This is a genomic window from Nitrosospira sp. Nl5 (genome assembly GCF_900102495.1).
In the GTDB taxonomy this organism is placed as follows: Bacteria; Pseudomonadota; Gammaproteobacteria; order Burkholderiales; family Nitrosomonadaceae; genus Nitrosospira.
Map to the genome: position 1 here is coordinate 1 of NZ_FMVQ01000017.1, position 46,750 is coordinate 46,750.

Annotated in this window: 39 protein-coding genes and 4 tRNA genes; 35 read left to right on the forward strand and 8 right to left on the reverse strand. The window is 51.3% G+C overall.

The features are described from left to right. Positions 1–539 precede the first annotated feature (539 nt). The gene (locus BLP45_RS13080; protein WP_090372937.1) at positions 540–1,136 is read left to right on the forward strand and encodes a hypothetical protein; all 597 of its coding nucleotides are present in this window, start codon (positions 540–542) and stop codon (positions 1,134–1,136) included. 295 nt (positions 1,137–1,431) lie between these two features. On the opposite strand, the gene BLP45_RS13085 is transcribed toward BLP45_RS13080, so the two are convergent. The 7 genes from BLP45_RS13085 to BLP45_RS13115 all read right to left on the reverse strand — a co-directional run bounded on the left by BLP45_RS13085 (position 1,432) and on the right by BLP45_RS13115 (position 5,933). Further along, positions 1,432–1,506, reverse strand: a tRNA-His gene (locus BLP45_RS13085). 58 nt (positions 1,507–1,564) lie between these two features. Beyond that, a tRNA-Arg gene (locus BLP45_RS13090) sits at positions 1,565–1,641 on the reverse strand. Positions 1,642–1,680: 39 nt separating this feature from the next. Next, positions 1,681–1,757, reverse strand: a tRNA-Pro gene (locus BLP45_RS13095). A 147-nt stretch (positions 1,758–1,904) separates the two neighbouring features. Continuing rightward, positions 1,905–2,705, reverse strand: a complete 801-nt coding sequence (folE2, locus tag BLP45_RS13100) for a GTP cyclohydrolase FolE2 (RefSeq protein WP_090372938.1) — start codon at positions 2,703–2,705, stop codon at positions 1,905–1,907. A gap of 198 nt (positions 2,706–2,903) precedes the next feature. Next, positions 2,904–4,748 (reverse strand): 1-deoxy-D-xylulose-5-phosphate synthase, encoded by a 1,845-nt coding sequence (dxs, locus tag BLP45_RS13105; protein WP_090372939.1) that lies wholly within the window; start codon positions 4,746–4,748, stop codon positions 2,904–2,906. 47 nt (positions 4,749–4,795) lie between these two features. Beyond that, positions 4,796–5,689: a polyprenyl synthetase family protein gene (locus tag BLP45_RS13110; RefSeq protein WP_090372940.1), complete on the reverse strand. Its 894-nt coding sequence runs from the start codon at positions 5,687–5,689 to the stop codon at positions 4,796–4,798. Next, positions 5,679–5,933 (reverse strand): exodeoxyribonuclease VII small subunit, encoded by a 255-nt coding sequence (locus tag BLP45_RS13115; RefSeq protein ID WP_090372941.1) that lies wholly within the window; start codon positions 5,931–5,933, stop codon positions 5,679–5,681. The genes BLP45_RS13110 and BLP45_RS13115 overlap by 11 nt, the downstream gene beginning before the upstream one ends. 242 nt (positions 5,934–6,175) lie before the next feature. Here BLP45_RS13115 and BLP45_RS13120 point away from each other — a divergent pair, with 242 nt between their 5' ends. The 28 genes from BLP45_RS13120 (at position 6,176) to BLP45_RS14675 (ending at position 40,174) form a co-directional block, all read left to right on the forward strand. Beyond that, entirely contained in the window at positions 6,176–7,279 is a 1,104-nt protein-coding gene (locus BLP45_RS13120) for an aromatic ring-hydroxylating oxygenase subunit alpha (protein WP_090372942.1), read from the forward strand. 57 nt (positions 7,280–7,336) lie between these two features. After that, on the forward strand, positions 7,337–7,681 hold the full coding sequence (locus tag BLP45_RS13125) for a SpoIIAA family protein (protein ID WP_090372943.1): 345 nt from the start codon (positions 7,337–7,339) through the stop codon (positions 7,679–7,681). A gap of 639 nt (positions 7,682–8,320) precedes the next feature. Further along, positions 8,321–10,186: a fatty acyl-AMP ligase gene (locus BLP45_RS13130; protein WP_256327830.1), complete on the forward strand. Its 1,866-nt coding sequence runs from the start codon at positions 8,321–8,323 to the stop codon at positions 10,184–10,186. A gap of 22 nt (positions 10,187–10,208) precedes the next feature. Beyond that, on the forward strand, positions 10,209–11,108 hold the full coding sequence (locus tag BLP45_RS13135; RefSeq protein WP_256327831.1) for an NAD-dependent epimerase/dehydratase family protein: 900 nt from the start codon (positions 10,209–10,211) through the stop codon (positions 11,106–11,108). Positions 11,109–11,141: 33 nt separating this feature from the next. Then, complete coding sequence (locus BLP45_RS13140) at positions 11,142–11,393, forward strand: acyl carrier protein (protein WP_090372945.1); 252 nt, start codon at positions 11,142–11,144, stop codon at positions 11,391–11,393. Continuing rightward, entirely contained in the window at positions 11,393–12,589 is a 1,197-nt protein-coding gene (locus tag BLP45_RS13145) for a serine palmitoyltransferase (RefSeq protein WP_090372946.1), read from the forward strand. Before BLP45_RS13140 ends, BLP45_RS13145 begins: the two co-directional genes overlap by 1 nt. 79 nt (positions 12,590–12,668) lie before the next feature. Next, positions 12,669–14,417, forward strand: coding sequence for an ABC transporter ATP-binding protein (locus BLP45_RS13150; RefSeq protein ID WP_090372947.1), 1,749 nt, complete (start codon positions 12,669–12,671; stop codon positions 14,415–14,417). A 1,148-nt stretch (positions 14,418–15,565) separates the two neighbouring features. After that, positions 15,566–16,405, forward strand: coding sequence for an XrtB/PEP-CTERM-associated transcriptional regulator EpsA (epsA, locus tag BLP45_RS13155; RefSeq protein WP_256327832.1), 840 nt, complete (start codon positions 15,566–15,568; stop codon positions 16,403–16,405). Between the two features lie 67 nt (positions 16,406–16,472). Then, on the forward strand, positions 16,473–17,816 hold the full coding sequence (locus BLP45_RS13160) for an undecaprenyl-phosphate glucose phosphotransferase (protein WP_371128757.1): 1,344 nt from the start codon (positions 16,473–16,475) through the stop codon (positions 17,814–17,816). Positions 17,817–17,947: 131 nt separating this feature from the next. After that, complete coding sequence (gene epsL, locus BLP45_RS13165; protein WP_090372949.1) at positions 17,948–19,222, forward strand: XrtB/PEP-CTERM-associated polysaccharide biosynthesis outer membrane protein EpsL; 1,275 nt, start codon at positions 17,948–17,950, stop codon at positions 19,220–19,222. A 578-nt stretch (positions 19,223–19,800) separates the two neighbouring features. Further along, positions 19,801–20,769, forward strand: a complete 969-nt coding sequence (locus tag BLP45_RS13170) for an EpsD family peptidyl-prolyl cis-trans isomerase (RefSeq protein WP_176754754.1) — start codon at positions 19,801–19,803, stop codon at positions 20,767–20,769. Between the two features lie 44 nt (positions 20,770–20,813). Further along, on the forward strand, positions 20,814–21,611 hold the full coding sequence (gene epsE, locus BLP45_RS13175; RefSeq protein WP_090372951.1) for a polysaccharide export protein EpsE: 798 nt from the start codon (positions 20,814–20,816) through the stop codon (positions 21,609–21,611). A 15-nt stretch (positions 21,612–21,626) separates the two neighbouring features. Then, positions 21,627–23,066, forward strand: coding sequence for a chain length determinant protein EpsF (gene epsF / locus BLP45_RS13180; protein ID WP_090372952.1), 1,440 nt, complete (start codon positions 21,627–21,629; stop codon positions 23,064–23,066). A 3-nt stretch (positions 23,067–23,069) separates the two neighbouring features. Next, positions 23,070–23,999 (forward strand): chain length determinant protein tyrosine kinase EpsG, encoded by a 930-nt coding sequence (gene epsG, locus BLP45_RS13185; protein WP_090372953.1) that lies wholly within the window; start codon positions 23,070–23,072, stop codon positions 23,997–23,999. A gap of 409 nt (positions 24,000–24,408) precedes the next feature. After that, positions 24,409–25,311, forward strand: a complete 903-nt coding sequence (gene xrtB, locus BLP45_RS13190) for an exosortase B (protein ID WP_090372954.1) — start codon at positions 24,409–24,411, stop codon at positions 25,309–25,311. 76 nt (positions 25,312–25,387) lie between these two features. After that, positions 25,388–26,083 carry an exosortase-associated protein EpsI, B-type gene (gene epsI, locus BLP45_RS13195; RefSeq protein WP_090372955.1) on the forward strand — a complete coding sequence of 232 codons (696 nt, stop codon included), beginning with the start codon at positions 25,388–25,390 and terminating at the stop codon, positions 26,081–26,083. 12 nt (positions 26,084–26,095) lie between these two features. Then, positions 26,096–27,631: a lipopolysaccharide biosynthesis protein gene (locus BLP45_RS13200; RefSeq protein ID WP_176754755.1), complete on the forward strand. Its 1,536-nt coding sequence runs from the start codon at positions 26,096–26,098 to the stop codon at positions 27,629–27,631. Next, on the forward strand, positions 27,628–28,431 hold the full coding sequence (locus tag BLP45_RS13205) for a polysaccharide lyase family 20 protein (RefSeq protein ID WP_090372957.1): 804 nt from the start codon (positions 27,628–27,630) through the stop codon (positions 28,429–28,431). Before BLP45_RS13200 ends, BLP45_RS13205 begins: the two co-directional genes overlap by 4 nt. A gap of 85 nt (positions 28,432–28,516) precedes the next feature. Next, positions 28,517–29,995 carry a hypothetical protein gene (locus tag BLP45_RS13210; RefSeq protein ID WP_143002448.1) on the forward strand — a complete coding sequence of 493 codons (1,479 nt, stop codon included), beginning with the start codon at positions 28,517–28,519 and terminating at the stop codon, positions 29,993–29,995. Positions 29,996–30,290: 295 nt separating this feature from the next. Next, positions 30,291–31,349: a glycosyltransferase family 4 protein gene (locus BLP45_RS13215; RefSeq protein WP_176754757.1), complete on the forward strand. Its 1,059-nt coding sequence runs from the start codon at positions 30,291–30,293 to the stop codon at positions 31,347–31,349. Positions 31,350–31,819: 470 nt separating this feature from the next. Beyond that, entirely contained in the window at positions 31,820–32,563 is a 744-nt protein-coding gene (locus BLP45_RS13220) for a WecB/TagA/CpsF family glycosyltransferase (RefSeq protein ID WP_090372960.1), read from the forward strand. A gap of 77 nt (positions 32,564–32,640) precedes the next feature. After that, on the forward strand, positions 32,641–33,564 hold the full coding sequence (locus BLP45_RS13225; RefSeq protein ID WP_090372961.1) for a polysaccharide lyase family 20 protein: 924 nt from the start codon (positions 32,641–32,643) through the stop codon (positions 33,562–33,564). 4 nt (positions 33,565–33,568) lie between these two features. Continuing rightward, a complete protein-coding gene (gene wecB, locus BLP45_RS13230) occupies positions 33,569–34,666 on the forward strand; it encodes a non-hydrolyzing UDP-N-acetylglucosamine 2-epimerase (RefSeq protein WP_090372962.1) in 1,098 nt (365 codons plus the stop codon). 47 nt (positions 34,667–34,713) lie between these two features. Continuing rightward, positions 34,714–35,412, forward strand: a complete 699-nt coding sequence (locus tag BLP45_RS13235; protein ID WP_090372963.1) for a class I SAM-dependent methyltransferase — start codon at positions 34,714–34,716, stop codon at positions 35,410–35,412. 300 nt (positions 35,413–35,712) lie between these two features. Further along, positions 35,713–36,738 carry a UDP-glucose 4-epimerase GalE gene (gene galE, locus BLP45_RS13240; protein ID WP_090372964.1) on the forward strand — a complete coding sequence of 342 codons (1,026 nt, stop codon included), beginning with the start codon at positions 35,713–35,715 and terminating at the stop codon, positions 36,736–36,738. A gap of 125 nt (positions 36,739–36,863) precedes the next feature. Further along, positions 36,864–38,312: a mannose-1-phosphate guanylyltransferase/mannose-6-phosphate isomerase gene (locus BLP45_RS13245; protein ID WP_090372965.1), complete on the forward strand. Its 1,449-nt coding sequence runs from the start codon at positions 36,864–36,866 to the stop codon at positions 38,310–38,312. 226 nt (positions 38,313–38,538) lie between these two features. Further along, positions 38,539–39,093: an FxDxF family PEP-CTERM protein gene (locus BLP45_RS14670; protein ID WP_176754758.1), complete on the forward strand. Its 555-nt coding sequence runs from the start codon at positions 38,539–38,541 to the stop codon at positions 39,091–39,093. A gap of 499 nt (positions 39,094–39,592) precedes the next feature. Further along, positions 39,593–40,174 (forward strand): FxDxF family PEP-CTERM protein, encoded by a 582-nt coding sequence (locus tag BLP45_RS14675; protein WP_176754759.1) that lies wholly within the window; start codon positions 39,593–39,595, stop codon positions 40,172–40,174. 482 nt (positions 40,175–40,656) lie between these two features. On the opposite strand, the gene BLP45_RS13260 is transcribed toward BLP45_RS14675, so the two are convergent. Next, positions 40,657–40,733: transfer RNA gene (locus BLP45_RS13260), tRNA-Val, on the reverse strand. 133 nt (positions 40,734–40,866) lie between these two features. On the opposite strand from BLP45_RS13260, the gene BLP45_RS13265 reads away from it, so the two are divergent. The 6 genes from BLP45_RS13265 (at position 40,867) to BLP45_RS13290 (ending at position 46,371) form a co-directional block, all read left to right on the forward strand. After that, positions 40,867–41,598, forward strand: a complete 732-nt coding sequence (locus BLP45_RS13265) for a pseudouridine synthase (RefSeq protein ID WP_090372966.1) — start codon at positions 40,867–40,869, stop codon at positions 41,596–41,598. Positions 41,599–41,702: 104 nt separating this feature from the next. Next, complete coding sequence (gene rfbB, locus BLP45_RS13270; protein ID WP_090372967.1) at positions 41,703–42,764, forward strand: dTDP-glucose 4,6-dehydratase; 1,062 nt, start codon at positions 41,703–41,705, stop codon at positions 42,762–42,764. After that, a complete protein-coding gene (gene rfbD / locus BLP45_RS13275) occupies positions 42,764–43,666 on the forward strand; it encodes a dTDP-4-dehydrorhamnose reductase (RefSeq protein WP_090372968.1) in 903 nt (300 codons plus the stop codon). Before rfbB ends, rfbD begins: the two co-directional genes overlap by 1 nt. Further along, a complete protein-coding gene (rfbA, locus tag BLP45_RS13280; RefSeq protein WP_090372969.1) occupies positions 43,663–44,550 on the forward strand; it encodes a glucose-1-phosphate thymidylyltransferase RfbA in 888 nt (295 codons plus the stop codon). Before rfbD ends, rfbA begins: the two co-directional genes overlap by 4 nt. Next, entirely contained in the window at positions 44,547–45,098 is a 552-nt protein-coding gene (gene rfbC / locus BLP45_RS13285) for a dTDP-4-dehydrorhamnose 3,5-epimerase (protein ID WP_090372970.1), read from the forward strand. Before rfbA ends, rfbC begins: the two co-directional genes overlap by 4 nt. Positions 45,099–45,264: 166 nt before the next feature. Next, positions 45,265–46,371: a fatty acid desaturase family protein gene (locus tag BLP45_RS13290; RefSeq protein ID WP_090372971.1), complete on the forward strand. Its 1,107-nt coding sequence runs from the start codon at positions 45,265–45,267 to the stop codon at positions 46,369–46,371. The last annotated feature ends 379 nt before the right edge of the window (positions 46,372–46,750 follow it).

Consider the following 46,750-nt stretch of genomic DNA (forward strand, 5'->3'; position numbering starts at 1 on the left):
GCAACGAAGTCGTGCGGCTAATCTTGAGTGTTTAGAGATGCCCTAAAGAGCGAAGGCTGGGCAACTATACAGCTTAAATTTATACCTGTCCATGCCGAGTCAAATCTAGAATCAGGTTCCTCCCGGATGGGATTTTTCTAACAGACTTCCCGGGTTTCAGAAAAGTGAAACGAATATGCGTACGGGATTTGCAGAAGATGATTGGTCTCCGCAAAAAGTGAAGGAGCGGTATTGAAGAATTTGCGGGCAAGAGGCGAGATGGACCGCCCCGGTTTCGCTGATAATCATGCAATGCCTACACAATTTCACGCTATCAATTTCGGATTTAAGCTTAAATCCACTGGGTCGAAAGGGGTATAGAATCGCGCCCCCGCATAGCTAGAAGTGTCAGGGTTTTTGTGAAGCTCATCTGTTTACGGATTTGCTTGGGTCACTCTGCTTCCTATTCCCGGTTAGTTTGTTATACAATTTGCGATTGTACTGTTAGCGTCGAAATGCTGGGCCTACGTTTAATTTGCGGATTAGAGATCGGAGATATTATGAATAGAATGTTTGAGTGGGCTGCTGGGTTGGCATGCGCTATGTTGGTTGCGCTGGTAGCGGTGCCGGTCCATGCACAGCTAATGCTCGCTCATGAAGGCCACCATTCAGGAGACTGCGCCATTAAGACCGGGGCTTTTCCTGTCGCCTTCAGTGCCTATGAAAAGCCAAAGGGCGACCTTCCGCCCACTCATGCATATTGTGACCATGTTCCGGAGACCGGCGAACTGTACTTTACGGTGGATTTGACGGATCCGGAATCTCGCGAGGTTCCCATCGCCATACGCCTGGTGATGGAAGGGCATGGGGAAGGAGGGCATGAAATTATGTCCGTGCCAGCCAAAGAATATCCATCTGGGAGTATTTCATTTACGGTGAATTTAGACGAACTCGGTCAATACGCCTTACTGTTGGAGACGGAGAAAGCCGGCAAGATGACCACAGCCGTGCGCATTCCAATACACGTGGGAGGAGGAGGGGGCCACGGTGGGCATGGTTCCGGCTTTGGTATGACAGAGATCGCGCTGTTGCTGGGTGTTGCCGGTATTGCGGTCTTCTTTTGGCTGCGCCGCCGTCCCAGTGCAAAAGCATCCTGAAGATATGGGTTGAAGCTTGGATGGTGCTGACGGGGAAAAGTGCCATTCTGAACGGGGAACCTCTGGCTTGAGGTAGAGCCCGATATCGATTTGCATTTGTTCCAGACGCATCCGGAATAGGCCTTCATGACAATTGCTTGTTTTCCGGACTTGATGGATCCGCCGGAATCCGAGAGAGAGAACCGAACTGTGATCCTGCCAGCCGGTTGTTTACCGTTTAGTCCCTCAAGGTAGCTTCGGCGTCGATTTCAGAGCCAACAATTACGGTTGTCTCTCCATCATGGATATTATGGGATGGGGTGGCTGATGGGGATCGAACCCACGACAACCGGAATCACAATCCGGGACTCTACCACTGAGCTACAGCCACCATCTGAAAAAATACCGCATCGCTTGAAGTTCAGGTGCCATTCGCTAATGGTAGCTTATGGCGTGCCCGACAGGAATCGAACCTGTAACCCCCAGCTTAGAAGGCTGGTGCTCTATCCGGTTGAGCTACGGGCACCACTCAAATCGGATTTTGCCCCAAATTAATTATACAAATTGGTCGGGGTGGAGAGATTTGAACTCCCGACATCCTGGTCCCAAACCAGGCGCGCTACCAGGCTACGCTACACCCCGGAAAGGTCAACACTATACCTTTCCGCCAGTAAAAGGTCAATTTACGACCTCTCCAGCATGACTTATCATTCGTCAGGTAGAGAAGCTGATGATACGCATTTGTTGCATTCAAGGACTGGGTCGCAGGTAGCCCCGAATTCTATATTTTCAATTCTTTATCCTGGTCTGTTCTATCAGCGCGTAGGCTGAATGATTGTGGATAGATTCAAAATTTTCTGATTCCACAATATAACTCTCTATACGCGTATCCCGGTTCAACATCTCAGCTATATCGCGTACCACGTCCTCGACGAATTTGGGATTATCGTAGGCCTTTTCGGTAACGTATTTTTCGTCCGAACGTTTCAACAATCCATAGAGCTCACAGGATGCCTGGTCCTCCGCCATTCTTATCAGTTCCTCTATCCAGACACAGCTATTAGTGCGAATTGAGATTGACATGTGGGAACGCTGATTATGTGCGCCGTAAGCAGAAATTTGCTTGGAGCACGGACAGAGACTGGTCACCGGCACAATTATCTTCATGGTGAACGAGTAGCTTCCATTCTTGATTTCACCAATGAAAGTCACCTCATAATCCAGCAGGCTTTTTACGCGGGAGACCGGCGCCGTTTTGTTGATGAAATAAGGAAAAGTCATTTCTATGCCACCGGATTCCGTTTCGAGCTTCTTTACCATAGCCCGTAGAATACCTTCGAACGATTCCACGGAAATTTCGCTTTCATGGCTGTTAAGTATCTCCACAAATCGTGACATGTGTACCCCCTTGAAATGATGGGGTAAATTGACATACATGTTGAACATGGCAACCGTATGCTGTATGCCGCTATCGTTGTCCGTTATCTTCACCGGATGGCGGATGGCCCTGATACCCGCTCTATTGATTGCGATACGCCTTGTATCGCGGGTGTTTTGCACATCCGCAAGGGAAAATTTGATATCGTTCATGATTCTAAATCCGGCAGCCCTGTTGCGAATTCACCCAGGAAAGGCGAAATTCAAGTAGGAAAAAAGTCATTTTGGCGCTGAATTGAAAACGAGCTCCAACGAGATGTTAATCGCCGATTTTAAGAGGGCATCTATTTCTCTGGAAAGCGGGAGCGCCGGGCATATGAAAATCGTAGCCGGGAAATGACGTGGAGCTAACTACCCGGAGTGTCTCGCCCGGACCGACCTGATGATTCCCGCCTTATCCAATCCACAATCAGCCAGCATTTGTGAAGGGTCACCCTGATCTATAAAGATATCCGGCAATCCCAGTTGCAGGACCGAAACGACGATGCCCCTGCTTTCCAGCAGCTCTACTACCGCGCTACCCGCTCCACCCATGACAGTGTTTTCTTCCACTGTCACCAGTAATTCGTAACTCGACGCCAAGGACAGAATCAGGTCGTTGTCCAACGGTTTGACAAAACGCATATTGACAACGGTGGCATTTAATTCTTCTGCAGCTTCTAGGCAGGGTTTGAGCATGCTACCGAAAGCCAGCAGCGCAATTTTTTCTCCACTACGGCGAATCTCGCCACGTCCTACCGGGATCACTTCCATTTGCTTCTGCGGTACAACGCCGGTTCCCGCGCCGCGTGGATATCGTACTGCTGCCGGTGTATTCATCTGAAACGCGGTATAGAGCATTTGACGGCACTCATTCTCGTCTGAAGGTGTCATCACCGTGATATTCGGAATACAGCGCAAATAGGTTAAATCAAAACTGCCAGCATGGGTGGGACCATCCGCTCCTACTAATCCGGCACGATCAATGGCGAATACTACGGGCAAATTCTGGATAGCGACATCGTGAATCAACTGGTCGTAAGCCCGCTGCAGAAAGGTCGAATAAATGGCTACCACCGGCTTCATGCCATCACAGGCCAGGCCCGCGGCAAAAGTGACCGCGTGTTGCTCGGCGATACCGACATCAAAATAACGGTCGGGATATTCCTCCGAAAATCTCACCAGTCCCGAGCCCTCGCGCATCGCCGGCGTAATGCCGATCAGGCGCGGATCCAATGCCGCCATATCGCATAACCAGTCCCCGAAAATTTGATTGTAGTTCGGCTTGCTCGCGGCTTTAGGAGCGAAGCCGGCATCCGGATTAAACTTGCTTACCCCGTGGTAGAGAATCGGATCGTCCTCGGCGGCCTTATAGCCCGCACCTTTGCGCGTTACGATATGCAGAAACTGAGGGCCGTCCAGATGTTTAATGTTGTTGAGCGTGGTTATCAGTATGTCAAGATCATGACCATCAATGGGGCCTATGTAATTGAAACCGAATTCCTCAAACAGTGTGCTGGGCGTGACCATTCCCTTTACATGCTCTTCGGCACGTTTAGCCAGTTCCAGCATCGGCGGCACGACGCCGAGCATTTTCTCCCCGGCGCGCCGTGCCGTCGCATAGAATTGACCCGACATGAGTCTCGCAAGGTAGTTGTTGAGCGCTCCTACGGGACGCGATATCGACATGTCGTTATCATTCAGGATGACGAGCAAATCAGTGTTCATGGCGCCGGCATTGTTCAAAGCTTCGAATGCCATGCCCGCGCTCATTGCGCCATCACCGATCACGGCTACCACGCGCCGTTCCTTCCCCTCCCGTTGCGCTGCGACCGCCATGCCTAGAGCAGCGCTGATGGAGGTACTGGAGTGGGCCGTACCAAAGGCGTCGTATTCACTTTCGTCGCGCCGCGGAAATCCCGCAACACCGCCTTGCATGCGCAATTTGCTCATGCCTTCACGGCGGCCGGTGAGGATCTTGTGAGCATATGTCTGGTGGCCGACGTCCCATACCAAGCGGTCATGAGGCGTATCGAAAACATAATGCAACGCGATGGTCAACTCGATCGTGCCAAGATTCGAGGACAAATGCCCGCCCGTCTTGGCTACCGATTCAACCAGGAATTGGCGCAACTCATCGGCGAGCTGTGGCAGCGTCTTACGTTCCAGCTTTCGCAACTTGGAAGGAGCGTTAATGGTATCGAGCAGTGGATACATTTAAACCCTAAAAATTGTAATATTCTTTGCTGTACAAAATATCAGTTTCAAAACTTGCGGTCGATGATGAAGTCGGTCACTTGCCGCAATCGTTCCGCCGTTGCACCAAAAACCTCCAACGACTGATACGCATCGGATCGCAACTCCTCGGCCAACTCATGTGCCCGGGTGCTCCCAAGAATACTTACATACGTCGGTTTGTTATTTTCGGCATCTTTGCCGGCGGTCTTGCCCAAAGTCGCAGTGGTGGCTTCCGCATCGAGTACGTCGTCCACCACCTGGAATGCAAGGCCTATGCATTTGGCAAAATGATCAAGACTCGTCAATTGGCCCTCATTCAAACCGCTACCGCAACAGGCGCCGAGCATGACCGCCGCACGGATAAGCGCCCCGGTCTTGTGGATATGCATAAATTCCAGTTCCGGCAGGCTCAAGGTCTTGCCGACGCTGGCAAGATCAACCGCCTGTCCGCCCGCCATCCCGCGCGATCCCGCTGCTTGCGCCAGCCGCTTGACCATTTCCAGTTGCATTTGCGGTGTATCCGCCAGGCGATATTCGGCGAGCAGTTGAAAGGCCAGGCTTTGCAAACTGTCACCCGCCAGCAGGGCGATTGCTTCATCGTATTCTACATGACAAGTAGGCTTGCCTCGACGCAGCACGTCGTCATCCATGCAAGGCAGATCATCATGCACCAGTGAATAAGCATGTATCAATTCTACCGCCGCGGCAGCGATAGTTACGCGCTCTTCGTCCGCTTGACTCAGCTCTCCGGCAGCAAAAGCAAGCAGCGGGCGCACTCGCTTTCCTCCGCCTAGAACGGTATAGCGCATGGCGTCGTGCAGACGCACGGGGGCAATATTTGTGGCGGGAAGCAGAGTCTGCAGGGAAGTTTCTATGCGTACCTGACGGCTCTTCGCCCAATCCTGGAAATCAGCGATCATCGATACCGGACGGGGAGAAATTTTTCAGTGTATCAGCCTCAAGGAGACGCACCTGTTGTTGCGCTTCCTGTAGCTTGGACTGACAATATTGTAGCAACTCCGTACCGCGTTTGTGGGCTGAGAGCGAAACTTCGAGCGGCATTTGTCCCGCTTCCATTTCGACTACAATGCTTTCCAGTTCCGCCAATGCCGCTTCAAAACTTTCTGGCTGTGAAAATTTGACGGGTTTAGCGAGCTTTGTCATGATAAGCAAGTGTCACAGAATAGATGCGTTGCCGGGAAACTGCAAAAATAACGCAATAAGCGTGGTCAGGTCAATTAAATACACGAAACTTTCTTCAAGGAGCCTTTTAGTTGGGATTATAGGCGTTCTAGAAAGAATATCACCCTCTCCCCCGCTTGATTGGTTGCATTAATTCAGTAGACGTTTGGTTTTTAGTATGATAGCCACCTTTTTTAACTCCTTGGGAATGTAAAGTACCGGATATGTCCAAACTTATTGATGTTTCCGAGCTGACGCAACTGCCCACGCAACTGCCGATCGACTGGTATCTCGATCCCTCTATCCTCGATTTGGAAAAACGCCTTTTATTTGACAAGGGGGCAGGTTATGTCGGTCACGAAATCATGGTGCCGAATGTAGGTGACTATTATGTGCTGGAGTGGATGAATAATGCCAAAGTGCTAGTACGTAATGAGGACGGCATTGCGCTGCTGTCCAACGTCTGCCGCCATCGGCAGTCTCTTCTGCTCAAAGGCCGCGGCAATACCAGAAACATCGTTTGTCCCATACATCGCTGGACCTATGGTATGAATGGGAGACTACTAGGGGCTCCGCACTTTTCCGAAAATCCTTGCCTTAATCTCGGCAGCACCCCCTTGCAGAATTGGAATGGCTTGCTGTTTGCGGGCAAGCGGAATGTGGCGCGCGACCTAGCGCACCTTGGCGTCCTTAAAGATTTCGATTTTTCCGGGCATGTGCTGGAACGCGTGCAGATAGAAGAATACGCCTGCAACTGGAAGACCTTTATCGAGGTATATCTGGAAGACTATCACGTCAATACCTACCATCCTGGCTTAAGTAGTTTCGTTGATACTAACGAGTTGAAGTGGGAGTTCGGCGATTGGTACAACGCGCAAATTGTGGGACCCAATCGGGACCTTGTCTGTCCCAGCACGCCGGTTTACGCCAAATGGCGCGAACAGTGGCTGCATCAGACAGAGGGCGAGACACCGACTCATGGCGCGATCTGGATGCTTTACTATCCTAACATCATGTTGGAGTGGTATCCCCATGTACTCGTTATCAGTACGCTGTTGCCAACGGGAACGGAGCGCTGCACAAACGTGGTGGAGTTCTATTATCCCGAAGATATTGTGTTATTTGAACGAGAGTTTATTGACGCGGAACAGGCTGCCTACCATGAAACTGCAGTCGAAGATGATGAAATTTGTCGGCTTATGACTGCTGGACGCCGTGCACTCTATGAGCAAGGCATTAATGAAGCTGGTCCGTATCAGTCGCCAATGGAGGACGGTATGGCGCACTTTCATAAATTTCTCCGGCGGGAAATCGAATCGCACATTTGAATGTGGCGTATTGAATTACACTACTTATGACAAGTTTTTAATTTATTGGATCAGCCCATGATTACCGTTCAGGAAACCGACAATCTAATCAATGTTGCTGTCTTCGGCGAATTCACCTTGGCAGATTACAAGGAATTCGAAGAGCATGTACTCTACAAATATCGCTCCGGTAACCGAGTAAATGTACTGTTTGACTGGCGAGACATGCTGAGCTACACCGTCGATGTTGCATGGGAGGATATAAAATTCATCCGTGAGCACGGCAGCGAATTCAACCGGATTGCCATAGTAACGGAAAATCAATGGCGGGCCTGGGGGGCTTGGGTTGCCAATCTTTTCATTGATGCCGATATCAGGGTGTTCAGCGATTATACGGACGCAGAGGCGTGGGTTACGGCGTGATATTCAGGAACTGGGGATTCTGGAATTTCAGATAAAAAACAGAAGAAGGTGGCAACGGATAGATGTGGGAAAACTCGATCTCCATCTCAAATCATCTCTAACATATGAATATTACGCCTTCGTAAGGAGTAATCATTTATAATCCGGCTTGGCGTCTTCCACATTCTCAATCTCGGAATAGTCCTCTCCGACCAATTCTGATCGGCGTGATTTCAGGCATTACTTAGTTGCCGGCCAGCAGATTTGTTGTAAAAAAGCTACACATCTCTCTCCTATTCTCCAAAATCTCTTTATATTGGTTCTTAACTCGTCCAGAATGGAACCTGCTTTTCCACAGGCCCTACGTTAAGGTTCAGAATTTATCTCAATGGCATTTTTCAAGCGGAAAACCGAGGCTGAAAATTGGCGCTGTTACTTAGCTAAAAGAGGCGCGGAATATGAGCATAATATTGTCTTGACAGAGAAATCCACTATAATATAAGCTCGGCAATTGTTTAAATTTACGTATTTATTTTGTTAGCGAGCACTTTTTATTACAGCGATTATTCTCAGCATTGAATTTAAAAATTTCAAGCCAAGGGTGAGCAGATTAATAACCTAAACAGTGTGTCCGACCAGAATCCTTTACATTATAAAAAGATGACTAGTACCATTAATTTGGAGGGGAAGACCTTGAGTTCAACAATAGCGAAGTTGAACGCTCCGCTAACGCAAGCGTTTGATCCTCGATCATCAAGCCTGTCGCCGATAACAATAATCCCAACCCCAACACCAACGTACAACACTCAAGCTCAGAGGTTAGCTGATTTTGAAACTTTGACTGCTGCCTTGGAGTATGCGGCGGTTGGAAACGCTGGATATAACTTCTATGATGCCAAAGGTAATCTGCGCTCAGTCCTTTCCTATCAAGCGTTAAGGCAAAATGCTCGCATTTCTGCCGAGCGGTTATCAGGTCTTGGATTGGCCTACGGTGATCGTGTGGCTGTTATTGCTGATACGACCCCGGAATTTGTCGAGCTGTTTTTTGCATGCCGCTATGCGGGATTAATTCCGTTTGCGATGCCAGTTCCGGTCAACCTTGGCAGTCACGCAATATATGTCCAGCAGCTTCGAGGAATGCTTGAGGGTGGTCAGGCAAGCGCCGCTTTGGCCAACGTGGATTATATTGGCTTCCTCAGAGAGGCTGCTGAGGGATCGCAAGGATTACGATGGGTGGGCACTCCCGAGGAGTTGGGAAAACTCTCTCCCTTAAACATACCGTTGCAGGCAAATCACCCTGACGAAACCGCTTACCTCCAATTTACCTCGGGCAGCACTCGTACTCCGCGTGGAGTAATCATTACCGAGCGTGCGCTAATGAGCAATCTGCGCGGAATTGTTCGTAACGGGCTGGGCATACGCCCTGGTGACCGTTGCGCATCCTGGCTCCCGTTTTATCATGATATGGGACTAGTGGGAATGGTAATGGCGCCGATGGTGGCGCAGGTTTCCGTCGATTACCTGGCGACGCGTGATTTTGCCATCAGGCCCTTGCAATGGTTGCGGCTAATTAGCCGCAATCGCGCCACCGTGGCATTTAGTCAGCCGTTCGGGCTCAAACTCTGCACCCTGCGGGTTCGTGATTCGGATCTGGAAGATCTTGATCTGAGTAGTTGGCGTGCTGCCGGTGTCGGTGCGGAAATGATAAGGCCGGAAACATTAAGAAATTTTGCCGAAAAATTTGCGCCAGCAGGCTTTGACGCCAAGGCTTTTCTGCCTTGTTACGGATTGGCTGAATCAACGCTCGCTGTTACCTTCTCTCAAATTGGCCAAGGATTTCAGAGCTTGCGGGTTGATGCGAGCACGCTGGTTGACAGAAAGGTGGCGGTACGATTACAAGCGGAAGGTAGGAAATACAGTGAATTTGTAAACTGCGGCCGTCCTTTGCCCGAACATACGGTCAAGATTGTCGATGAAAACGGAATGGAATTGCCGGATTTAAGGGTGGGGAGCGTACTCGTGCATGGCAGTAGTATTATGACGGGCTACTTTAATAACCCGGAAGATACCCAAAAGACACTTCAACCCGGTAACTGGCTGGATACTGGTGATCTTGGTTTCCTGTTTGAAGGGGATCTGTATGTCACTGGCCGCCGTACAGATGTCATTATCGTCAACGGACGCAATATCCGGGCTCAGGATATCGAAGAGCTAGCCGAACAGCAGCCCGAGGTGAGGACGCGGGAAGCATCTGCTTTTGGGATAACCGATGCGGGTGATGTGACGACGATCGTGTTGGTCATAGAATGCCGCTTAACCTCGATAACAGATCGGCAATCTCTTACCGGTCGATTGCAACGCCTGGTCTATATGGCATTTGGTGTTAATTGTTTGGTTGAACTGGTTCCGCCACATACTTTGCCTCGTACGTCGTCCGGCAAGCTATCGCGTTTTGCCGCACGCCAAGGTTTCATACAGCGGACAACGCTGACAGACCAGCTATCAGCCGAGTCCGGGGACAACTAATCAGCTTATGTCGGGGCCATTGGTGGCGGTAACCGGTGCCACCGGCTTTATTGGCAGTATCCTTTTAAAGTCCCTGATCAAGGAGGGGTGGAAGGTCAGAGCTTTGACCCGGTCTCCCCGGTCTGACGATGAATTTACGCAATGGATCGAAGGCGATTTAGACAACCTAAGTGCATTGCATAGTCTCGTAGAAGATGTTTCTGCTGTTGTGCATTGCGCCGGTCGGGTTCGAGGCAGCTCGCTTGAGGACTTCGTTCATGCCAACGTAGAAGGCACAGCGAACCTTGTGCGTGCTTCGATACAGCAGAGTTCGCCGCCCCGTTTTCTCCTCATATCTTCCCTGGCTGCCAGACAACCAGAGCTTTCCTGGTATGCAACCAGCAAGCGTATGGCTGAACAGTTAGTGATCGATCATTCGCCTATCATGCCGTGTGCGGTTTTCCGCCCGACTGCCGTTTATGGCCCGGGTGACAAAGAAATGAGTCCGCTCTTCAGGATCACCCGGCGTGGCATATTGCCGATGGTGGGGCAGCCTGCGATGCGTTTTGGTTTATTACACGTCAGTGATTTGGTTGCCGCCATTCTCAGTTGGCTTTCCACCAAGGTTCCTGTGCATGGCGTATATGAGCTTGATGACGGAATGCCCGGTGGGTACGATAGCCAATCCGTAGCCGCCATTGCACAAGATGTCTGGAAGCGGCCAGTATCTTGCATTTTCTTACCGACGCCACTCGTTGCGCTGATTGCCAGCATTAATTTGTGGTCTGCCCGGTTGCTACATTATTCACCAATGTTGACTCCTGGGAAAGTCAGGGAATTACAGCATCCAGACTGGGTATGTGATATCTCTCCTTTAACTCAGGCGCTTCCTGATTGGCGACCTTGCGTCCGCTTGCGTGACGCCCTACCTCTGGCAATATAATTTCTAACAATCGAATCAATTTAGAATTGAGCTATGGCGAGCGATTACACCGATACCCTGCAGAGACTTTGCCATCACCTTAAGCAATTTACCGGTCCTGATGTAGAAATTACGCCGCAGACGGATCTCATTAATCAGCTTGCAATTGACTCTGTCAAATTATTGAATTTGATCATGGAAGTTGAGGATGAGTTTGATATTTCCGTACCGCTTAATGCCCTCGCCGATGTTCAGACTGTCCACGAGCTTGCAAATTTAATCCACCAAATAAAATCTGCGAAATAATGAGTTTGTTAGACAAACTGGATGCTGTTGCTGCGGCGAGAAAGGCGCTCCTGCCCGAGGGCGTCGATGTTTTCGGCATACCGATAGAAGAAGTCTATTCTTCGACAGAGGCAAAAATTGGCAATCGGCGCATACTGTTTCTGGGTACGAACAATTATCTCGGACTCACCTTCGCGCCGGAATGTCTGCAGGCAGCGCATAAGGCGATTGATAGTGAGGGGACCGGCACCACGGGATCACGCATGGCAAATGGCAGTTACCATGGACATCGTGCCCTTGAGCGGGAGTTTGCGGATTTTTACCACTGTCAATCGTGCATCGTCTTTACAACTGGTTATCAGGCGAATCTCGCTACGATTTCCGGCTTGGCGGGTAGCGGCGACGTTGTCCTGATCGATGGCGACTCTCACGCAAGCATCTACGATGGATGCCGCTTGAGCGGCGCCGAGATAATCAGGTTTCGGCACAATGATATGACAGACCTGGAGAAGCGTCTCCGCCGCCTTGGAGAACGCTCACGCTCTACCCTCATCATTATTGAGGGTATTTACAGCATGTTGGGCGATCGAGCGCCGCTGGCTGATATTGTCAAGTTGAAAAATGCGTATCACAGCATTCTTCTTCTGGACGAGGCACATTCACTTGGGGTCTTGGGCGAGACGGGCCAAGGTCTGGTCGAAGAAACAGGGCTCATGGATGGAGTTGACTTCATTACCGGTACTTTCAGTAAAAGTCTTGGTGGTATTGGCGGCTACTGCGTAAGCAACCACTCGCAACTTGATCAGCTGCGCTATGTCAGCCGCCCGTATATCTTCACGGCATCACCCACACCAGCCACCATTGCATCCACGCGGGCGGCACTCAAATTACTCCGTGACGGTACCAAGCTACGTCAACAGCTTTGGAAAAACGTACACCAACTTTATTCACGGCTCCATGAGCTCGGCTACCAGCTTGGTCCTGAGCCCAGTCCTGTCATCGCAACCATACTTGATACCCCGCAGCAGGCGCTGACACTATGGAACGGCCTGCTCGAACACGGCATTTATGTCAACTTAATATTACCGCCCGCAGCGCCTGACGGTAAATCGCTGGTGCGGTGCAGCGTAAGCGCAGTTCATACCAGCGATCAAATGGGCCATGTCGGCCAAGCTTTTGCCGAGTTGCGTGAAGTCATCTTTCCGATAGCATCCTGAAAAGCACTTTGCTTTTTCCAAACTATATCAATCTGTGAACTCAACGCATAAAATAACTAGTAAATTCATGTGAAACGGCATGCGTACTCTTTTTACCTATAGTATGGTTTTCCCCCGGCGCAGCGCATTCGTGCTCGTGGCGCTGTTGGCAGCGGGTGTTGCCGAGGGGCTCAGTCTGACTGCTCTCCTCCCCTTGCTTTCAACTGCCATAGGCGATACAAGGGACTCGGATATTGGAAGATTTATCGTACAGGCTCTGCAAGGGATAGGGGTTGAACCGACAATCGGGGTCATGTTATTGATTATCGTTGGCGGTATGGTAATCAAAAGCCTGATATTGCTGCTCGCCAACCGGCAGGTTGGCTATACTGTAGCGCATGTGGCGACCACGCTGCGCCTGGAACTCATCAAGGCACTACTCGCCAGCCGCTGGCAATATTATCTCCGTCAACCGATAGGCTCGCTTGCCAATTCAGTGGCCACGGAAGCATATCGGGCAGCGAACGGCTTCGAGCATAGTGCCAATGTCCTCGCGCTGTCAGTACAGGTGATGGTTTATACTATTGTCGCCTTATTCATTTCATGGCAGGCGGCTCTTACTTCTCTTCTTATCGGCATGCTTCTGCTGTTCGCGCTGCACCGGCTGGTACGCGCCACACGGCGGGCCGGCGCAAAGCAGACACGCCTGCTGCGTCATTTATTGACTTATCTTTCCGATGTCCTGAGTTCGGTAAAATCACTAAAGGCCATGGCGCGGGATAATGTGGCCGATGCTATTCTCCGTGATCAGACTCAGCAATTGGAGAAGGCCACGCGGCGCGAAGTCATGAGCAGGGAAGCGTTATTGGCCCTGCAGGAACCTATACTTGCCGCCTTGACAGCAAGCGGTCTATACCTGGCGCTTGTGATATGGGAGCTTTCATTACCCGAGGTAATGGTGTTGGCCTTCCTGCTGACCCGTATCCTGGGCTTACTCAATAAAACACAACGGCGTTATCAGCAACTTACAGCGCAGGAAAGTGCTTATTGGTCAATGCGAGCAGCGACTGAAGAAGCGCAGGCCGCGGCTGAGAGAACGGCAGGTACGCTGCATCCTACGTTACTGCAAGGGATCAGTCTTAAGCACATAAGTTTCGATTACGGCATGAAACCGATTTTTCGTGACCTGAACATCGAAATATCCGTGAAATCGTTTACGGCCATTACGGGAATGTCGGGTGTTGGCAAAAGTACTTTGCTTGATCTACTCTGCGGACTGGCTGAACCTAAGTCAGGTGAAATTCTCGTCGACGGCGTAGCTCTGCGCGAAATTAATCTCCGCCTCTGGCGATATATGATAGGTTACGTGTCTCAGGAAACTATTTTGCTCCATGACACGGTTCTCAACAATATTCTCGTCGGGGCGCCAGACTTGGTTTATGCGGACGCGGAGCGGGCTTTGCGCCAAGCTGGAGCCTGGGACTTCGTAAACGCTCTTCCGGAAGGCTTGCAGACAATCGTTGGCGAACGCGGCGGGCTCCTCTCGGGTGGACAACGTCAGCGTATAGCAATCGCCAGGGCTCTCGCCCACCAACCGCTTTTCCTGCTTCTGGACGAACCAACCAGCGCCCTGGATCCCGATAGTGAACAGTTGATTTGTGAGACGTTGCAGAGGCTAGCGCAAGATTTTACTATCATCGCTGTATCTCATCAGCCCGCAGTAATCAATTCAGCCAGCAATGTATTTGCTCTCTCAAAGGGCACGGCGGAGCGACTGCAACGGTCTCCCCATAACAGCATCAATTCGGAATCGCTGGTAATTCTGAATATTGCTGCCGATAACACTTAACTCCTAAGTTCTGGACGCCGACAGTAGTTGGCGCGCCCAGAGAAGTCGGCAGCAAAAGCGCTTGGCCCCTCATATTTTCTCCGCTTTTTGGAAATAGGTACAACTGCTGGTTGTCAGCATCCATAAGACCCGTGTCGCTCACTCCGTTCCCGCTCACCGCTGACAAGTAGCAATCACCCTGGCATCTGGATCGGAATAGTCCTGCTTTTGGGACTGTATTGATGGCAAAGTGTAGATGGGTTAAGTGGCCATTGAGCGAGGAGGTCCAGACAATTAACTCTGATCCTGCATCGGTACCAACCGGAGATCCTCAGTTGTCTCCTCTAGGAGACAAAAAAAATAGTTAATAAACAACTAGTTATTTACGATAATTAAGAAATAGGCGTGGCACGGCGACAACGGAACACCCATCCTTCTCCTAATATGTTGATTATAAACGTATAATGACCTGGCACGAATTGTGCTTCAATATAAACAAATTCTTCTCCAAGACCTATTGCAATATGGCGTTTCATATATGAGGCAACCGAGAATTCGTGCGTCAGGTGTCACCCCAAGAAGATCGAATTCGGTTCTTATTTATGCTATTTGATGATCTTGCCTATAACGGCCCAGCGCCGGTCCCCCTCAAAACCCGCTACCGGAGCCTCGGTATTCGAATGTCTTCCAGTCCAAAGCAGGTTTCTGCCAGAGAGCCACATAGCAATGGGCTGGAGCTGCGGTAGAGGTTCCGCAACGGGATTGGCGTTCAAGAAGCACGGTTTTCCTTGTTTGCGAGTATGTGAGCTATCGTACAGACATGCCCGAAGGAAAAGTCAAATACTAGCTTGCTGTAATTCATTATCCACCTTGATATTCAAACCGCCTGTTCAAGGCGAGTAGCGATCTGGAAATTACGGGAAATTTTGCTGGTATCTGGCTTGGGACTTAATCGTATCTGCTGTAACTCTGTTGTAACCCTTGCGCTTTAACGTGGCGGTATTACAAAAGAGGAATTTCCTTGGCAACAACGCGATGTTGTTCCGTGCACCGCAGCTGGATATTAAATCATTGGCAATGTTTTAAATCTTATCTATGTTTAATGAAGTGATCTACGCTGGATCGCAATCATTGGTTGCAGTAGCAATGACTAGCATAAAGGAGAAACAATGGCTTTGCCTCAGAGTGTCAAGCTGCCTAATCCGTTAGCCAATCATATAAATTACGATATGGGCTTTTTCTCCTCGCTATCTGCTGATCATCTCCAACGTTACTCCCGCATTATCCAGGAAGGGATAGCGGTACGTCAGCATTCCGACCTGTTGAGATGGTTGCAGGGAGAAGTGCAGCATTATTTACCACATGAGATCATGCTTGCTGCCTGGGGAGATTTCGAAGCGAATTTCATCCGGCACGATATTGTTTCCGCCCTCCCTGGCGTCAGGACGGCACATTTAGACCCAGCAGGTCTTTCTCCGCTACTGCGGGGACTCTATACGCACTGGGTCGAACTGGGCAGGATGCCTTGCGCCTCCGGCGTTGGCAAATCCGGTATTCTGCTTGAAGGCAGCGGCTTGCAATGTTCGTTTGGCAAGGCCCTGCAAGACATGCGATCTTCACTGCTGCATGGCATCAGCGACAAACGTGGGCGGCATGATTGCCTTTACGTTATTTTTAGCTCGAAAGATAAACTCGACAGTTCCACGCTCAGCGCGATGGAAATCCTGCTGCCTTATCTTGACACCGCGTTACGCCGGGTCGCCCCCTTGCCCCCTCATCCCCCACTCCTCTCGGATGTTCCGGAGAGTGGAGACTTTGGATTGAGTGAGCGTGAATGCGAGATCATGGATTGGGTAAGAATGGGCAAAACCAATGCCGAGATCGGCAGCATTCTATGCATCAGCTCCTTCACCGTGAAGAATCACTTACAGCATATCTTCAAGAAGCTTGACGTGTATAACCGTATGCAAGCTGTATCCAAGATCGAGCGTAGTCCGAGCCATGGCTGAAGCAAACCCGACATTTTCCGCTTCCACGGTTTCCACGCACCGTACCCAGGGGCCGCTTGGCAACAATATGCTAAGCGCGGTCGAAGCCATTCTCGACCCTGTGGCACTGACGCTTTCGCTGTGGTTTGTAAGTGCCGGTATTGAAGGAGAATTGCTGCCCCCCTACTTGATTCTTGCCGTCATTGTGTTTTCGATTACTTTTCCAGGTACCTCGCGTCTGCAATTTTCAATCAAGAGGCTGATCTTCGATATTCTCTATAGCTGGTTCTGGGTGGCTTTGCTGTTGTTCTTCCTCGGATTTGCCACCGGTTATATCGCTGAGTTCTCCAGCCAGGCGCTAGTCACCTGGTTATGGGTGGCGCCCTTGAGCCAGCTTGGTGCCAATCTGGCGCTGCGCGTCACTGCCCCGTATTTGCTGATGCTGCAGGGACCGCCGCACCGCGCCATCATCGTCGGCATGAATGAGCAGGGAGTGACGCTCGCCAGCCGGATTCACGAGACGCGCTATTCAAAGATTGAGCTGTCCGGCTTTTTCGATGACCGGGACCAAAGCAGGCTCAAGCAGGCTGCAAATAGCCAATTGCTCGGCAGGCTGCGCGAACTCCCCAACTTCGTCAAGGAGCATCGCATCCAGTTCATCTATCTTTCGCTGCCGATGGCTTCGCAGCCACGCATTCTCCATGTGCTCGACGAACTGAAGGATACCACTGCTTCGATCTACTTCGTGCCCGACATGTTCGTCACCGACCTGATCCAGGGACGCAGTGGAACGGTTTGCGGCACGCCCGTCATCTCCGTCTGCGAATCGCCTTTCACCGGCTCCAACGGAATCATCAAGCGGGCAAGCGATATCATTCTGTCCCTGCTCATCCTGATGTTGATCTCGCCGGTTCTGCTGGTCGTCGCGGCTGCCATCAAGCTGGATTCCCCGGGTCCCGTTATCTTCAAGCAGCGCCGCTATGGGCTCGATGGGGAAGAAATCGTAGTCTATAAATTCCGCTCGATGCGTGTCTGCGAAGACGGTGAGACCATCCGTCAGGCGCATAAGGGTGACAGCCGCGTCACCCGTATCGGCGCCTTCCTCCGCAAGAATTCACTCGATGAATTACCGCAGTTCGTTAATGTCCTGCAGGGACGCATGAGCATCGTAGGGCCCCGGCCCCACGCCGTGGCGCACAACGAAATCTACCGGAATCTGATCAAGGGTTACATGATCCGCCACAAGGTCAAGCCCGGTATTACCGGATGGGCCCAGGTCAATGGTTACCGCGGCGAAACCAGTACCCTTGACAAAATGCAGGCACGCATCGATCATGATCTTGACTACCTACGCAACTGGTCGCTGCGGCTCGATCTGCATATCATCTTCAAGACGATCCTGGTGATCTTCAAGGATCGGGCCGCATATTGAGGTTTAAACTCTACCATATAGCTCTTACGTGCTATTGTCTGTATATATCGCTTCCGCTACCTTCGATGCAGCCAAGGTGATACTCTTGCAGTATCTTGTGCACCGGAAAGATAAGACACCGATTGAGAAAAATGCTGCTGCTGAATCTTTCCCGTTATTATTCCCGCTGGCTCGCGATTGCCGCCCTCCTGCCGTTAGCGCTGACTGCTCAATATGCCGCAGCTCGCCCCGGAGATACGCTCAATTTAAGTGTTGGCAGTACTCTGATGTATGACAGCAACGTCTTCCGTTTATCACCTATCATAGATCCAGTTCCTTTTCTGGGCCAATCTACCAAATCCGATCAGGTCATAACGTCAACGGCGGCGCTCACCCTGAACAAAGTCTATTCAATGCAGCGTTTCGACTTTAACGGCAGCATCGTCGACAATCGGTATAACAATTTTGATTTCCTGAATTTTATCGGAAAGAACTACACAGCAGCTTGGCATTGGTTTCTTACTCCCTATTTTCACGGTACATTAAGCAGCGGCCACAGAGAGGCGCTCAACAACTTCGCGAATCTCACGGGATTTGTAAACTCTGCCAACCGCAATCTTCGCACTGACGACAATTACCGTTTTGATGCCGTACTCGAGATCACCCGCTCTTGGCACATTGTTGGTGGCGTTTCACACACTACAGTAAAGAATAGTCGACTTACGATACAGGATTTTGACAACAAAGTTCTTTCCGTCGAGGGAGGTGTACGTTATGCCCTTCCTTCCGGCAGTTCACTCACCTACAAAGTGAGAAGCGGGGACGGCAACTTCTTTAAAAGGGAGCAGCCTATTGCCAGCAGTCTCTTCGATACCCGATTTCATGACATGGAACATGGGCTTCAGTTGATTTGGCCGCTTACGGGCAAGACTTCGATTGAGGCACGAGTCGCTCATCTAGCGCGTAAGCACGATCATTTTCCTCAACGGGATTTCTCCGGCGTCATCGGTCATTTCGACTTTAACTGGTCTGTCACAGACAAAACCCGCGTTACTGCCACTTGGGCGCGGGAACTTGGCAACTTCCAGACTGCCGTTAATTTCCAGCTTCCTCAATTTCAGACCTTCTCCAGCAGTTATGTCGCCACAAATCGCTTTTCTCTAACACCGGTCTGGCAAATTAGCGCTAAAACTGCATTGCGTCTTCGCTACGATTATATAAACCGAGATTTTCTCGGTGCCGTCGTTTCCCTCCCTGGCGATAACCGAACCGATACGCAGCACTCTGGCATGGTTGCATTCGACTGGCAACCAGTGGACGTGCTCTTCCTCAGCGCCATGCTGCAGAGAGATCACCGTTCCTCCAATCTCAGGACCTTCGAATTTGATAACACGGCCGTCAGCATCACGGCGAGACTCAACTTTTGATAAAGTGAGAATTATAAAAGGTCCAATTTTTGCTTGCGCCATGCGGAATAGTACTTTGTAATCATTGCTTGATAATTTAATTCGTATATTGTGATTACTTATTACTCATGACGAGCCTTCGACGTATGTCGTAACCGATTTATTAAGTAACTATAGGTTTCACAACTAGTTTATGAGCGTTGCATAATGTGTCGTGACGACGATAAAAGGCACCGTTTCAGGATTAGCAGTCTTGCATTATCGTCTCAATCTAATTTTGTTTAAGGTACCTGGAGTAGTTTATTAGATTGTGAGAGTGGGCTTATAAAATCACCAAGTGCTATGTGAGATACCGCATTGACGATCGTTGGTATCTTGTGTATATAATTTTTAAACTTATTTTTTTGGGGGTGCCGAATGCTAATTTGGCCCATCAAAAGTGCTGTAAACAGTGGTCACGAAAGCGTAACGCGATACGCCTAAATTGCGTCAATCGCTGATTCGACCGAATAGTCACATGGAAGGCAATATCACGTGATTAATATGATGATATCAGCATGTTATTTAAACTTACGATTTCTATTTTATCAAGGGCATACATGCGACCCACTCATCCAAGGTTAGTATTTTCAATATTATCTCTGTTGTTTGCGCTTGGGCTTACCGCTTGCGGAAACAAAGAAGCAGAAAAGCCGGCTAGCCAAATTGCCGCTAAGGTGAATGCGGGAGAGATTTCAGTCCACCAGATTAATTATGTATTGACCCGTACGGGTGTGGGTGCGAAGACACCCGAAATGGTACCTAAGATGCGTCGCGAAATTCTTGACAAACTCGTTGATCAGGAGCTTGCTGTCGAACAGGCCGTTGAGAAGAAGCTCGACCGCTCGCCTGAAGTCCTTATGGCCATCGAGAACGCTCGCCGGGAAATTCTGGCCCGTGCATATATCGAGCAGATCACCGCAGCGATGGCCAAACCGACTATCGAAGAAGCAAAGAAATACTACGCTGAGCATCCGCAGCTCTTCGCTGAGCGCCGCATATACAACATCCACGAAATCGTACTTCCCGCAGCTACCGGGGTGGCAAAGGAGCTACGTGAGATGCTCGAAGCCGGCAAGTCGATGGAGGATATTGCCAATTGGCTAAAGGATAAAGACATAAAATTTGCTGGCGGTAGCGCGACTCGCCCAGCCGAACAGATCCCGCTTGAGCTGCTGCCTAAAATACACCCGCTCAAAGTCGGGCAAAGCCTGATGCTGGAAAGCCCTCAGTCCATCACACTGATACGACTTGCCGCCGCGCAGTCGGTGCCGGTAGTGGAAGACGCCGCGCTACCGCGCATTCAACAGTTTCTCGGCAACCAACGCGTATCAGAGGCTGCCAAGCAAGAGTTCAAGGCGCTTAAAGCTAAAGCCAAAATTACCTATATGGGCGAATTCGCCGATACGGACAGCAGCACGGCATCTCAAGCAGCTCCTGGCGCCACGGCTCCAAACATCGCGGACGCCCGGCCCGCAAAATCCAGTGGTGACATTGCTGTTGAGAAGGGCGTCGCGGGGTTGAAGTAGAAGTTTGTTCAATTGATCGAAATGCATAAGGAAACCCTACATCCATGATTCAAGCTCTGACTCGTACAATAACTTTTTTCTTTGCCCTGCTAGCGATGAATGTTTTTGCGGAGGACAATCTCGACTATTCGCTTGGTCCGGGGGACGTAGTGCGTATCCAGGTTTTCCAGAACCCGGATCTTACGACTGAAACCCGTGTGTCCGAGAAAGGTTCCATCACATACCCGCTGATCGGTGCCATTGAAGTCGGCGGACTCGCTATTGGTGCTGCCGAAAAGAAGATTGCCGACGCTCTCAAGAAGGGTGGCTTCGTTCGGCAACCGCAGGTTAACATTGTCCTTATGCAAATGCGTGGTAGTCAAGTGAGTGTGCTCGGCCAAGTCAATCGGCCTGGGCGCTTTCCGCTGGAAACCCTCAGCCGCGTCAGCGATATGCTTGCAGCGGCGGGAGGCGCGACCCCGACTGGTGATGATTTTGCTATCGTTACAGGCTTACGTAACGGCAAGCCTTTCCGTAAAGTGATCGATATCCCCGCCCTTTATCTTAGCGAAAAGTCGGACGAAGATATTTTTCTTGCTGGTGGAGATACAATCTACGTGCATCGTGCGCCGGTATTCTATATCTATGGCGAAGCACAGCGTCCTGGGGCCTACCGTATCGAACGCGAGATGACCGTTATGCAAGCACTGGCACAGGGTGGCGGTCCCACCACACGTGGTAGCGAATGGCGGTTGCGCCTCCATCGGAAAAAAGCTGAGGGCGGCGTAGAGAAAATCGCACCGGAAATGACCGATACCATACAACCTAACGACATAATTTATGTACGCGAAAGTATTTTTTGAGAGCGCCAGCCTGTTATGACCCTCCAACAATTCCTGCTCATCCTTAGAGTGCGCCATAAGGCGGTTATCTTTACATTGTTGTCTACCGTCATTGTCACACTTGTGGTCAGCCTGTTGTTACCCAAGGAATACACCGCCAAAACCGCGGTGATAGTTGACGTCAGATCACCGGACCCCGTCGCCGGAATGGTGCTGCCCGGCATGGTAGGGCCCGGTTATATGGCCACGCAAGCAGATATTATCAACAGCGACCGCGTGGCTCAGCGCGTCGTCAAGTTGTTGCGCATGGATGAAAGCCCAGTGATCCGGGAGCAATGGATGGAAGCCACCGGGGGTGAAGGGGAATTGACGGTCTGGTTGGCTGATCTACTGAAGAAGAAGCTTGACGTTAGGCCCTCTCGTGAGAGTAATGTCATCAATATTCAATTCAGCGGCACCGACCCTGGCTTTGCCGCAGGCGTGGCCAATGCGTTTGCACAGGCCTATATCGATGTCAACCTCGGACTCAAAGTTGAGCCGGCCCGCCAGTACACTACCTGGTTTGAAGATCAGGCCGGAATTGTGCGCGATAAACTGGAAAAAGCCCAGCAGGCACTCTCTGCCTATCAGCAAAGAACAGGCATTGTCGCTACTGATGAGCGCCTGGATTATGAGATTGCCAAGCTCAATGAGCTGTCAACGCAGCTAACCATCGTTCAGGGGCATACTTCCGACAGTAGCAGCAAGCGCAAATCCGCTGGCAACTCCGAAACGCTGGCTGAGGTAATGCAAAGCCCATTAATCAACAGTCTTAAGTCGGACATCGCTCGCCTCGATGCCAAGCTCCAGGAAAGCAATATCAATCTCGGCAAGAATCATCCGCAAACGCAGCGTGCCCAAACCGAACTCGCGGCCCTGAGAAGCAAGTTGGCCAGCGAAACCAGACAGATCCATGACAGCATTGGTACATCCTATGAGGTTGGCAAGCAGAGGGAGCAGGAACTGCTAGAGGCGATGGAAATCCAAAAAAAACGCGTGCTTGAGTTAAACAGGCAGCGCGATCAAATCAGCGTACTCCAGCGGGATGCCGAAGCTGCTCAGCGCGACTTTGAGGCGGTTAGCCAGCGTTCCGCTCAGACCCGGCTTGAGAGCCATTCGGTTCAGACAAACATCGCAATGCTCAACTCAGCCTCGGTACCAACGGAGCACTCGAGACCCAGAATCCTGTTTAACCTGGTGATCTCAGTCTTTGTCGGGACGCTACTGGGAGTTGCCGTTGCATTGATACTTGAACTCGGCAATCGCCGTGTGCGCTCAGCGCAAGACCTTCTCGAAGCAATCGATCTGCCGGTACTGGCGACCATTTCATCTGCCGCATCGCCGTCCGTTATGCGTGGGCTACCCGGCAGATTCTCACGTCATAAAGCATCCCGGCGTGCCCTCGGAGTGAAGCCCCCCGAATATCAACCGGATTAGACCATGAAACCTATGAGCGGAAGCTTTCCATCCATCAAACGGAATCAGACCATGAATCCGGGTGAGCCATCCATTTTTGGCAAAGCCCAGGTTTTTATCGGTAGCGGCAGCTCAATTGGGGCCATTCTAGTCGATACCGGGCGCCTCTCTGCGGAAAATGCCGAACGTATACTGCGGCTGCAAATAGAGCAGGGCAAGCGTTTTGGAGATACAGCCATCGCGTTGGGCTTGCTCACCGAAGACGATATTCGCTTCGCCCTCTCTCGGCAGTTTAACAACCTCTATCTTCCTGAAGGCGATAGCAGCCTGAGCTATGAGCTAATAGCTGCCTACAAGCCGTTCAGTCCAACGGTTGAGAAACTACGTGCTTTGCGCAGCCAACTTATGTTGCGCTGGTTCGATGCTGAGGCGCGAAACGTGCTCGCAATCGTAAGTCCTAGTGAAGAAGAAGGACGTAGCTTCATCGCTGCCAACCTTGCTATCGTTTTTTCGCAGCTGGGTAAGCGCACGTTGCTCATTGACGCCAATCTGCGTACGCCGCGCCAGCATGAGCTGTTCAAACTCGGCAATAGAGCAGGCCTGTCCAGCGTGCTTGCCGGCCGCGCTGGGATCGAGGCAGTTGCGCGCGTGCCTTCACTGCTTGGGCTCTCTGTACTCCCTGCTGGCGCAGTGCCGCCTAACCCGCAGGAACTGCTCGGCCGTGCCGACTTTGCCGAGTTATTGCAATCGTTAGTGCAGGAGTTCGATATTATTGTTATCGACACCCCGGCCGCAAGTGAATATGCCGAGGCGCAAATGATCGCGGCACGCGCTTCCGCTGCCCTCATAGTGGCTCGCAAGAATCGCAGCTCAACGGCGGAGATAATCGAGTTAACCCGCGGTCTGCAGGAAACCGGGGCTAGGACAGTGGGCTCAGTGCTAAACGATTTTTGAGAGCGGTGAAATGAAGGGGGTGAGTCTCGGGCAGCATGATAGTGAATCCGACTAGCACCTCGGCTCCAGCAACGGTTGGAGAATTGACGGGAAAGGAGTTTATTACCCATGCCTTGCGGGGGCAGACGTTCTCTTCTCATCCATATCGAAGGACGGAGAGAACAAAGCTGCTATTTGCTGTTGTCGCGTTAGCCAAGCTTGGCAGTCAATTTCTTGCCGAAACTTGCAATCCGCTGGCAAAGCCAATCACATGGGCAAGCAAAAAAACAACATGAATCAGTTTATCCCATGGCACTGGTACCAGACCCACAGCAACAGATTGCGCGCGACGAAGAAAGAGAAGCCTGAAAATGATCCCAACGCCAGCAGCATGGCCGCGACTTGCAGGTAATGAGATTGCAAAAACAAAATGAGTATTAATTCTTCGATTATTGCCGACCGGCAGTCAGGCCAGCCTGAAAATTGGCGCAACCAGTTAGTCATCTGGCTACCGGTTATCGTCGGACTGACTGTGCTTTACTTACCTAGCCTAACTGATCTTTTTAATGGCATCTGGGCCACTGATGAGCAAGCGCATGGTCCTATCGTCCTCGGTGTGGCCTGCTGGCTGGCCTATCGTAAATGGCCCCATATGTGGCGCGTAAGCGAGGACCAGCCCACTGCCGCCGCAATTGGTTGGCCCATCCTCATCTTCGGTTTGCTGTTTTATATTATTGGCCGTTCACAAGAGGTTTTGATCCTGGAGATTGGTTCGGCGATCTGGCTGCTCGCCGCTATTCTCTTGCTCATGCGCGGCAGCGCCGCCCTCAAGGCACAATGGTTTCCACTTTTCTTCATGCTTTTCATGATACCGCTTCCTGGCCAAGTCGTAGATACTGTAACCATGCCTATGAAGATGGCCGTTTCCTACGTAGCCGAGCACATTCTTTTCTGGTTGAATTACCCAATCGGCCGCAACGGCGTCATTCTTCAGATTGGGCAATACAAGCTGCTGGTGGCCGACGCTTGCGCAGGCTTGCAAACACTTTTTACACTTGAAGCGCTGGGCCTGCTTTACCTTAATATCGTACGGCACGATTCTTTTTTTCGCAATGTCGCGCTAGCCATACTGATCGTGCCAATCTCGTTTACCGCCAATGTTATCCGCGTAATAGTGTTGACGCTAATTACCTACCACTTTGGCGACGAGGCGGGTCAGGGTTTTTTGCACGGATTTGCGGGCATGGTGCTGTTTCTCAGTGCGCTGCTGCTGATCATGTTTGTTGATTCCTTACTTCGATTTACTATTAGAGAACAGGAACTTGCTCATTAGTATTCTGATAGCAGTTTTCATATGGGCATGTAAGAGCACGAGCTTGAGACTCTTATCAAAAATCTAGGGTTCTGGAATGAAAAAGATGATAATCAAAACAGTCTTCATCGGCTTTTTGATGCTTGCCTCCAGCGCGATGGCGCTTCTGCTTCAGCCCGGCAAAGATCGGGTTGAGCACGAGAGTATTGGCCTTGAATCGTTCATTCCTAAGAATTTTTCCGGCTGGAGAGTTGATGAGACGATAATTCCGGTATTACCGCCTCCAGAATTGACGGAAAAGGTTAACCAGATTTATGACGAAACGCTGGCGCGTACTTATGTAGGGGACAGTGGCGAACGGGTAATGCTCGCCATTGCTTACGGCGGAGATCAGACCGGACGTTTGAGGGTTCATCGACCCGAGTCCTGTTATACAGGTCAGGGCTTTCTAGTGAAAAAGGTTGGAGAGGAGGAGATTACAGTTGCGAACGCAAAGCTGCCCGTCAAAAGACTCAATGCGCAAGCCGGAGCTCGTCAGGAGCCTATCACCTATTGGATCAGGGTCGGCAATGAAACCGTAACCGGACTTCTTTGGCAACGGCTTGTTCAATTAAAGTTTGGGCTGACGGGAGAGATACCGGATGGTTTGATATTCCGGGTATCTTCAATTGGCGGAGATACTGCAAAAGCATATGTGCTGCATGATCGCTTTATCGCTCATTTACTCGAAGCGCTAACAGCCGAGCAGAGGACAAAACTGATCGGTAATACTAGCGATCAGCTTCGTAGCTAATGAAGCATTGTCTTGGGCGGTAGTTATTCGGGGGCCGCGATTCGGCGTAGCATCATTCAGTACACCGGCGGACGGTTACTAAATGCTCTGGCTGCGTTTCTTATCTTTGTGTGGATTGCGCGGCAACTTCCGGAGCAGCAATACGCTAACTATATCGCCGCATTTGCTCTTCTGGAGATTGGGCTGATTTTGTCTGGCTTCGGAATGGAGTGGGTCACCGCTGTATTCGTTCCTCAAGCGAAGCTGAAGGCCGCTGGGAATGTGCTTAATAAATTTGTCTGGCAGTGTGTGGCTGTGCAGGCAACTACGCTGCTGATTGGCGCGTGCGTGCTATTCATCCTGGCGCCATGGCTGAATGATTGGTTCAGGGTGGGGAATGCAACAGGCGCGTTCAGAGTCTATGCAGTAGTGATGTTTGTAGAGGGGGTTGGTCGAGTTTTTCGGGACCAGCTTTTGTCGTGCCTGTTGTTGCAGGCTGCGGCGCAGATGAGTCAAATGGTTCGCAATATTACCATGCTCATTTTTGCCTTCTGGGTGTTTCAAAATGATGAGTGGAGGACTGCGGAGGGCCTCGGATTCGCGGAATTATGCGCCAGCACTGGAAGTCTATTGATTGCGGCCGTCTTTCTTTATCGGCACCTTGCGGCGTGCCGGAACGACCCAGCCAGTGAACCCGGCTGGCGCCTACCGCGTTGGGCGGAGATGTTTCGAGCGGGCCGCAATGCATGGTTGAGTAACTTGGCCAACTTGAGTTGGGGGGGACAGATGGTGATACTACTAGTCACCCGCCTTATCGGGTCAGAGGCCACGGCACCACTCGGATTCTCACGCAATCTCGCTGAGCAGGTACGCAAGTTCATGCCGATGGATTTTCTTTTGGGAATCATACGCACACTGCTGATAGCCCGCTTTTCCCAAGACGGCAACCTTCGAAAACTGGAAGCGCGGGCCGGATTGGTATTTAAGGCAAACATTCTGTTTCTATTGCCTTTATTGGTCCTGGTTATTGTACGTGGCGAGGAGATTTGTAGCTTGCTGAGCGGCGGCCGTTACGCAGCCGCGCATTGGTTCCTCGTGGGATGGCTAAGTGTGCTTGTTGTCTGGGCACACCACCGGCTGACTGATGTGCTGGCACACGCACTCGGCCGCTCCGGCCTTACCAGCCGCGCCAGCATCCTTCTCACAGTCACGCCGTTGTTACTTTTTGTCGTCGCGGAAGCGCAGCACTGGGTACTTCTATTTCTAGTGCTGGTGACTGCCGAAATTGCTTACTCGTATATGGTGCTTGTCTGGCTGAAGACTCCGCAATGGCGGTATCACTTACATTGGGTGAGCCTAGCCAAATTCAGTCTCGCGGCCCTTCTTACATCCGGAATTGTTGCCGCTATACCGGAGCGTGGCGGGATTGTAGCCACGCTATTTGCAGCAGGGGTCTCTTTTGTAGTGATGTGGGCCGGAGTATTGCTTCTGCAAGCATGGTCACCTGAAGAGGAAGCAATGTTGCCCGAAAAAATTCGACGGTGGCCAATGATAAGGAGAAGGAAATGAATTATAGATTATTCAGCCTAGCAAGGTTTATCGTGCTGCTATGTATTTCCGCTTCGGCGTTCGCGCAGGTCGATAATTCGCGTGGAGGCGCGGTTCCTGCCGAGGATTTTTATAAGCGCTACAATCTGCAAAGCGCCGATCCAGCTAATATCGAATTGCTACCGGACCCCGCCGGTAGCGGCAAAACCGTATTGAGGGCGCGAGTCCGGAATACTGATGAGAAAATATTCGGTGGCTTCCGCACCGAAATTGTTCCTCTGAAGGAGTTTCTGCGCGAGGGCGTTCGTTGGTATGCCCTCAGTGTATATTTTCCCGAGAACTGGCAATTTCATCCCTCCCCCACAATAATTGGCCAGTTGCATACCAGTCAGAAGAACAAGCCCTTCTCGCCTCCGGTGGCATTGATTGCGCAAGGCCACGACCTTAATCTCGAACTGCATTTCAATCATCGAAATATCGAAGGTCCAGATGCCGTGACAAGGGAGAATACCGTCAGTCAGAAGGTCCGGCTGGACAAAATCAGGACTCAGCAGTGGTATTGTTTTGTTATCCGTGCTGATTGGTCCCATACCCCTGGAAGCGGTTCGCTTAGTCTTTGGATGAATGGCGATAAGGCATATGAGAGCCTCAAGTCTCCCAACGCTTATCAGACCCAGGGCGGCAACTACCCTAAGGCGGGCCTTTACCTACCCGGTAGCATGATGGTTCCAGAGCGCAGCATTTACCTGGATTTCATCCATCTTGGCGGCCCCAAGTCGAGCTACGCGGAGATGGCCGCGCTGACCCCGTGTCAGAAATGAGCGAGATTAAGACAACACGATGAATGCTGTTGATTCAAGGAGCTGGGGAAAGAACTGGTCACTAGCCGTAGTAGTGATATTTTTTGTGTTTTCCCTTTTAGGTGGACTGTTGATTGGTGCGGGGCAATTTGTGCTCCTCGCTGGGTTCGGTATCGTCGTGCTTTCCACGTTACTCTCTCTGTTGTTTCTAGGGCAACGTGTTGAGGATCGGCGCGGTTTTTTACTAGTTGGAGTTTGGTGGGGCATGCTGCTTGTTCATGGCTTGCAGCAGAGCAGCGGCCTACCCATCGGATATATTCTCGAACTCGTGCTCTTTGGACTCGTACTAGCAAGCGTTCAATGCGTATGGAATCTCGCGCGCCAGGATTGGGTGCTGCGACTGCTGCTAGCTCTGTTGCTGCTTCATTTTGGGATGGCGCTGCTGAGTAGCATGCTGGGCCGTTCCCAGACGTTTGCTGCGCTCTGGCAGTTGCAGTACAACTTGAAGTGGCCTCTCATGCTTGGTCTGGGTACTCTACTGATATGGAATGGACGGGTGGACGACCTTATGCGCAAAATTATTGCGTGGTCGTGGATTTTCATAGTTCCCATTCTAGCCGTGGAAATTGCGGCGCCGGAAATCCATCCATACGTTTTTGGAGAGAATCCCGACAAATCAGTAAATCCTGTAATTGGAATAGGTGCGCGATATCGCGGCCCCTTTAACCATTCCGGCTACCTCGCAATTATCAGCGCATTACTGGCGGCAGGTGCGATGGCCACGTTCCTGGTCGAGCGTGGATGGAGGTGGGGTTTACTCATTTTGCTTTATGCCGCGATTGTATTGCTTTCAGGGCAGCGCCAGGAGTTGTTGGCAATGGTATTTGCCCTGTTTCTGCTGGCCGCGATTTCCTGGAAGCAATACCTGCATCTAATGGTAATTTTTGCTACCCTGTTGGGTGGCCTTCTGATTGCAGGCTTCATCTACTTTGACTATATTCCCATGCGGGACACGCTCGCGCAGTGGGGTATGGTAGACGATTTATCTCGTCCTTCCGAACGGGCAATTCTTTCAACGAACGGAATCGCTGTCGCTCACCAGTTTTTTCCTCTCGGCTCAGGGCTTGGCACCTACGGTGGCGTCGGCGCGCAGAAATTTGATCTGAAGCTTTTTTGGGAATTAGGCTTTGGGCGTTATTGGTGGTTTTTGCAAGGCAAGTTCCTGGTTGATACCTATTGGCCAAATGTTATCGCGGAATCCGGATTCGTGGGCGCATTCTTGCTGCTGGTATTCTTCATGGTATTGTGGATAACATTGCTGCGGCGTGCGTGGTGTTCCGTTGGCACGCCGGTTTACCGCGTTTCTCTTCTTGCGCTGGCAGCGGTGACGCTGCTCTTGGCCAACACGCCCTCGTCCCCGGTGCTGACTGACCCGCGGGGCGCCTTTATTTTTTGGTTGATTATCGGTTCGGCTTGGCGTGCTACGATGCCCATGTATTCCACGAATCGTTTGGCTCGCAGCCATGGCGTATCTGCAGGAAGTGCCAATAGGTCTTTCGGGGCGGCTGTAGGTCGCGCTAATTAGGCTAAAGGGATTATATTGTGCTTTATGACAAACCTACGCTTTGCTTCGGATTTCGGGCCTCTATGCTTGCTGCGGAGCGTCTCCTCCCCAGTTGTAGAGGCATGGGAATCGCCGTCAACGAAAATACCTTGACCTGCTTCCCCTGCTCAGCGCACATGGGCCAGTTTTCCAACACGTATTCGACTTGCCTGCAGCAATTGGCTTTCCAGAGAGTCCCGTTGGGTTTCCTGTCGAAGACATTTTGTGCATCTTGCGTTGAGGCGCGATGAGAAATAGGTCATCGAAGAAGGTTGTCATGATCGGCATCTCCCTCAATGGGGCCGGAGGAATGACATCGGTCGTCAGAACGTACCAAAACTGCGGATTCTTTGACGAATGGGACGTCAGCTACCTTAGCTCTTATGAGCGGCCAGGGCTGGGCTCGCAGCTCCGAGTGATGATCCGCGCGCTTGTGATTTTTATACATATGCTGATTAGAAGAGAGGTAGCGCTAGTGCATGTGCACAGTGCATCACGTGGAAGTTTTTGGCGCAAGTCGATTTTTTGTGCTGTCGCTAGGGCCTTTCGCATCCCTTACATTTTTCATGTCCATAGCGGCGAATTTCCGACGTTTGTTCGCAGCGAATGCGGTCCTTTGGCGCGCTGCTGGGTACGACATACGCTGCGGAATGCGCGCAGCGTAATTACCTTGACTTCGAGTTGGCGTGCTGAGTTCGCGGAGCTTGTACCCGGTGCAACGATAGCAGTGCTCGGCAATCCGGTGTTTATGCCAGAACGTATTTCTGCGTTACGAGAGAATGTAGGCCATGTCCTTTTTCTTGGTCGATTGCACGAAAAGAAAGGCGTATTCGATCTGGTTCGTGCTATCCCAAGCGTGCTCGAGCAAATACCTGAAGCAAAATTTACGCTGGCCGGAGACGGTGACTTGCATGGAGTGGCGGGGCAAGCAGAGATGCTCGGTGTGAGCCATGTTCTGAATCTTGTCGGATGGGTTGATGGAGCCGCCAAGGAGGCACTGCTGGCCTCGGCGGACCTGCTTGTGCTTCCGTCACACTATGAAGGGTTTTCGGTATCCATAGTTGAAGCAATGGCTGCAGGTGTTCCGGTAGTATCCACTGCGGTCGGGGGTGTCCCTGATGTTCTTGAGGATGGCGCTTGTGGCGTTTTAGTGGCTCCACGGGATGTAAAAGCATTGGCAGACGCCCTCATTAACACTTTGCTTGACACCGAGGCTAACGAGCGTATGCGCGAGCGGGCATTTGTGCGTGCGAAAGAGCGTTTCTCCATCCCAAAAATTCTAGGAGCGCTGGGTAATATCTATCACGCAGCAAAGCTGGATAAGGATAAGGCCTGATGGCCTGATTTATACATTCATTGCGCTCGTGCAGTGTTAACCTGACATATCAATCAGATTGATGGTGTTGGAGATTGATTTCAAGGGGCGTCGATCTGTTGTATCTGTTGCGCCCACAGTACTTGGCGTCGGGGAGCGAAGTCTGGCGGCAAGGTTAGTTTCGGTAGCATTTTCCCGCACTGCGGGCCGAGCGAGCAGGCGTGGTAATTGGCTGCGGGTAATCCTGAGAGAGATCGTGGGGCTTGCTAACGCGGTTGTGCTTGTCCGAACCGGCCCAGAGCGATTAGCGCCACCGCTCACAAGCTTGCTCCCTTTTGATAGCAAGTTAGACCGGGTCAGATCCGATGTGCACCATTGCCGAGATTCGCGCAATGTTACGGAGGCGAAGGCACGAGTCGTTTGTTGACCCGTAGATCGGCAAAAGCAGCCGGGCGGGATGATTGAATTGCTTGCAGAGGAGTGGGTTGATTATGAAACAACGTATCAATATACTGGGTTGTCAGATCGACAATCTTTCGATGGAAGAGACGCTGCAGACGATTGAAGGGTTTATCAAATCCGGCCAGCCTCACCAACATGTCGTAGTCAACGTGGATAAGCTGGTCAAGGCTAGCCGAGATCCGGAATTGAGCCGTATCATTAATGAATGCGCGCTGATCAACGTGGATGGAATGCCAGTGGTTTGGGCATCCCGTGTACTGGGCAAGCCTCTGAAAGAACGTGTTGCCGGGGTAGATCTGTTCGAGGCGCTGATGCAGCGTTCGGCAGAAAAAAAATGGCGCGTTTACCTGCTCGGTGCGCGGGAAGAGGTGGTTTCCGACGTGAAGCAAGTTTACGAGAAGAAATACCTCGGCTTAACCGTAGCCGGTTATAGAAACGGCTACTGGAAACCGGAGGAGGAAGCGGAAGTGGTTGAGCGGATCAAAGCTACCGGCGCTGACGTATTATTTGTTGCTATCAGTTCCCCAAAGAAGGAGCATTTTCTCGGGCGCTACCAGGCCGAGATGAAAATTCCTTTCGCCATGGGCGTGGGTGGCACCTTCGACGTGGCGGTGGGAAAAGTCAAGCGTGCGCCGGTCTGGATGCAAAACGCCGGGCTTGAGTGGTTCTACCGCTTTTTGCAGGAGCCGCGCCGCATGTTCAAACGCTACTTCATTGATGACATGGCATTTCTCTGGCTACTGCTGAAAGAAGTCGTACGCCGTGACGCCTAATTCCGCTTTTTTGTCTTGGGCGTACTCCATGGCTACTTTGAGTATCGATTAATAATTTTTCTTAGGCGAGGTGAGCCATGATGGGATTGAGAATTAGTTTTACCTGTTTCGTTTTTGCGCTTTCTGGTGGTTTTGCCTGGGCGGATGTTGTCTTCGATGGACGATTTAACACAGGCGATTTTTCCCGCTATCAGCTCGAAACGAACGGCGTTGGCTATAGCTCTAACGTACCCCCAAATGGTGTTCCAGGTCATTTAGAGCGAGTTCTCGATCCGGCGGGATCTGGTGAGTTGGTGGCGATGGCAACACGCGCCACTGGCGATGCTCCGACCCAGGGAGGTTATCGTTCGGAGATGAGCGCTCCTAAGGATCCTATTGGATCGGAGCGCTGGTATTCTTGGGGCTATTACCTTCCCGATACATGGAAAGACGTCAAGAATGTTGCCGTTATTGCGCAGGTCCACGACAAGCCCGATGTGGGTGAAAGCGGCGCGCGGCATGCGCCTCTTGCTCTCTGGATTGAGGGTGATAAATTAAAGTTAATAAATTCGTTCGATTACGATAGGGTTACCGCGCCACCCGGCACGTTAGCAATAAAGGGAGTCGATTATGAGCAGCGTGACTTGGCTTCATGGGAACTTGAAACAGGGAAATGGACTTACCTGGACCTTCACGTAAAATGGGCGGGGGATAATAGTGGGTTTCTTGAATTCTGGAAGGACGGGGTATTGCTTTTCCAGGAGAGAAATCACATTAACACTTTCAATGACGAGTGGGGGGTGTGGTTCAAGAACGGCGTGTATGATTGGTCATCCAACTCGGAACCCATTTCAACTTATTCCACCGGCGTCAAGATTGGAGATGGGAATGAAACCTATCAATCCATGGCCATGTCCGTCGCCCCTGAGCCAAGCGCGTATCTGATGATGCTGTTGGGGCTGGTTTGTATCGGTTTTATAGCTCACCGGAAGCCATTATTTGCACTAAATCAGGTGGGCTAAATAGATGAAAGGTATGTATCTGGTCGCCGGGGCTCGCCCAAACTTTATGAAAATCGCTCCCATCGTACGTGCCTTGCAAGCGCATGGCGGCTTGACGTTCAAGCTTATCCATACGGGTCAGCATTATGACCGGGATATGAACGATGTGTTTTTCGACGAGTTGGGTATTCCCGAGCCGGATGTTTTCATGGCGGCCGGGGGTGGCAGCCACTCGCAGCAGACAGGCAAGATCATGGTGGCGTTTGAAGAACTCTGCCAGACTGAGCGTCCTGATGCTGTGCTGGTGGTTGGCGATGTGAATTCGACGTTGGCGTGCTCGATCGTTGCCAAGAAGCTGAACATTCCGGTGGCTCATGTTGAAGCCGGTTTGCGTAGTGGCGACATGACTATGCCGGAAGAGATTAACCGCATGGTTACTGATAGCATTTCGGATTGGTTTTTTGTGACTGAGCCAAGCGGCATTGTGCACTTAAAGCAAGAAGGGAAGCCGGATTCGGTGATTCATTATGTTGGGCACGTAATGGTCGATAACTTGCTGTACCAAGCAGAAAAGTTAGCTAGGACCGATATTTCGGGTTTTGAAACAAACGCCTTCAAGGCGTTTAATGGAGGAAAGTATGGGGTGGTTACATTACACCGACCCAGCAACGTGGATAGCGCGGAGATGATGGAACGCATCGGGGGAGCGCTAAAGGAAATTGCAACCGAGCTGCCTTTGATCTTCCCGGTGCATCCACGCACGCGAGGCAATCTAGAGAAGTTCGGCATCGAATTGGGGCCGAACATTACGCTGGTTGGGCCCCAGCCTTATATGGCTTTCCTTAATCTGTGGAAGGACGCTGCGGTGGTGCTAACTGACAGCGGTGGCCTTCAGGAAGAAACCACCGCCTTGGGCGTACCATGCATCACCATTCGGGACAATACCGAGCGCCCAATCACAGTGGAGGAAGGGACCAATGTGCTGGCCGGTACCGACCCGCTACGCATTGTTGCCGAGGTGCGCAGGGTGCTGCGCGGCGAAGGCAAACAGGGCCGCCGGCCCCATCTGTGGGACGGCAAAGCTGCCGAGCGGATTGTTGACGTGCTGGTGAAGGAGATGTGACGAACCATTGCATGCGATGATACGGATGTTTCCGCCAAGGAGTAAGTATGAGTATAAAGAACATCTATGAGGATGGAACCTACCTTGCCAATAACCCAACGTGGGGCGAACAGGATTCCCCCTGGAAGGCCGAGAAAATAGACAGATTATTAAAAGAAAACAACATTTATCCATCAACAGTTTGCGAGGTAGGATGTGGTGCTGGAGCCATACTAAGTTGTCTGGCTAATCGCTATGACAAGACGCTGTTTTCAGGATATGAAATTTCCCCTCATGCACTTGAAATTTGCAGCAGGAAGACGAGACACAATCTGCGTTACTTTCACAAAAGTTTGTTGGACAACAGCGAGACTGCTGGGTTTGACGTTGTGATGGCCATTGATGTATTCGAGCACGTAGAGGACTATTTCGGATTTCTACGCAGTTTGCGGGATAAGGGAACCTACAAAGTATTTCATATCCCTCTTGATTTGTCAGTGCAATGGGTTCTCCGCGGTTCACCGCTGATAAAACAGAGACTGTCGGTCGGCCACATTCACCATTTTACCAAGGAAACAGCATTAGCGACGTTGACAGATACGGGGTATGAGATAGTAGATTATTTCTACACAAACGGCTCAGAGCTTCCGAATCGCGGCTGGAAAGCTGATTTACTGAGGATTCCCAGGAAGTTATTATTCTTGCTTGATCAGGATCTGACGGTAAGAATACTTGGAGGCTTCTCGCTAATGGTGTTAGCCAAGTAAGTATGGTTGTTCCGCTTGGACGGATTTGACGGTAACTTAACGAGCTGTTAAGGTTTGAGAAAGCAAATAAATTGAAGTCTTAAGAGGTTCAAAACCTTACGGGCAATTTCCACAAGTTCGGAGCAAGCGTAATTGGGTGAGTGAGGAGACTTCCCCGATTGACTCAGTATCATACCCTGATTGATAACCGTGATTCTAAATGAGCACCATGACCGGCGGACTTCTTGCACCGTGTGACCTTCACCTTCCTGATGAGTGCGCTACAGGCCGGTTCCATTGCACTCAATTATTACACTTAGCATGATTCTTGTCACCGGCGGTGCCGGTTATATCGGTTCGCACACCTGCGTTGAATTACTTAACGCCGGCTTTGATGTCACGGTTTTCGACAACTTTTGTAACAGCCACCCAGAGGCCCTGAAGCGGGTGGAACACATTACTGGCAAAAAATTGCATCGGATTCGGGGCGACGTCCGCGATCGTACTGCATTGGTAGCAGGCCTGCGGGAGAGCGGGGCCGATGCGATCATCCACTTCGCGGGTCTCAAGGCCGTCGGGGAATCGGTTAAACAGCCGCTTGCGTACTACGACAACAATATTGTCGGGACTCTTCGCCTGCTAGAGGCGATGGGTGAATGTGAGGTGCGAACACTTGTGTTCAGTTCTTCCGCCACGGTTTATGGTGATCCCCAGCGATTGCCCCTGACGGAGGACCATCCGCTCTCCGCTACTAATCCTTACGGGCGCACCAAGCAGATGATTGAGGAAATTTTGCGCGACTTGCATCGCAGTGATTCTTCCTGGCGGTGCGGTATCCTGCGTTACTTCAATCCGGTAGGTGCTCATCCCAGCGGCTTGATCGGGGAGGATCCGCAGGGCACTCCCGACAACCTGATGCCTTACGTAGCCCAAGTGGCGGTAGGACGTAGGGAAAGTCTCAATATATGGGGCAATGATTACCCGACCCCGGATGGTACTGGGGTACGGGACTATATTCATGTGGTGGACTTGGCGCTGGGCCACCTTAAGGCATTGGAAGCGCTGAGCAGCCCGGAATGGCAAGGGCAGGCCGGTTGTTTGACAGTAAATCTGGGTACAGGCACCGGCTACAGCGTACTCGATATGGTGCGGGCTTTTGAACAAGCGAGCGGACAGCCTGTGCCTTACAAAATCGCTCCCCGGCGCCCAGGCGATATTGCCTCTTGCTACGCCGATCCAAAACAGGCGTTGAAATTGCTTGGTTGGCGGGCGGAGCGTGGACTAGAGGCAATGTGTAAGGATGCATGGCGCTGGCAGCGTTCTAATCCTAATGGCTATGTAAGTTGAAAGTCAGAGAGCGCGAGGTGATCCACACGTTCTCAATATCCTTCGATGGCGTTTAGCCTGCGGAAGGCAGAAAGGTGCTCCTAATTGGGCAATACGGCTAAGATGCTTACTTGTTGGAAATTTCCATGCAATCATTAATCCCTGTCGTGCTCTCCGGCGGATCCGGCACACGGCTGTGGCCGCTCTCACGCGAGAAGTACCCAAAACAGCTCTTGCCGCTCATCGGAGAAGATTCCCTGTTGCAGGCTACAGTCCGCCGTATGGAAGGATTGAAAGACGTGCAGCTTGGAGCGCCGTTAGTGGTTTGCAACGAAGAATACCGTTTCGTGATCGCCGAGCAATTACGGTTGATGGGCAAGAAAAGCAGCATCCTGCTTGAGCCAGTCGGACGCAACACAGCTCCCGCCCTGACCTTGGCTGCCTTGGCAGCGCTGCGTGAGGGGGGGGATCCGGTTTTATTGGTGATGCCGGCGGATCACGTAATTGTCGATACAAAGAGCTTTCAGGCGGCGGTACATAAAGGCATGACGCTCGCGGCTGAAGGCGAGGTAGTCACCTTTGGCATCAGGCCCGATTCACCTGAAACAGGCTACGGCTATATCCAGTCCGGGGAGCCGCTGGATGACGAGGGAGCTTGCCGCATCGCACGCTTTGTGGAGAAGCCGGATCTGGCCACGGCGCAGGCTTATGTTGATGCCGGCTTTTATTTCTGGAATAGCGGCTTGTTTATGTTGCGAGCTTCAGTGTGGCTTTCTGCCATCGCTTTCTGTCGCCCCGATATTCTGGCGGCGTGCCGTGCGGCTTGGGAACAGGGTTCGATTGATGGCGATTTTTTGCGCGTGAGCAGAGATGCATTCATGCAATGCCCCACCGATTCGATTGATTATGCTGTAATGGAGCGGATCGCTGCTGGTGGTAGCTCATTGCCTGCTAGTGCGGTCATTCCGCTCTCGGCCGGCTGGTCTGATGTTGGCGCCTGGGATTCGTTGTGGGAGGTATTGCCCAAGGACCACGATGGCAACGTATCCCAAGGCGATGTGATGTTGCACGATTGCCATGACGTGCTCGTCATGTCGGAAGACCGGCTGGTAGCCTGCGTGGGAGTGGAGGACATGGTGGTCGTCGAAACGCCGGACGCTATCCTCGTCGCCCATATGAGCAGGACTCAGGATGTGAAGAAAATTGTCGATGACCTTAAGCACCGGGGAAGACCTGAGGGACAACTCCACCGGAAGGTGTTTCGTCCCTGGGGCTGGTACGACGGCGTGGATTCGGGCGAGCGTTTTCAAGTAAAGCGCATCGTTGTTAAGCCGGGCGCCGCCCTATCGCTGCAAATGCACCATCACCGCGCGGAACACTGGATCGTAGTGCGCGGCACGGCACAGGTGATGCGCGGCGATGAAACCTATCTGGTATCCGAAAATGAGTCCACGTTCATTCCGCTCGGTACACGCCACCGCTTGGAAAACCCGGGCTGCGTACCCCTCGAAATGATTGAGGTGCAATCGGGCTCATATTTGGGCGAGGACGACATTGTTCGTTTTGAAGACGCTTATGGACGGAAAGAAGGGTAAGCCGCTATTTTTTCGACTTTATTTTTGCTAGTCCGAACGGTCTATTGACCGCTTTACTATTCAGCGTAACCTGTCAGTCATCGTGTTTGGAAATTTCAATTTTCCCGGACTCGATGTACCTCAGATGTACCTCACTACTGTCAACAAAAAATTATCAACCGTTTTTCTGTGTTTCAAATATCACAGATGGTTTGATTTCAAGTGCTTTAAGTTATAGGAGGTAACTATGATTAATTTTTCTTTGAAACGAGCTGTAGCTATCGCAATGCTGGCAGGCGCCAGCGCCGGGGTTCATGCTCATACCGGGGAGCACACCCTTGGTAATGTAGCTGTTGATGTGCCGACATCCTTCAACAACGCCCTCTCGGCCCCCGGAGCGTTTAATGACATCTTCTCCTTTACTCTACCGGCTACTGCAAGCTCTGGTTACACTGTCCAGAATTTTCCATTAACTATTCCGGATGGAGGAAGCTTCAATACGATGCTCACGTCGCTATCGCTTGTTTCGAATCCTGACGGAGTATTGTTCAACCAGGACGATACGGTCCTCCGGACGGTTGCGAATTCAGATGGCAGCGAGTCTATCAATTTGGCATGGGGTCAACCCCTGCAAGGGGACGCTTATCTTAGCATCGCTGGTATCGCGAATGGCACGGAGGGCGGGTTGTACCATGGGGCGATAGCAGCAATTCCCGAACCTGAAACTTATGCAATGCTATTGGCTGGCTTGGGGCTGATGGGTGCAGTTGTTCGGCGCCGGAGCTCGCGCAAGACCTCTTGATGGACAGTCAATTTGGGACGGCCGCATAATACCGGAAGCGTTTTGCCCGATTCATAAGACGTTTCGTCGGGCAAGGCTCCCGCAGGGGCCATTCCAATTTTCTCGTCTTTTGCAATACCGGCAGTTTGCTTTTGCTGCGATCACGCAACTTTCATTCCGTCGGGTAAATGGCCGCCGTTTAGAAAGCTACTTATACCGCTCGAAATGATTGATGTGCAATCGCGCTCATATCTGGGGTTGTTGGTGTGGAAGATGCTTATGGATGAAAGGAAGGATAAGTAATTAATTTAATTAAATATTTTTTCTAGTCCGAACGGTCTATTGACCGCTTCACCGTTCAGGGTAATCTGTGAGGCATCGAGTTTGTGAATTAGCTTTTGGGACTCGGTGATGGTTGGTCGCCATCGAAAGGAATCGTTTGCTGCGTGGTCTAGCAAATCCAAGCAGGGAATTTCGATGGTCGAAGTATTTCAAATACAAACTTAAGGAGGTATGGATTATGATTAATTCTTCTTTGAAGCAAGCTGTTGCTGTGGCAATGCTTGCGGGTGCCAGTATTGGTGCCCATGCCGCGTCCATTGATGCTGGTACAGTCAGGTTCGATGTGCCGACATCCTTTGCCGGAATCGTGATGGGCGGCGGCGCAACAGGCCTCAATGATACTGTCCTCTTCACTCCAGAGGGGCCCGCTATCCGTTCAGGTTTTAGTGTCATAGATTTTCCAATTACCCTTTCGGGTGATGGTGGAACTTTTGCGCTGGAACTCGCCACAGTTACTCTCTCTTCGACTGGGGCTGATGGAGCGGTGGGGGGAGGTGACGATCAGATGCTGAAGACAGCCACATTTACTGACATTGGAAATGACAACAGTCATATCAGTTTCTCCTATGATCAACCCCTGGACGCGGCGGCGTATTATCTCAACATCACCGGGGTAACGAGTGGCACTCTGGGTGGCGCGTATAGCGGAGCGATCCAAATCTCGCCGGTTCCTGAACCCGAAAGCTTTGCCATGCTGCTCGCTGGCTTGGGGCTGATGGGGGCTGTTGTCCGCCGCCGGAGCATGAACAAGACTTCCTGAGTCAAACAAGGCAGGTATTGTTCTAAGCTGTAGATTCATTATCACGGCCTCTTCCGAGAGGCCGTTTCTGTTTCTTATTGGCACATCCTTTTTCTTCGATCTGGCAGCCCCCTTGCTGACATTGCATTACTGCATAATCGAAAAGGATGTCTAATTTCAGGCAGTTCAGCATGGCTCATTTTGCTTGACTTGAAGCACGGCTCGACAAATATTGAGCCTGAAGCTCCGATGGGCTCAACGCTCGTTCCAACCACTCATCACACCTTGCGATCGGCCCGAGCCTCCTCGCATCCAGGAATGCCGCTGTAGTTTGACTTTCGTCAGAATACAAGAGCAGCGGCCATTTTCCGTCATTGGTTATTGGTCTTTGGCCACAGCATGCATTTGCATTCTCGGTCAGAGCTGTCCAAAAAGAAAAACCGCCAAGAGTAGGTTTCGGAGGCGGTTTTATATTTAGCCGGACAAGTTACTTGCCGGTTTCCTGGTAGGCGCGATTGGACTCGAACCAACGACCCCCACCATGTCAAGGTGGTGCTCTAACCAGCTGAGCTACGCGCCTGGAAATCGGATTTTATCTGAAACGAGACGAGGGTTCAAATTATAATGCCGAGTTCTGGCAATTGTGTAATTGACTGACGCAATCTTGCTTTCGTGCTTTCTATCCATACAAGCTCATAAGGCACTCTCAACCTATGGAAAAAATCCGGCTCTCCAAGCTCATGTCCCAGAGAGGGCTATGTTCGCGCAGAGAGGCAGATCGCTATATCGAACGCGGATGGGTATTTGTGGATGGTGAGCGCATTACTGAGTTGGGCACCAAGATTTATGCCTTACAGGAAATAAAGCTAGACAATTCGGCGCAAGCGCAGCAGGCGAATCGGGTGACAGTGCTGCTAAATAAGCCTGTTGGTTACGTATCGAGCCAACCGGAACCGGGTTATCAACCTGCGGTTCGCCTGGTCAATGAAGAATCCCGCTTTCGTGGCGATCAAACCTCGCAACATTTTAGCCCGATGCATTTGAAAGGGCTGGCCCCAGCAGGGCGGCTGGATATAGATTCGTCGGGATTGCTGGTACTTACGCAGGACGGGCGCATCGCCAAATCCTTGATCGGTGCAGAGTCGGGGATCGAGAAGGAATATCTCGTACGCATCCAGGGCAACCTATCGAAGCATGGATTGGGTCTGTTACATTATGGTTTGAGTCTGGATGGTCAACCATTAAAACGTGCGGCGGTAGTCTGGCAGAATCAAGATCAATTACGCTTCATTTTGCGCGAAGGCAAGAAGCGTCAGATCCGTCGGATGTGTGAATTGGTTGGGCTGAAAGTTACCGGCTTGAAGCGCATTCGTATCGGCAGAGTAAAACTGGGCGATCTGCCCGTGGGAAAGTGGCGTTATTTGGGGGATTGCGAAGAGTTCTAGTCCAGGTTGCCCGATGAAGGATGCCGGCTTGGCTAGAGACGCATAGTTTAAAAAATAACTGAATGCTCCCAGCAGCTGTAAAAATATAAGTTTTAAGGAGAACAATGATTCTAGTTACGGGTGGTGCCGGATTCATCGGCGCAAATTTTGTGCTGGATTGGTTAAACCAATCCGACGAGGCGATTATCAACCTCGATTTGCTTACCTATGCTGGTAACTTGGAAAATATTGCCGGGCTGGCAGCAGATGCGAGACATACCTTCGTGCGTGGTGACATCGGCGACTCCGCTCTTGTAACCGAGTTGTTCGCGCGCTTTCAACCGCGCGCCATTATCAACTTTGCCGCTGAAAGCCATGTAGACCGTTCCATCCATAGCCCGGAAGATTTCATCCAGACTAACATAGTGGGCACCTTCCGGCTACTGGAAGCCGGGCGGGCCTACTGGAATGGATTAAATGGAAAAGCAAAGCAGAATTTTCGCTTCATCCACGTTTCGACGGATGAGGTTTATGGCTCTTTGGGCAAGGGTGAGCCAGCCTTCGATGAAACCCATTGTTACGAGCCTAATAGCCCCTACTCGGCAAGCAAAGCTGCCAGCGACCATTTAGTTCGCGCCTACCATCATACTTACGGCTTGCCTGTGATTACTACCAATTGCTCCAACAATTATGGGCCATATCAATTTCCCGAGAAACTCGTCGCACTGATGATCGTCAACGCTCTTGCGGGAAAACCATTGCCCGTGTACGGCGATGGCCAGCAGATCCGCGACTGGCTGTACGTAAAAGATCATTGCAGTGCCGTCCGCCGGGTACTGGAAGCAGGCGTTCCCGGTGAAACATATAACGTAGGCGGGCGAAACGAAAAACCTAATATTGATATCGTGCACACCGTTTGCACGTTGCTGGATGCGCTAAGGCCTCTAATTATCGGCTCTTACCATGCCCTGATCACCTTCGTCACGGACCGCCCTGGCCATGACCGCCGCTATGCAATCGATGCGAGCAAGATTGAGCGCGATCTGGGCTGGAAACCCGCCGAGACTTTTGAAACCGGTATTCATAAGACCGTGCAGTGGTATCTGGACAACCCTGCCTGGGTCAGCAATGTACAATCCGGCGCTTATCGTACCTGGCTTGAAAAGAATTACGAAGGACGCAGCTGATGAAAATTCTGTTGTTCGGTAAGGACGGGCAGGTAGGTTGGGAGCTACAGCGCAGTCTTGCGCCTTTGGGCGAGTTGGTGGCACTGGATTCTCACAGCCGGGAGTTGTGCGGCGATTTTACCTGCCTTGACGGTATCGCCCAAACTGTTCAAGCAATTGCACCCGATGTAATCGTGAACGCCGCTGCCTATACCGCTGTGGATAAGGCAGAGAGCGAGCCGGAGCGAGTCCGCACTATCAATGCTCTGGCTCCCGCTATGCTTGCCCAGGAAACCCGCAAGCTCGGAGCCTGGCTGGTTCATTACTCTACCGACTACGTGTTTGATGGCAGTGGGAGCAAACCCCGCGTGGAATCCGATCCGACCGGACCGTTGAATGTGTACGGTTCCACCAAGGTGGAGAGTGAGGCAGCCATACTTGCCTCGGGTTGCCATCATCTGATCTTTCGCACCAGTTGGGTTTTTGGTCCGCGTGGCGGCAACTTCGCAAGGAGCATGTTGCGTCTAGCCCAGGAACGCGAAAAGCTCACCGTCATCGACGACCAGATCGGCGCGCCCACTGGTGCCGACCTGCTGGCGGACATTACTGCTCACGCTATCCGCACGGCTTTGCAACAGCGAGGAGTGTCCGGTCTTTATCATGTGGTTGCGGCAGGAGAGACGTCGTGGTACGGTTATGCCTGTTTTGTATTAGATTTAGCCCGCCAGACCGGGCTCAGACTCAAGGTCGCGCCGGAAAACGTTTGTCCCGTACCAACCAGCGCATTCCCCCTACCTGCGCAGCGGCCCAAGAATTCGCGTTTAGAAACCAGAAAATTGCAAAATACCTTCGATTTGAGTTTGCCGCCGTGGCAAACCGGTGTAGCACGCATGCTTACCGAAGTTCTTGAGAAGCCGTTATGACCGAGCGCAAAGGCATCATTCTCGCCGGCGGTTCCGGTACGCGGCTTTACCCCGTGACGAAAGCGGTTTCCAAGCAACTGCTGCCTATTTATGACAAGCCGATGATCTACTATCCCCTGAGCACGCTTATGCTGGCAGGCATCCGCGACATTCTTGTTATCTCTACGCCGCAAGACACGCCACGTTTTGAGCAACTGCTAGGCGATGGAAGCGATTGGGGGCTAAATTTTCAGTATGCCATACAACCCAGCCCGGACGGACTGGCCCATGCCTTCACCATTGGCAGACATTTCATCAAGGATAATCCTAGCGCGCTAGTGCTGGGCGATAACATCTTCTATGGTCACGATCTGCAGATGCAATTGGAATGCGCCATGGCAAAGCGGGAAGGAGCGACCATATTTGCCTATCATGTACAGGACCCGGAGCGTTATGGCGTAGTTGCTTTTGATGCCAATGATCGAGTGACTTCACTGGAAGAAAAACCCCTCCAGCCCAAGAGCAATTATGCTATCACCGGCCTGTATTTCTACGATAACGAAGTCGTGGATATCGTCAGCGGGCTCAAGCCCTCCGCTCGTGGCGAACTTGAAATAACGGATGTTAACCGTATCTACCTGGAACGCGACCGGCTCAGCGTTGAAATTATGGGCCGTGGTTATGCGTGGCTGGACACGGGCACGCACGAGAGCCTGATAGAAGCGAGCAATTTCATTGAAACCATCGAGCACCGCCAAGGTCTCAAAGTAGCATGCCCCGAAGAAATTGCCTACCGGCAAGGTTTTATCAATACCGCACAGCTTGAGAAGTTGGCACATCCGTTGGCCAAAAACGGCTATGGTCAGTATTTATTGCGCCTGCTGAAGGAGGGAATGATTGCATGAAGGTGATTCCCACTTCTATTCCCGACGTGCTGATCATTGAGCCCCGAGTTTTCGGTGACAGCCGGGGGTTTTTCTTCGAAAGCTTCAACCAGAAAAATTTCAGTCAAGCCACCGGACTTGACATAGAATTTGTGCAAGACAATCACAGTCGCTCGGTCAAGGATGTGCTGCGCGGTCTCCACTACCAGATACGGCAACCTCAGGGGAAATTGGTGCGTGTCGCGCGTGGTGCGGTATTTGATGTGTGCGTGGACATCCGCAAATCCTCTCCGACCTTTGGCCGCTGGGTTGGAGTGGAGTTGACTGAAGTTAACTACCGCCAGATGTGGGTGCCACCCGGATTTGCCCATGGCTTTTACGTGTTGAGCGACAGCGCTGATTTCTTGTACAAGACCAGCGATTATTACGTTCCTGATTTGGAGCGCAGCCTCGCATGGAACGATCCGGAAATTGCCATTTCCTGGCCAATCGGCAATGGTACACAACCCATCGTTTCAGCCAAAGATATGCAAGGAGCGAGGCTCGCTAATGCGGAGGTGTTTGCGTGAGCCTCAACTTATTAATATGCGAGATACCCGAATAAATGGAATAATTTAAGGCCGGTAGTATTGTCAGTGGAGCCGATGGTAATTAGCTCCGCAGTGTGAAATGGGCAATGACTGCAAGCAAATTTAAGTTAACGTGAAAGGAAACAGTCCGACAAGGATCTGCGAGATGAGAGAAACGATAGCTGGGCAGGAATTTCCATTGCGGGAGGCGCACAACCTTGTCCGCGATCTGATGACGCCAAATCCCTGGATTTACTGGATTGATTTTCTTTTTCATATCTCATTGGGCTGGGCTGCCTTTGTGGCTGCTGTTTCCACGCCGCTGTTTTCCGCCTGGCAGCTTGTGAGTGTTATCGTTGCTACGTTCGCTCTTTATCGTGCGGCTATTTTCATTCATGAATTGGCCCATCTGAGAAAAGGCACGTTCAAGTTGTTCCGTCTGGTATGGAATGTTATTTGCGGGATACCGTTACTGATTCCATCCTTTACGTATGACGGCGTGCACAGCGATCATCACAAGCCTGACGTCTATGGCACCAGCAAGGACGGCGAATATATTCCCTTCGCAACCCTGAAACCGTCGGCGATGGTAGGCTATGTATTGCTGTCGTTCCTACTACCGTTTTTCTTTATCGTCCGTTTCCTCCTCCTCACGCCTTTGTCATATCTGATCCCGCCATTGCGTAAATTGATCTGGGAGAGGGCATCCTCTCTTACTATCGATATGAGTTATAAGCGTGCAGAAAATGCAATTCGCAATGACAAGCACTGGCGGCTGCAAGAGTTTGCTGCTTTCGTATTTGTAACAGTAGCCATCTTTTGCATCGCGTTGGGTATCTTGACCTATAAGGCTCTTGTTCTCTGGTATGCGATCGCAATGGTAATTTTCTTTATAAACTCGTTGCGCACACTGAGCGCGCATGCTTATCGCAATCCTGGTGATCATCAGATGGAATTTGCCGAGCAATATCTCGACTCCATCAATGTACCGGGTAATTTATTCATCACCGCCTTATGGGCTCCGGTTGGCTTGCGGTACCATGCGACACACCATCTTTTCATGAGCCTGCCCTATCATAATCTTGGCAAGGCTCAGCGCCGCTTGGTGAGTGGTTTGAGTGACAATACGCTTTACCTGAAGACTGTGCGTACCAGTATGTGGGATGCGCTGCGACGTATCTGGCGTGAAGCGTCAGCATCAAATCTGAAAACCAAAGTGCCCATCCCCGGGGCCACCTTGGACAATGCGATTGGCAGGCAAAGAAACGGATGATATAAGCTTTGATTGATTTAAGGCGCGGGTGAAAATAGATGGAATTGCGCGGGGTTGTTTTGCCGTCCATCTCTTAGCCGGCTAGGCGAGAGAAGCGGATTGACCCTCCTCTTGCCTGATCCCTCCCGCAATGTCCTTGTTCGCGCCGGCATGCAACATATTCATGGTTCCTACTGTAGCGCGCAGGCATGTTACCTACATTTCTTACAACTGTTTGAGCAATATTTTTGCTTCATTGACGGAAGAGAAGTGCTTATCGGTAGCGAGCAACTGCTCAAGTTCCCTGCGCGCTTTCTCCTTCTCACCGGCTTTAACCAGGCCGAGAATAAAATGATAGCGGATTTGGCCTACTTTCGGGGCCATGGAGACGGCTTCCGCC

What these genes read in the sequence shown, in the direction of transcription:
- rfbD (WP_090372968.1), top strand. Translation starts at nt 42,764, where the DNA reads ATGAAAATTCTGTTGTTCGGTAAGGACGGGCAGGTAGGTTGGGAGCTA.
- BLP45_RS13170 (WP_176754754.1), top strand. Translation starts at nt 19,801, where the DNA reads ATGCGACCCACTCATCCAAGGTTAGTATTTTCAATATTATCTCTGTTG.
- BLP45_RS13245 (WP_090372965.1), top strand. Translation starts at nt 36,864, where the DNA reads ATGCAATCATTAATCCCTGTCGTGCTCTCCGGCGGATCCGGCACACGG.
- epsA (WP_256327832.1), top strand. Translation starts at nt 15,566, where the DNA reads ATGGCTTTGCCTCAGAGTGTCAAGCTGCCTAATCCGTTAGCCAATCAT.
- folE2 (WP_090372938.1), bottom strand. Translation starts at nt 2,705, where the DNA reads ATGAACGATATCAAATTTTCCCTTGCGGATGTGCAAAACACCCGCGAT.
- BLP45_RS13220 (WP_090372960.1), top strand. Translation starts at nt 31,820, where the DNA reads ATGAAACAACGTATCAATATACTGGGTTGTCAGATCGACAATCTTTCG.
- BLP45_RS13265 (WP_090372966.1), top strand. Translation starts at nt 40,867, where the DNA reads ATGGAAAAAATCCGGCTCTCCAAGCTCATGTCCCAGAGAGGGCTATGT.
- wecB (WP_090372962.1), top strand. Translation starts at nt 33,569, where the DNA reads ATGAAAGGTATGTATCTGGTCGCCGGGGCTCGCCCAAACTTTATGAAA.
- BLP45_RS13110 (WP_090372940.1), bottom strand. Translation starts at nt 5,689, where the DNA reads ATGATCGCTGATTTCCAGGATTGGGCGAAGAGCCGTCAGGTACGCATA.
- BLP45_RS13235 (WP_090372963.1), top strand. Translation starts at nt 34,714, where the DNA reads ATGAGTATAAAGAACATCTATGAGGATGGAACCTACCTTGCCAATAAC.
- BLP45_RS13160 (WP_371128757.1), top strand. Translation starts at nt 16,473, where the DNA reads ATGCTAAGCGCGGTCGAAGCCATTCTCGACCCTGTGGCACTGACGCTT.
- BLP45_RS14670 (WP_176754758.1), top strand. Translation starts at nt 38,539, where the DNA reads ATGATTAATTTTTCTTTGAAACGAGCTGTAGCTATCGCAATGCTGGCA.
- dxs (WP_090372939.1), bottom strand. Translation starts at nt 4,748, where the DNA reads ATGTATCCACTGCTCGATACCATTAACGCTCCTTCCAAGTTGCGAAAG.
- BLP45_RS13205 (WP_090372957.1), top strand. Translation starts at nt 27,628, where the DNA reads ATGAATTATAGATTATTCAGCCTAGCAAGGTTTATCGTGCTGCTATGT.
- epsG (WP_090372953.1), top strand. Translation starts at nt 23,070, where the DNA reads ATGAAACCTATGAGCGGAAGCTTTCCATCCATCAAACGGAATCAGACC.
- epsF (WP_090372952.1), top strand. Translation starts at nt 21,627, where the DNA reads ATGACCCTCCAACAATTCCTGCTCATCCTTAGAGTGCGCCATAAGGCG.
- rfbC (WP_090372970.1), top strand. Translation starts at nt 44,547, where the DNA reads ATGAAGGTGATTCCCACTTCTATTCCCGACGTGCTGATCATTGAGCCC.
- galE (WP_090372964.1), top strand. Translation starts at nt 35,713, where the DNA reads ATGATTCTTGTCACCGGCGGTGCCGGTTATATCGGTTCGCACACCTGC.
- BLP45_RS13150 (WP_090372947.1), top strand. Translation starts at nt 12,669, where the DNA reads ATGCGTACTCTTTTTACCTATAGTATGGTTTTCCCCCGGCGCAGCGCA.
- rfbB (WP_090372967.1), top strand. Translation starts at nt 41,703, where the DNA reads ATGATTCTAGTTACGGGTGGTGCCGGATTCATCGGCGCAAATTTTGTG.
- BLP45_RS13120 (WP_090372942.1), top strand. Translation starts at nt 6,176, where the DNA reads ATGTCCAAACTTATTGATGTTTCCGAGCTGACGCAACTGCCCACGCAA.
- BLP45_RS13115 (WP_090372941.1), bottom strand. Translation starts at nt 5,933, where the DNA reads ATGACAAAGCTCGCTAAACCCGTCAAATTTTCACAGCCAGAAAGTTTT.
- BLP45_RS13215 (WP_176754757.1), top strand. Translation starts at nt 30,291, where the DNA reads ATGATCGGCATCTCCCTCAATGGGGCCGGAGGAATGACATCGGTCGTC.
- BLP45_RS13125 (WP_090372943.1), top strand. Translation starts at nt 7,337, where the DNA reads ATGATTACCGTTCAGGAAACCGACAATCTAATCAATGTTGCTGTCTTC.
- BLP45_RS13130 (WP_256327830.1), top strand. Translation starts at nt 8,321, where the DNA reads ATGACTAGTACCATTAATTTGGAGGGGAAGACCTTGAGTTCAACAATA.
- epsI (WP_090372955.1), top strand. Translation starts at nt 25,388, where the DNA reads ATGAAAAAGATGATAATCAAAACAGTCTTCATCGGCTTTTTGATGCTT.
- BLP45_RS13290 (WP_090372971.1), top strand. Translation starts at nt 45,265, where the DNA reads ATGAGAGAAACGATAGCTGGGCAGGAATTTCCATTGCGGGAGGCGCAC.
- epsL (WP_090372949.1), top strand. Translation starts at nt 17,948, where the DNA reads ATGCTGCTGCTGAATCTTTCCCGTTATTATTCCCGCTGGCTCGCGATT.
- BLP45_RS14675 (WP_176754759.1), top strand. Translation starts at nt 39,593, where the DNA reads ATGATTAATTCTTCTTTGAAGCAAGCTGTTGCTGTGGCAATGCTTGCG.
- xrtB (WP_090372954.1), top strand. Translation starts at nt 24,409, where the DNA reads ATGAGTATTAATTCTTCGATTATTGCCGACCGGCAGTCAGGCCAGCCT.
- BLP45_RS13140 (WP_090372945.1), top strand. Translation starts at nt 11,142, where the DNA reads ATGGCGAGCGATTACACCGATACCCTGCAGAGACTTTGCCATCACCTT.
- rfbA (WP_090372969.1), top strand. Translation starts at nt 43,663, where the DNA reads ATGACCGAGCGCAAAGGCATCATTCTCGCCGGCGGTTCCGGTACGCGG.
- epsE (WP_090372951.1), top strand. Translation starts at nt 20,814, where the DNA reads ATGATTCAAGCTCTGACTCGTACAATAACTTTTTTCTTTGCCCTGCTA.
- BLP45_RS13145 (WP_090372946.1), top strand. Translation starts at nt 11,393, where the DNA reads ATGAGTTTGTTAGACAAACTGGATGCTGTTGCTGCGGCGAGAAAGGCG.
- BLP45_RS13080 (WP_090372937.1), top strand. Translation starts at nt 540, where the DNA reads ATGAATAGAATGTTTGAGTGGGCTGCTGGGTTGGCATGCGCTATGTTG.
- BLP45_RS13225 (WP_090372961.1), top strand. Translation starts at nt 32,641, where the DNA reads ATGATGGGATTGAGAATTAGTTTTACCTGTTTCGTTTTTGCGCTTTCT.